44 protein-coding genes, 1 tRNA gene and 3 rRNA genes (2 of these 48 running past the window's edge) are annotated in these 57,671 nt (G+C 67.5%); 29 read left to right on the top strand and 19 right to left on the bottom strand.

From position 1 onward, the window contains the following. Window positions 1-756 carry the 3' portion of an aldo/keto reductase gene (locus ACTWLI_RS03535; RefSeq protein WP_445155308.1) on the top strand. Its footprint begins 90 nt before the window's first position, so only the last 756 of its 846 coding nucleotides appear in the window; the start codon falls outside the window, past its left edge; its stop codon occupies window positions 754-756. Between the two features lie 67 nt (window positions 757-823). Here the strand turns inward: ACTWLI_RS03535 and ACTWLI_RS03530 are convergent, their stop codons facing one another. The 3 genes from ACTWLI_RS03530 to ACTWLI_RS03520 all read right to left on the bottom strand — a co-directional run bounded on the left by ACTWLI_RS03530 (window position 824) and on the right by ACTWLI_RS03520 (window position 3,372). After that, window positions 824-1,897: a TRAP transporter substrate-binding protein gene (locus ACTWLI_RS03530; protein WP_445155307.1), complete on the bottom strand. Its 1,074-nt coding sequence runs from the start codon at window positions 1,895-1,897 to the stop codon at window positions 824-826. Between the two features lie 158 nt (window positions 1,898-2,055). Further along, complete coding sequence (locus tag ACTWLI_RS03525) at window positions 2,056-2,280, bottom strand: hypothetical protein (protein ID WP_445155306.1); 225 nt, start codon at window positions 2,278-2,280, stop codon at window positions 2,056-2,058. Between the two features lie 36 nt (window positions 2,281-2,316). Next, complete coding sequence (locus ACTWLI_RS03520; protein WP_445155305.1) at window positions 2,317-3,372, bottom strand: hypothetical protein; 1,056 nt, start codon at window positions 3,370-3,372, stop codon at window positions 2,317-2,319. 70 nt (window positions 3,373-3,442) lie between these two features. Here ACTWLI_RS03520 and ACTWLI_RS03515 point away from each other — a divergent pair, with 70 nt between their 5' ends. Then, a complete protein-coding gene (locus ACTWLI_RS03515; RefSeq protein WP_445155304.1) occupies window positions 3,443-3,916 on the top strand; it encodes a hypothetical protein in 474 nt (157 codons plus the stop codon). Window positions 3,917-4,037: 121 nt separating this feature from the next. Here the strand turns inward: ACTWLI_RS03515 and ACTWLI_RS03510 are convergent. From ACTWLI_RS03510 to tmk, 4 genes are all read right to left on the bottom strand, one after another. Then, window positions 4,038-4,110: transfer RNA gene (locus tag ACTWLI_RS03510), tRNA-Thr, on the bottom strand. Between the two features lie 102 nt (window positions 4,111-4,212). After that, on the bottom strand, window positions 4,213-5,796 hold the full coding sequence (locus tag ACTWLI_RS03505; protein WP_445155303.1) for an alpha/beta hydrolase: 1,584 nt from the start codon (window positions 5,794-5,796) through the stop codon (window positions 4,213-4,215). Between the two features lie 60 nt (window positions 5,797-5,856). Then, window positions 5,857-6,999, bottom strand: coding sequence for a DNA polymerase III subunit delta' (locus tag ACTWLI_RS03500; protein WP_445155302.1), 1,143 nt, complete (start codon window positions 6,997-6,999; stop codon window positions 5,857-5,859). Further along, entirely contained in the window at window positions 6,996-7,664 is a 669-nt protein-coding gene (tmk, locus tag ACTWLI_RS03495; protein WP_445155301.1) for a dTMP kinase, read from the bottom strand. The genes ACTWLI_RS03500 and tmk overlap by 4 nt, the downstream gene beginning before the upstream one ends. 89 nt (window positions 7,665-7,753) lie before the next feature. Between tmk and ACTWLI_RS03490 the strand changes: the two genes are divergently transcribed. Together ACTWLI_RS03490 and ACTWLI_RS03485 are read left to right on the top strand one after the other, a co-directional pair. After that, complete coding sequence (locus tag ACTWLI_RS03490; RefSeq protein ID WP_445155300.1) at window positions 7,754-8,938, top strand: trans-sulfuration enzyme family protein; 1,185 nt, start codon at window positions 7,754-7,756, stop codon at window positions 8,936-8,938. 9 nt (window positions 8,939-8,947) lie between these two features. Next, window positions 8,948-9,301 carry a DUF2516 family protein gene (locus tag ACTWLI_RS03485; protein WP_445155299.1) on the top strand — a complete coding sequence of 118 codons (354 nt, stop codon included), beginning with the start codon at window positions 8,948-8,950 and terminating at the stop codon, window positions 9,299-9,301. Window positions 9,302-9,553: 252 nt separating this feature from the next. Here ACTWLI_RS03485 and ACTWLI_RS03480 read toward each other — a convergent pair whose 3' ends face one another. Next, window positions 9,554-10,408, bottom strand: coding sequence for a class I SAM-dependent methyltransferase (locus tag ACTWLI_RS03480; RefSeq protein WP_445155298.1), 855 nt, complete (start codon window positions 10,406-10,408; stop codon window positions 9,554-9,556). A gap of 68 nt (window positions 10,409-10,476) precedes the next feature. On the opposite strand from ACTWLI_RS03480, the gene ACTWLI_RS03475 reads away from it, so the two are divergent. Beyond that, window positions 10,477-11,223, top strand: coding sequence for a phosphoglyceromutase (locus ACTWLI_RS03475; protein ID WP_056735916.1), 747 nt, complete (start codon window positions 10,477-10,479; stop codon window positions 11,221-11,223). Between the two features lie 90 nt (window positions 11,224-11,313). Here the strand turns inward: ACTWLI_RS03475 and phoU are convergent, their stop codons facing one another. After that, entirely contained in the window at window positions 11,314-11,976 is a 663-nt protein-coding gene (gene phoU / locus ACTWLI_RS03470) for a phosphate signaling complex protein PhoU (RefSeq protein WP_445155297.1), read from the bottom strand. 208 nt (window positions 11,977-12,184) lie between these two features. Here phoU and ACTWLI_RS03465 point away from each other — a divergent pair, with 208 nt between their 5' ends. After that, a complete protein-coding gene (locus tag ACTWLI_RS03465) occupies window positions 12,185-13,426 on the top strand; it encodes a sensor histidine kinase (protein WP_445156111.1) in 1,242 nt (413 codons plus the stop codon). Then, window positions 13,423-14,103, top strand: a complete 681-nt coding sequence (locus tag ACTWLI_RS03460; RefSeq protein ID WP_056735913.1) for a response regulator transcription factor — start codon at window positions 13,423-13,425, stop codon at window positions 14,101-14,103. Before ACTWLI_RS03465 ends, ACTWLI_RS03460 begins: the two co-directional genes overlap by 4 nt. Before the next feature lie 86 nt (window positions 14,104-14,189). On the opposite strand, the gene ACTWLI_RS03455 is transcribed toward ACTWLI_RS03460, so the two are convergent. Then, window positions 14,190-14,753: a hypothetical protein gene (locus ACTWLI_RS03455; protein ID WP_445156110.1), complete on the bottom strand. Its 564-nt coding sequence runs from the start codon at window positions 14,751-14,753 to the stop codon at window positions 14,190-14,192. 374 nt (window positions 14,754-15,127) lie between these two features. On the opposite strand from ACTWLI_RS03455, the gene ACTWLI_RS03450 reads away from it, so the two are divergent. The 6 genes from ACTWLI_RS03450 (at window position 15,128) to rlmB (ending at window position 20,070) form a co-directional block, all read left to right on the top strand. Then, entirely contained in the window at window positions 15,128-15,610 is a 483-nt protein-coding gene (locus ACTWLI_RS03450; protein ID WP_026266570.1) for a CarD family transcriptional regulator, read from the top strand. Window positions 15,611-15,701: 91 nt separating this feature from the next. Next, a complete protein-coding gene (gene ispD / locus ACTWLI_RS03445; protein ID WP_445155296.1) occupies window positions 15,702-16,520 on the top strand; it encodes a 2-C-methyl-D-erythritol 4-phosphate cytidylyltransferase in 819 nt (272 codons plus the stop codon). Between the two features lie 2 nt (window positions 16,521-16,522). Continuing rightward, entirely contained in the window at window positions 16,523-17,029 is a 507-nt protein-coding gene (gene ispF / locus ACTWLI_RS03440; RefSeq protein WP_445155295.1) for a 2-C-methyl-D-erythritol 2,4-cyclodiphosphate synthase, read from the top strand. A 65-nt stretch (window positions 17,030-17,094) separates the two neighbouring features. Next, window positions 17,095-17,442 (top strand): hypothetical protein, encoded by a 348-nt coding sequence (locus tag ACTWLI_RS03435; RefSeq protein WP_445155294.1) that lies wholly within the window; start codon window positions 17,095-17,097, stop codon window positions 17,440-17,442. 53 nt (window positions 17,443-17,495) lie between these two features. Next, window positions 17,496-18,950 (top strand): cysteine--tRNA ligase, encoded by a 1,455-nt coding sequence (gene cysS / locus ACTWLI_RS03430; protein WP_445155293.1) that lies wholly within the window; start codon window positions 17,496-17,498, stop codon window positions 18,948-18,950. Window positions 18,951-19,083: 133 nt separating this feature from the next. Beyond that, on the top strand, window positions 19,084-20,070 hold the full coding sequence (rlmB, locus tag ACTWLI_RS03425) for a 23S rRNA (guanosine(2251)-2'-O)-methyltransferase RlmB (RefSeq protein WP_445155292.1): 987 nt from the start codon (window positions 19,084-19,086) through the stop codon (window positions 20,068-20,070). Between the two features lie 201 nt (window positions 20,071-20,271). On the opposite strand, the gene ACTWLI_RS03420 is transcribed toward rlmB, so the two are convergent. Continuing rightward, complete coding sequence (locus ACTWLI_RS03420) at window positions 20,272-21,078, bottom strand: carbon-nitrogen hydrolase family protein (RefSeq protein WP_445155291.1); 807 nt, start codon at window positions 21,076-21,078, stop codon at window positions 20,272-20,274. 108 nt (window positions 21,079-21,186) lie between these two features. Between ACTWLI_RS03420 and glgX the strand changes: the two genes are divergently transcribed. From glgX to ACTWLI_RS03405, 3 genes are read left to right on the top strand one after another with little or no spacing between them, the layout of a single operon-like run. Next, entirely contained in the window at window positions 21,187-23,301 is a 2,115-nt protein-coding gene (gene glgX, locus ACTWLI_RS03415; RefSeq protein WP_445155290.1) for a glycogen debranching protein GlgX, read from the top strand. Window positions 23,302-23,320: 19 nt separating this feature from the next. After that, entirely contained in the window at window positions 23,321-23,800 is a 480-nt protein-coding gene (locus ACTWLI_RS03410; protein ID WP_445155289.1) for a ribonuclease domain-containing protein, read from the top strand. 7 nt (window positions 23,801-23,807) lie between these two features. Continuing rightward, window positions 23,808-24,161, top strand: coding sequence for a barstar family protein (locus ACTWLI_RS03405; RefSeq protein ID WP_445155288.1), 354 nt, complete (start codon window positions 23,808-23,810; stop codon window positions 24,159-24,161). A gap of 131 nt (window positions 24,162-24,292) precedes the next feature. Here ACTWLI_RS03405 and glgP read toward each other — a convergent pair whose 3' ends face one another. Then, on the bottom strand, window positions 24,293-26,911 hold the full coding sequence (gene glgP, locus ACTWLI_RS03400) for an alpha-glucan family phosphorylase (protein WP_445155287.1): 2,619 nt from the start codon (window positions 26,909-26,911) through the stop codon (window positions 24,293-24,295). A gap of 140 nt (window positions 26,912-27,051) precedes the next feature. Here glgP and ACTWLI_RS03395 point away from each other — a divergent pair, with 140 nt between their 5' ends. The 7 genes from ACTWLI_RS03395 to ACTWLI_RS03365 all read left to right on the top strand — a co-directional run bounded on the left by ACTWLI_RS03395 (window position 27,052) and on the right by ACTWLI_RS03365 (window position 41,704). Beyond that, entirely contained in the window at window positions 27,052-29,124 is a 2,073-nt protein-coding gene (locus ACTWLI_RS03395; protein ID WP_445155286.1) for an alpha-1,4-glucan--maltose-1-phosphate maltosyltransferase, read from the top strand. 6 nt (window positions 29,125-29,130) lie between these two features. Continuing rightward, entirely contained in the window at window positions 29,131-30,927 is a 1,797-nt protein-coding gene (gene treS, locus ACTWLI_RS03390; protein WP_445155285.1) for a maltose alpha-D-glucosyltransferase, read from the top strand. 1 nt (window position 30,928) lies between these two features. Continuing rightward, on the top strand, window positions 30,929-34,633 hold the full coding sequence (locus ACTWLI_RS03385) for a 1,4-alpha-glucan branching enzyme (RefSeq protein ID WP_445155284.1): 3,705 nt from the start codon (window positions 30,929-30,931) through the stop codon (window positions 34,631-34,633). 479 nt (window positions 34,634-35,112) lie between these two features. After that, window positions 35,113-36,636: ribosomal RNA gene (locus tag ACTWLI_RS03380) — 16S ribosomal RNA — on the top strand. Between the two features lie 541 nt (window positions 36,637-37,177). Continuing rightward, a 23S ribosomal RNA gene (locus ACTWLI_RS03375) occupies window positions 37,178-40,302 on the top strand. A gap of 210 nt (window positions 40,303-40,512) precedes the next feature. After that, window positions 40,513-40,629, top strand: a 5S ribosomal RNA gene (rrf, locus tag ACTWLI_RS03370). The 16S, 23S and 5S rRNA genes sit together here, the layout of an rRNA operon. Window positions 40,630-41,215: 586 nt before the next feature. Then, on the top strand, window positions 41,216-41,704 hold the full coding sequence (locus tag ACTWLI_RS03365) for an SRPBCC domain-containing protein (protein ID WP_445155283.1): 489 nt from the start codon (window positions 41,216-41,218) through the stop codon (window positions 41,702-41,704). 56 nt (window positions 41,705-41,760) lie between these two features. On the opposite strand, the gene ACTWLI_RS03360 is transcribed toward ACTWLI_RS03365, so the two are convergent. Both ACTWLI_RS03360 and ACTWLI_RS03355 read right to left on the bottom strand, forming a co-directional pair. Beyond that, window positions 41,761-42,795, bottom strand: coding sequence for a LacI family DNA-binding transcriptional regulator (locus tag ACTWLI_RS03360; protein ID WP_445155282.1), 1,035 nt, complete (start codon window positions 42,793-42,795; stop codon window positions 41,761-41,763). Window positions 42,796-42,797: 2 nt separating this feature from the next. Then, window positions 42,798-44,543: a glycoside hydrolase family 13 protein gene (locus ACTWLI_RS03355; protein ID WP_445155281.1), complete on the bottom strand. Its 1,746-nt coding sequence runs from the start codon at window positions 44,541-44,543 to the stop codon at window positions 42,798-42,800. A gap of 321 nt (window positions 44,544-44,864) precedes the next feature. On the opposite strand from ACTWLI_RS03355, the gene ACTWLI_RS03350 reads away from it, so the two are divergent. The 5 genes from ACTWLI_RS03350 to ACTWLI_RS03330 all read left to right on the top strand — a co-directional run bounded on the left by ACTWLI_RS03350 (window position 44,865) and on the right by ACTWLI_RS03330 (window position 52,209). Continuing rightward, entirely contained in the window at window positions 44,865-46,169 is a 1,305-nt protein-coding gene (locus tag ACTWLI_RS03350; protein ID WP_445155280.1) for a sugar ABC transporter substrate-binding protein, read from the top strand. A 118-nt stretch (window positions 46,170-46,287) separates the two neighbouring features. Further along, window positions 46,288-47,937, top strand: coding sequence for an ABC transporter permease subunit (locus tag ACTWLI_RS03345; protein WP_445155279.1), 1,650 nt, complete (start codon window positions 46,288-46,290; stop codon window positions 47,935-47,937). Beyond that, on the top strand, window positions 47,934-48,884 hold the full coding sequence (locus tag ACTWLI_RS03340) for a sugar ABC transporter permease (RefSeq protein WP_445155278.1): 951 nt from the start codon (window positions 47,934-47,936) through the stop codon (window positions 48,882-48,884). The genes ACTWLI_RS03345 and ACTWLI_RS03340 overlap by 4 nt, the downstream gene beginning before the upstream one ends. A gap of 2 nt (window positions 48,885-48,886) precedes the next feature. Next, window positions 48,887-50,794 (top strand): glycoside hydrolase family 13 protein, encoded by a 1,908-nt coding sequence (locus ACTWLI_RS03335; RefSeq protein WP_445155277.1) that lies wholly within the window; start codon window positions 48,887-48,889, stop codon window positions 50,792-50,794. Window positions 50,795-50,838: 44 nt separating this feature from the next. After that, a complete protein-coding gene (locus tag ACTWLI_RS03330) occupies window positions 50,839-52,209 on the top strand; it encodes an FAD-binding oxidoreductase (RefSeq protein WP_445155276.1) in 1,371 nt (456 codons plus the stop codon). Window positions 52,210-52,237: 28 nt separating this feature from the next. On the opposite strand, the gene ACTWLI_RS03325 is transcribed toward ACTWLI_RS03330, so the two are convergent. Then, a complete protein-coding gene (locus ACTWLI_RS03325; RefSeq protein ID WP_056741240.1) occupies window positions 52,238-53,650 on the bottom strand; it encodes a DUF4032 domain-containing protein in 1,413 nt (470 codons plus the stop codon). A gap of 118 nt (window positions 53,651-53,768) precedes the next feature. After that, window positions 53,769-54,851: an ABC transporter ATP-binding protein gene (locus tag ACTWLI_RS03320; RefSeq protein ID WP_445155275.1), complete on the bottom strand. Its 1,083-nt coding sequence runs from the start codon at window positions 54,849-54,851 to the stop codon at window positions 53,769-53,771. Between the two features lie 268 nt (window positions 54,852-55,119). On the opposite strand from ACTWLI_RS03320, the gene ACTWLI_RS03315 reads away from it, so the two are divergent. After that, window positions 55,120-55,530: a VOC family protein gene (locus ACTWLI_RS03315; protein WP_445155274.1), complete on the top strand. Its 411-nt coding sequence runs from the start codon at window positions 55,120-55,122 to the stop codon at window positions 55,528-55,530. Between the two features lie 28 nt (window positions 55,531-55,558). On the opposite strand, the gene ACTWLI_RS03310 is transcribed toward ACTWLI_RS03315, so the two are convergent. The 3 genes from ACTWLI_RS03310 to ACTWLI_RS03300 form a co-directional block, all read right to left on the bottom strand. Further along, the gene (locus ACTWLI_RS03310) at window positions 55,559-55,963 is read right to left on the bottom strand and encodes a hypothetical protein (RefSeq protein WP_445155273.1); all 405 of its coding nucleotides are present in this window, start codon (window positions 55,961-55,963) and stop codon (window positions 55,559-55,561) included. 128 nt (window positions 55,964-56,091) lie between these two features. Next, a complete protein-coding gene (otsB, locus tag ACTWLI_RS03305; protein WP_445155272.1) occupies window positions 56,092-56,904 on the bottom strand; it encodes a trehalose-phosphatase in 813 nt (270 codons plus the stop codon). After that, window positions 56,894-57,671 carry the 3' portion of an alpha,alpha-trehalose-phosphate synthase (UDP-forming) gene (locus ACTWLI_RS03300; protein ID WP_445155271.1) on the bottom strand. Its footprint extends 764 nt past the window's final position, so only the last 778 of its 1,542 coding nucleotides appear in the window; its start codon lies off the right edge, out of view; the stop codon is at window positions 56,894-56,896. Before ACTWLI_RS03300 ends, otsB begins: the two co-directional genes overlap by 11 nt.

The raw sequence follows: 57,671 nt of genomic DNA, 5'->3' as shown, positions 1-57,671 counted from the left end.
GAAAAGGTCGTCGTCCAGGCGTTCGAGGCCGGCTACCGGCACATCGATACCGCCAAGATCTACGGCAACGAGGCCGGCGTGGGCCGTGCGATCGCCCGTTCCGGCCTGAAGCCGGAGGAAATCTTCATCACCACCAAGCTGTGGAACGCAGACCAGGGCTACGAGTCGACCCTCACGGCGTTCGAGGAATCCATGGAGCGCCTGGGCCTGGAGACGCTGGACCTGTACCTGATCCACTGGATGCAGCCCAAGCAGGACAAGTACGTGGACACCTGGAAGGCGCTCATCGAGCTGCAGAAGCAGGGCCGCGTGAAGAGCATCGGCGTATCGAACTTCACCAAGGAAGGCCTGCAGCGCATCATCGACGAGACCGGTGTGGTGCCGGCCATCCACCAGATCGAGCTGCACCCGTTCTTCAACCAGTCGGACCTGCGCGAATTCAACGCGGCCAACGGCATCCTGACCGAAGCCTGGTCGCCCCTCGGCCAGGGCGGCGAGCTGCTGGAAAGCCCTGTGATCGCTGAGATCGCGTCCAAGCACAACGCCACGCCGGCGCAGGTTGTCATCGCTTGGCACCTCGCGATCGGCAACGTCGTGATCCCCAAGTCAGTGACCGAGTCGCGGATCCGCGAAAACTACGCGGCCCTGGACGTCACCCTCGATGAGACCGATGTGCAGGCCATCAACGGACTGGACCGCTCCGCCGAGGGCGCGGGCCGGATTGGCGCGGACCCCGCGGTTTCCGACTTCGCCTAACCAAGCGCAGCCAAAGGGCGGTCCGGGGCTTCGGCTCCGGGCCGCCCTTGAGCTTAAGCGCGCCGGCCTAGCCGCCCGGGCTGCAGGGCGCGACGGCGGCCGCGGCACCGGAGGCGGCGGCAAGGGCCCGAATCTTCGCGATGAGCGCCCGCGTTCCGGCGTCCTTCTCCAGCTGCGCGTAGACCGGGGCGACCGCGGCGTTGAACGCGGCCAGCTCCTCCTCGCTGGCGGCCACGACCGTGCCGCCGTGCCGGCAGTAGGCAGCCGCCTCGTCCGCAGTGCGGAGCAGTGAACCGGTCACCGCGTCCCGGGTCCGGCCGGCCGCCTCCAGCAGGATCCTGCGTTCGTCCGCGGGCAGATGCGCATAGGTACTGGTGTTGATGACCAGGGAGTTCACCTTCGAATACAGCGGAAGGTTACCGATGGTGTTGCTCGGCTTGGTGAAGGTCGCGGCCCGGGAGAAGGACGATTCGGCAGCCGCGACCGCTCCGGCATCCAGCGCATCCGTGAAGAGTTTCCCGGCCAGGGTCCGGGGCACGGCCCCCAGCGCTTTCAGGGTCGCGTAGCCGGTGGTGGAGCGGGGCGCACGGACCACCTTACCGGCCAGATCCTCCGGGAGCGCGACCGGACCGTCAAAGGAGAAAATCATCCGTGGCCCGTCGGGCAGCAGCGCGAGGCCGGTCAGCCCGACGGCTTTCAGGCCGGCCAGCATACTGCCGGCCATCTCGGGCGCCACCACCTCGGCCATCACCTGGTCCGAGGTGGCCAGGAAGGGTGCCGAGAGAGCCGCGAAGGTCTGGACGCCCTCTGACTCCCATGTCCGGGTCGCTATCAGGGCCATGTCGAAGTCGCCGCCTTCGGTGGACTGGGCGACGGCCTGGTCCCAGGCGCCGGCTTCCTCGGCGGCGGCCTTGAGGACCAGCTCGATCCGGATGCTTCCGCGGGAGAGCTCCTTCACCTGGCGGGCAAATTCCTGCACTTGACTGGAGGAGCGGCCGTCCGGTCCGCCGGCGGTGGCGAGGGTCAGGACGGTCGCGTCGGCGGCGTACCCGTCGTCACCCGCCGGGGGCGGGGGATTTGCCGCGCACCCTCCGCACCCTAGGACGGCGGCAGCCGCCATGATCGTCGCTCTGCGCAGCATCCGTCCCATGGTGCCCTCTTCCAGGTCGCAGGACCCGCCGCCCCCGGCCGGTCAGCGCCGGAGAGCAGCTTGTCCTCTGAAATTACTCCTCCCGCACGTCCCCGGACAGGGCGGAAGTAGAACTCTCAGGAAGCTCCCATGCGCCTGGTAGGCCAGTGTCAGGCGGCGGCCCGGCCGGCCCGCACCTGGATGGCGTCGACGATTGCCCAGCCGTCCTGGTGGTGGACGTAGCGGCTGGCGAAGCGCTCGGCCTGGGCGGCGTCGTCGAAAGCTTCGGTGCGTACCCGGCCGCAGTCGGCATCCAGATACGTGACTTCCCAGTACAGTGCAGGCTGCTGTGTCCCCGCCGTGCGGGTTGATGCGGAATCCTGATGCTTTTCCATGGTTTCAGTCTGCAACCGGCCTCTGACAGTCTTCCGTCACCGGCCCGGCGTGTTGCCCAGCCGGAGCACCCGCTGCCGGGCCAGTTCCTGGCGGCGGAGCTCTTTTGCCGCGGCGCGGCCGGCCTGCTGGGCTGCCGCGGACGCCTGGTCCAGTCGCTTGCGTGCCCGCCGCAACTCATCCTCCGTCCGGGACAGTTCCTGCTTCAGCCGGTTGACTTCCTCGGCGAGGGCGGCGGCCGACGCCGCGGCTTCCTCCCGCTCGCCGGCCGTGCGCGCGGCCTCCGCGGCGCTGGCTTCCGCGGCAGTCTGCGCTTCCTGGAGTGCCGCTTCCGCGCGTTTCCGCACGGTCGGGCTGGGCGCTGGCCGCTCCGGCCGGACAGCCCGGAGCCGCGGCTCGCCGCTCGGCGGCGGGGCGGTGCGCCCGGCGCTGCCGGGTTCGGGCGCGGCCCCGGTCGTGCGGCTTCGAGCCGTCGCGCCGTTCGGTCTCCCGCCCCCGGCTGAGGGCGAGGATCCGGCGCGGGCTGAGGCGGCGGCCGGTGGTGCGGCGGCAGCCGCCAGGGGAGCGTCCGGGACGGCGACCGCGCCGTCGAGGTCGACGACGTCGACGCCGTCTCCGGAGAGGGCGCGGAGCAGGCGCCCGCTGCCGACGGCGGCGGCCGCACCCTCGTCGGCCGTGGCCGCGCGCAGGGTTTGTTCCACCTCCGCGGCGACGGTGCCGCTGATCTTCCGCCCACGCTGGGCGGCGGCGGCCCGCGCGGCGTCGACCGCGGAGGCCAGCAACGTCCTCCGCTCCCGGGCGAGGGTCCGGAGGGCCGTGGCGTCGAGGTCGTTCTGCGCCTGCCGCATGGTGCGTCCCAGTGCAACCAGGTCGTGCAGGGCTGCGGGCTGCTGCCAGGCGAGCATATTGACGGCCCAGGCGCCTACCGAGGGTTTGGGCAGGGCCCTGACCTCCGCGGCCCTAGCCCGCAGCTCCGGTGTCGGGGTGGTTCCGGCGAGCAGGGCCTTGGCGGCAGCGTTGCGGCCGGCAACAAAGTCGTCGAACGGCAGTGCATAGAGTTCCGCCGCGATGCCCGCCAGCCCACGCTCTGCCATGCAAGAATCATAGAAGCTCCGGCGCCTGCGCCGGGAAAGTGCAGGGCACGTCCACCGTAGGAGATCCCACGTGATTGAAATTGCCGGTCTCCCGGCCCATATTCTGCTGGTCCACGCCGTCGTCGTGCTTGGTCCCATCGCGGGGCTCGCGGCCATCATCTACGCCGCGGCGCCGCGCTGGCGCCGGTACCTCGCCTGGCCCCTGGGGGTCCTCGCGCTGCTGCTGGTTCCTATCTCGCTGGTCACCGCGCAGGCCGGAGAGCAGCTGGAAGAGTCCCGCCCGGCCACGGAGATGATCCATGAACATGCGGAGCAGGGCGACGTGTTGAAGATCGTCTCGGTGATCTTCTTCGTGATCGTGGCGGCCATGATCGTGGCCAGCTACGAACCGATCGGGAGGCGCTTCGCCTTCCTGGGAAGCCTGCGTGAAAACCGGGCGGTCCGGGTGGTCCTGCTGGTCGCCGGGGCGCTGGCCGGGGCTTTCTTCCTGTATCAGAGCATCGTCACCGGCCACTCCGGCGCCGCGTCGGTCTGGGGCCGCTAGAAGCCTGGTGCCGACTAGCCGCAGCCAGCCACCGCGCCAGAGGCGGGCTGCCGGCCGCTCGGCAGACCGGACAAAGCAGTAGGACCCCGGAAATCTATGATTTCCGGGGTCCTACTCTTTGAGCTTCCTATCAGAATCGAACTGATGACCTTTTCATTACGAGTGAAACGCTCTACCGACTGAGCTAAGGAAGCAACCGCGTGGGCCGCCGGCGAACCGGGCGGATCATGCAAGAGTCAACTGTAATAGAGTGCCCGCGCCCGGGTCAAAATGAGCCGGGCGTCCCGTGGGACGCCTTAGCAGACGGTGTTGTCCGCCGGCGTCTTACCGTCAACGAGGTAGCCGTCCACGGCCTTCTCCACGCAGCTGTTGGAGCGGCCGTAGGCGGTGTGGCCCTGGCCTTCCCAGGTCAGCAGCGACGCCTTACCCAGCTGCTTGCGCAACGAGCTGGCCCACTCGACCGGCGTGGCCGGGTCCCCGGTGGTGCCGACCACGAGGATGTCCGTGGAGCCCTTGTACTCAACCGGGGCCAGGGTGCGGACGCTCTTGTAGGGCCAGTCCTTGCAGCTCGTTCCGCCGTAGGCGAAGTAGTAGCCCAGGGTCGGGGAGAGCTCGCGAAGTTTCTTCTCCTCGGCGCGCATCGCCGCGATGTCCGAGTTCATCGGGTAGTCGAGGCAGTTGATGGCGGTGAAGGCGAAGGTGGAGTTCGCCGAGTAGGTCCCGTCGGGCTCCCGGTCCGCCCCGAAGTCCGCCAGCCGGAGCATCGGGGAAAGGTCGCCCTTCATGGCGGCCTCCAGGGCCTGGGTCAGCACCGGCCAGTTGTCGTCGTTGTAGAACGGCAGGATGAAGCCGCTGACGAACATCGAGGCGTTGACGACGCGGCCGTCCTTGGCTGGCATCGGATTGGCTTCCACGGCCGCGATGACGTCCTGGATCTGGCGGACGGCGTTGTCCGGGCCGCCGCTGAGCGGGCAGCCGCTGTTTTGCAGGCAGTTGTCCACGTAGGCGCGGATGGCCTTCTCGAAAGCCTTCGCCTGGCCCGCGGTCAACTCCTCATTGCTCAGCGAGGGGTCCATCGCACCGTCCAGGACCACCCGGCCGACGTTGTCCGGGAAGAGCGACGCGTAGGTGGAGCCGAGGAACGTGCCGTAGGAGTAGCCCAGGTAGTTGAGTTTGCTGTCGTTGAGCACACCACGGAGGATGTCCAGGTCCTTGGCGGCGCTGACGGTATCCAGGTGGCCCAGCACGGGCCCGGTCTTCTCCGCGCACTTGGCGGCGATCGCCTTGTTGTCGGCGAGGGCCTCGGCCAGCCCGGCGTCGGTGTCCAGCTTGTAGACCTTGGCCCGGTTAGCGTCGCGTTCCTTATCGGTCAGGCAGGTGACCGGCGCCGAGCGCTTGACGCCGCGGGGGTCGAAGCCGACGACGTCGTAGTTTGAGCGAACCTTTTCGGAAATGTTGGTGGCGCCGGCATCCCGGACGAAGTCGTAGCCGGATCCGCCCGGCCCGCCGGGGTTGACCAGCAGGCTGCCCTTGGTGTTGCCGCCCTTGGAGGCCAGCTTGATTGCGGCGATCTCGATCGTGCCGCCGTCGGGCTTGGCGTAGTCCATAGGAACCTTGACCTTGGTGCACTGGAACTCCCCTTCACAGCGGGACCAGGTCAGCTGCTGCGAGTAGAAGCTGCGCAGCTCGGCCGGTGCCGCGGCGGCGATCGACGGGTCAGCCGAGCCCGGGGCGCTGCTGGAGTTGCCCCCGCCGGAGCCGAAGAGGGTGCAGGAGGAGAGCACCAGGGCCAGCACCAGGCCCAGCGCCGCGGCCCCGACGGTCCGTCCGCGGCGGCCCGGGGGTCGGCTGCCTGCAGGCCGGTGGGGTGCTGACGTCATGCGGTTCTCCTTGGGGATGTGGAACTGTCTAAAAACGTGAGGCGGAGTATTGCCGCCGGCTCAGATCAGGCTCGCGGCCATGGACTCGATGGCCAGCAGCGGAGCCACGTTGGTGGTCGTGATCCGTTTGCGGGCCTTGTTGATGGCATCCATGCGGGCCAGGGTCACCTCGGGCGTCGAGTGTCCCGCGAACTCCTGCAGTTCGGCCGTCAATTCAACGTTGACCAGCTCCACGGAGTTCCCCAGCTGGATGATCAGCACATCCCGGTAAAAGGACAGCAGGTCTGTCAGGGTGCGGTCAAGGGAGTCGGTGACCGAGCGCTTGGCGCGCCGCTTCTGGTCGTCCTCCAACTGCTTGACCTGGCCACGCATCGCCGGCGGCAGGGGCCCGCTCTCGGGCGCGCCCAGGGTGGCCAGGAGCGCGGCTTTCTCCGCGGCGTCGCGCTCCTCATTGGAGCTGTTGGCCTCCTCGGTGGCGATCTTGACGAGTTTGTCCGCCATCATCACCGCCGCAGTGACGCCGCGCAGGTGCAGCGGGAACCGCACCGTCTCCAGCCGGCGTTCCCGGGCTTCCGGGTCGCGGGCCAGCCGCCGGGCGATCCCGACGTGGCTCTGCGCGGCGCGGGCCGCGCGTTCGGCGACGTCGGGAGCGACGCCGTCGCGCTTGACCAGGAGGGCGGCGACGTCGGCCGCCGGCGGCAGCCGCAGCGCCACCGGGCGGCAGCGCGAGCGGATGGTCACCAGCACGTCCGCCGGGGACGGTGCGCACAGCATCCAGATGGTGCGGGGCGTGGGTTCCTCGATGGCCTTCAGCAGCACATTGGTGGTGCGCTCGGCCATCCGGTCCGCGTCTTCGACGACGATGATCCGCCAGCGCGCGGAGGACGGGCGGTTGCCGGCGGTGGCCACCAGCTCGCGTGCCTCATCGATGGTGATGGTTACCTTCTCGGTGCGCACGAAGGTCACGTCGGAGTGCGTCTCGCCGAGGATCGTCTGGCACGCCGGGCACTCGCCGCAGCCCCGCCGCGTGACGTCTTCCTGGTCGCAGTTCAGGGCCGCGGCGAACGCCTTGGCGGCGTTGGACCGGCCGGATCCCGGCGGGCCGGTGAAGAGCCACGCGTGCGTCAACCCGTCGCCCTCCGCCGCCTGGCGCAACTGCTCGACGACGGCGGGCTGGCCGTGCAGGTCGTCCCAGACGCTCACGCGGGGCTTCCCTCACGCAGCGCCAGCAGGGCCTCCACCCGCTCACGGATCCGGGCCGCCAGCTCCGGCACCGGCAGCTGCGCGGCGAGGACCAGGTACTTCTCCGGCTGGGCCGCCGCCAGGTCCAGGAACGCCGCGCGGATCCGGGCATGGAACTCATCGGCCTCGGACTCCAGCCGGTCCTCCGCGGCGGCGCCGGCGGTACGGCGCCGCCGGCCGTCGGCCGGGTCGACGTCGAGCAGGACCGTCAGGTCCGGCTGCAGCCCCGAAGTGGCCCACTCATTGAGCGTCCGCACCGCGTCCGTGCCGAGGTCTCGGCCGGCACCCTGATAGGCGACCGAGGAGTCGATATAGCGGTCGGTCAGGACGACCTCGCCGCGCTCCAGGGCCGGGCGGATGACCTGCTCGGCGTGCGCGGCGCGCGACGCGGCGAAGATCAGGGCCTCGGTCTTCGCGTCGATGTGGCCGTGGCCGTGGTCCAGCACCAGGGACCGCAGCCTTTCGCCGATCGGCGTGCCGCCCGGCTCCCGCGTGCGCAGCACGGTCAGCCCGCGAGCTTCCAGCGCTCCGGCAAGTTCCGCCGCCTGGGTCGACTTGCCGGCGCCGTCGCCGCCCTCGAAGGCAATGAACAGTCCGGCGGCCGGTCCGGGAGTCTGGGTAGTCACTGCTCTAGCCTACCGATAATCACCGACACCTTGGCGGCCAGTGCGTAACGCCTTACGGGCACGGCGGCGCCCCGAAGTACCCTGTCACCATGAGTCTCTCCGAAGAACAGGCAGCCTCGCTTTCGGCCGAAACCGTGGTGGTCGCCGCCGGGCGTCCGGCGCGCGAGCGGGACGCCGCGGTGAACCCGCCGATCGTGCTCTCCTCCACCTACGTCGGCACCGGCCCGTTGGGCCCCGGCGACCGCGGCTACGGGCGCTACTCCAATCCCACCTGGGACCCCTTCGAGGAGGCCCTGGCGCAACTGGAGGGCGCGGCGCTGCCGGGGCTGCTGTACGCCTCCGGGCTCGCCGCGGTGAGTTCCGCACTGTCCCTGCTGCCGCCGCAGGGCGTCCTGGTGATGCCCTCGCACAGCTACGCCGGCTCGCTCGGCATGGCCACGGAACTGGCCGAGCGCGGCGCGCTGGAACTCCGCACCGTGGACATCGCGGACACCGACGCGGTGCTGGCACAGCTGGCTCCGGCCGGCGGCAGGCCGGCCAGCATGCTGTGGCTCGAAAGCCCCACCAACCCGATGCTCGGCATCGCGGACATCCCGGCGCTCACGTCCGCCGCGCACGCCGCCGGTGCCCTGGTGGTCACGGACAACACCTTCTCCACCCCGCTGGTGCAGCAGCCGCTCAGCCTGGGCTCCGACGTCGTGCTCCATTCAGTCACCAAGTACCTGGCCGGCCACTCCGACGTCGTCCTCGGTGCCCTGGTGACCTCCGACGAGGACCTGCACGCCCGGCTTTTGCACCACCGCACCATCCACGGCGGCATCGCCGGGCCGTTCGAGGCGTGGCTGGCCCTGCGCGGACTGCGCACCCTCGCGCTCCGGATCGAACGTTCGCAGGCCTCCGCGGCGGTGCTCGCGGAACGGCTCAGCGGCCACCCTCTGGTCCAGGGCATCCGCTACCCGGGCCTCGCCTCGGATCCCGGGCACGAGCGGGCCAGGAAGCAGATGAAGGGTTTCGGCTCGGTCCTGTGCATCGAGATGGCTCCGGCGGCCGGATTGAGCGGCGCCGACGCGGCCGACCGGATGATCCGGGCGCTGCGTCTCTGGCTGCCTGCGACCTCGCTGGGCGGGGTGGAATCCCTGATTGAACGGCGACGCCGGCATACGGCGGAGCCAACCAGCGTTCCGGACAACCTGGTCCGGCTGAGCGTGGGCATCGAAAATGTCGAGGACCTGTGGGCCGATTTGGAGCAGGCTCTCGCGGCGCTGGGCGGATAGGCTGGGGGCATGGACGGAAGAACGCTGATTTCAATTGCCGAGACGGGGATCTATTTCCTCCTCGCCCTCGCAGCCCTGGCTCTTGAGGTGTGGGCGTTCTTCGACTGCCTGCGGCACAAGGCCAACGCCTTCGAAGCGGTGTCCAAACGGACCAAAACTTTCTGGCTGGCCCTGACCGGCGGCGCCCTGGCGATCGGCCTGCTGTCCATTGTCAGCGGCGGCGGCGGTTTCTTCGGGCCGCTGGGACTCTTCGGCATCGCCGCTGTGACGGCAGCCAGCGTGTACCTCGCCGACGTGCGTCCGGCGGTCAAGGACGCCGGCCGCGGCGGCAGCCGCAACATGGGCCCGTACGGCCCCTGGTAATCCCCACCGGCCCCCTAAGCTCGCAAGTTCGCTCAGGGAACCCTGCCGGCGTGGCCCCAACCGGCGCCCTAAGCTCGCAAGTTCGCTCAGGGAACCCTGCCGGCGTGGCCCCAACCGGCGCCCTAAGCTCGCAAGCTCGCTCAGGGACCCTGCCGGCGTGGCCCCAACCGGCCCCCTAAGCTCGCAAGCTCGCTCAGGGACCCTGCCGGCGTGGCCCCAACCTGCCCCTAAGCTCGCAAGCTCGCAAGCTCGCTAGGGCCCCGGCGCCACGGCGTCCCAGGCCACGGTGAGCTCGCCCAGGCGCCACCGGGACGGGCCGTCCAGCACCGGCCAGCCGGCGTCGCGCACCGCCCGGCACATCGCAGTCCAGCGCTGCCGGTTGCCGAAGGAGGCCAGCGGCGCCGCCTCCACCCACGCCTTGTCCAGGGCCTGCAGGAAGCTGTGGATGCGCTCACCCGGCACGTTCCGGTGGATCAGCGCCTTGGGCAGCCGTTCGGCAACCTCCGAGGGCAGCTCAAAGCCGCCGAAGCGCAGGGACAGGCCCAGGCACAGTGGCCGGTCGGCGTCGAGCGCCACCCACGTGACCCGGCGGCCGATCTCGTCGCAGGTGCCATCGATGAACAGCCCGCCGGGCGCCAGCCGGTCCTGCACCAGCCGCCAGATCGCGGCCACGTCCGCATCTTCGTACTGCCGCAGCACGTTGAAGGCCCGCACCAGGACCGGCCGACCGGGCACCGGCAATTCGAAGCCGCCCAGTTGGAAGCTCAGGCCCGGACGCTCCAGGGGCCTGGCCAGCCGGACCCTCTCCGGCTCAATCTCGATCCCCACCACGCGCACGTCCGGCCGGACGGCCCGGAGGCGGTCAAAAAGTTCGACGGCGGTGGCCGGGGAAGCGCCGTAGCCCAGGTCGACGACGAGCGGGTCCGCCGCGTTGCGCAGCCGCCACGCCTGCGGGCCGGTGAGCCAGCGGTCCACCCGCCGCATCCGGTTCGGGTTGGTGGTGCCGCGGGTGACGTTGCCGACCGGGCGACCGGCCCGGCCGCCGGTCCTGCCGCCGGCCCCGCCCCGGGTCCCCGGGGACGCCACCCGTTCCGCCTTCTGCACCACGCGTCCAGCCTATCCCGGCCGCTGTAACGCAGGGCGCCGCCCGCGGGCGCTCGGTTAGGATGACAACCATGACTTACAAGCTGATCTTGCTGCGCCACGGCCACAGCGAATGGAACGCCAAGAACCTGTTCACCGGCTGGGTGGACGTCGACCTGAACGACCAGGGCCGTGCCGAGGCAGTGCGCGGCGGGGAGCTGCTGGTGGAGAACAATATCCTGCCGGATATCCTCTACACCTCGCGGCTGAAGCGGGCCATCAACACCGCCAACCTGGCACTGGAGAAGGCGGACCGCGGCTGGATCGACGTCAAGCGGGACTGGCGTCTCAATGAGCGCCACTACGGTGCGCTCCAGGGTAAGGACAAGGCCCAGACGCTTGCCGAATACGGCGAGCAGCAGTTCATGACCTGGCGGCGTTCCTACGACACCCCGCCGCCGCCCCTCGCGGACGACTCCGAGTTCTCCCAGGTGGGGGACCCGCGGTACAAGGACCTCGGCGACGCCGTGCCGCGCACCGAGTGCCTCAAGGACGTCCTGATCCGCCTGCTGCCGTACTGGGAGTCGGACATCAAGGAAGACCTGAAGGCCGGCAAGACCGTGCTGGTCACCGCGCACGGCAACTCCCTGCGTGCCCTGGTCAAGCACCTGGACGGCATCAGCGACGAGGACATCGCGGGCCTGAACATCCCCACCGGCATCCCGCTTGTCTACGAACTCGACGAGAACTTCAAGCCGCTGAACCCGGGCGGCACGTACCTCGACCCCGAGGCCGCCGCCGAGTCGATCAAGGCCGTGGCCAACCAGGGCAAGAAGTAGCACCGCGGACACCGCGCATAACGACGACGGCGGGCGGCCACCCTCAGGGTGACCGCCCGCCGTCGTTCCTGCCGCAGGGCAGCGGAAGCGTCAGCTGTGCTCGATGCTGTTCGGGTGCCAGGCGCCGGTGACGAGGTAGGTGACCTTCTGCGCGACGGAGACGCCGTGGTCCGCGAACCGCTCGAAGTAGCGGCTGGCGAGGGCGACGTCGACCGTGGTGGCCGCGGACTCGGTCCAGTCGCCGCGGGCGATCGCCTTGAAGACGCTCAGGTGCAGGTCGTTGACGGCGCTGTTGGCCTTCAGGATGTCCCGGGCCACCTCAAGGTCGCGGGTCTCCAGCAGCACGGTGAGCTTTTCCGCGATCTCCAGGTCGTACTTGGCGAAGTTCTTGAAGGTCTCCTGCAGCGGCTGCGGGATCACGTTCGCCGGGTAGCGCAGCCGGGCCAGCTGGGCGATGTGCCGGGCGAGGTCGCCCATCCGCTCCAGGGAGGCGCTCATCCGCAGCGAACCCACGATCATGCGCAGGTCGCTGGCTACCGGGCCCTGCAGGGCCAGGATGTCGATGGCGCGCTCGTCCAGGCTGTTCTGCAGGAAGTCGATCCGGGCGTCCGCCGCGATGACATCCTCGGCGAGGTCAATGTCGGCGCCCTCAAAGGCAGTGGTGGCCTTCTCGAATGCCTCGCTGACGAGCTTCGAAATCTCGACGAGCTGCTCGCCGACCTGGGCCAGCTCTTCCTGAAAAACCTTACGCACGGGCGCGTTCCTTTCCTTGGAAACGTCACCGGGCACCGGGGCGGCCGGCTCGTTTCGTTTCACCGTTGCGGCGTTCAACCTGCCACCCTTCCAGTCTCCGGTGAACTGTTACGCCTCAATAGGTGAACGTTAGCTGAACCAACCCCGGAACCGCACACGTTTTCGATTCCGGCCCGGTCCCAGCGCATAAGCTGGAGCCGTGGATCCAATGCTCATCGGCGTGATCGCCGGCCTGATCGGCCTGTCGCTCGGCATCTTCGGCGTGCTCGCTTTCCGGATCAGCGAACAGCAGCGCAGGATCAGTGACGTCGAAACCGGCGACCCCTCGCTCCCGGACGGCGCCGCGGAAGTCCTGGCCGTCGTCGGGCGGGCGTTCGTTGTGGTGGACGCGATCGACGGCGTCGTCCGCGCCAGCCCCGCGGCGTACGCATACGGCCTGGTCCGGGGCCACACCGTGGTGCACCGGCAGTTGCTGGACATGACCGCCAAAGTCCGGCGCGACGGGGTCATCCTCGAACAGCAGCTCGAACTGCCGCGCGGACCGCTCGGCCAGGGCACCATCGTGGTGCAGGTCCGCGCCGCCATGCTCGGCGAGGAATATATCCTCCTGCTCGCCGACGACCGCACCGAGATCACCCGGACCGAGGAAATTCGCAACGACTTCGTCGCCAACGTCTCGCACGAGCTCAAGACGCCGGTGGGTGCCATCTCGCTGCTCGCCGAGGCGCTGGAGGCCTCGCCCGACGACGAGGAAGCCGTGCGCCGCTTCGCCAAGCGCATGCACAAGGAATCGAGCCGGCTGGCCGCCCTGGTCCAGGACATCATCGAACTGTCCAGGCTGCAGGGCGCCAACGTGGCCCAGCAGGCCCACCCGGTGGATATCAACAAGGTGGTCGCCGACGCCGTCGACCGCTCCCAGCTGCCCGCCGAAAGCAAGAACATCGAGATCGTCGTCGGAGGCCGGACCGGCGCGATGGTCTACGGCGACCAGGATCTGCTGGTCACGGCGCTGCGCAACCTGATCGACAACGCCATCAGGTACTCGCCGGAAAACACCCGGGTCGGCGTCGGGGTCCGCTCCCGGGACGGCCTGGTCGCGGTCTCCGTGACCGACCAGGGGGAGGGGCTCAGCCCCGAGGACCAGGAGCGGGTGTTCGAACGGTTCTACCGGGTGGACTCCGCACGGTCCCGGCACACCGGCGGCACCGGCCTGGGCCTGAGCATCGTCAAGCACGTCATGGCGAACCACGGCGGCGAGGTGACGGTGTGGTCCCAGCCCGGGCAGGGGTCCACCTTCACTATCCGGCTGCCCGAGATGGAGGGCCAGGACGAGCCCGCCGCTGAGCCCGGCCGCGCCCCGCGGGCCGAACGCCCCGAGCGCCACGAACGACCAGATCGACCCGAACGACGTGACGCCGCCGGCGTCCATGAGCAAGGAGCTAGCGCTTGAGCCGGATTCTTATTGTCGAGGACGAGGAATCGTTCAGCGACCCTCTGTCCTACCTGCTGGGCAAGGAAGGGTTCGAAGTAGAGGTCGTGGACAACGGCCTGGATGCGATCACGGAATTCGACCGCAACGGCGCCGACCTGGTCCTGCTGGACCTGCAGCTGCCAGGACAGTCCGGAACCGAAGTGTGCCGGCAGCTGCGCCAGCGCTCCTCCGTGCCGGTGATCATGCTCACCGCGAAGGACGCCGAGATCGACAAGGTGGTGGGACTGGAGCTGGGGGCGGATGACTACGTCACCAAGCCCTATTCCTCACGGGAGCTGGTGGCCCGGGTCCGGGCCGTGCTGCGCCGCCACGGCGAACCCGAAGAGCTCGTCTCCAGCACAGTCCAGGCGGGCCCGGTCCGGATGGACGTCGAGCGGCACGTGGTCAGCGTCCAGGGCGAACAGGTCTCGCTGCCGCTGAAGGAATTTGAACTGCTGGAGATGCTCCTGCGGAACTCCGGCCGGGTGCTCACCCGGGGCCAGCTCATCGACCGGGTCTGGGGCTCCGACTATGTCGGGGACACCAAGACCCTGGACGTCCACGTCAAGCGGCTGCGCAGCAAGATCGAACCCGACCCGTCGGCGCCGCGGTACCTCGTCACCGTCCGCGGCCTGGGCTACAAGTTCGAACCCTAGGCCGCGCGGACAGCCGGGTTAACGCAGAAGGAGGGGCACCCCGTGCGGGTGCCCCTCCTTCTGCGTGGGACCTAACTTTTCCGGCGTTACGGCGTCGGGGTGGCCGACGGCGTCTCGGTCGGGGTCTCGGACGGCGAGGCCGTGCCCGAGGCGGACTCCGAAGTGGTGGGCTCGGCCGTGGGCAGGAAGGACTTGTAGTCCACGATCGTCGAATCCAGGACCGGGACCTTGAACTTGGCGTCCTTGTTGGTCCCGTCCTCGCGGATCGTGACCTCAACCAGCGAGCCCGGCTTGCCGCCGGCGGTGCTCAGGATGGCCGGGTCGGAGGACTCGTTGAGCAGCACGTAGGAGTTCTTCTTGACCGGGACCTGGGTCTGGGACCCGCCGGCGCCGTTGATGGTGAGCTTCACATCGTTGGCCGAGGTGTTGTAGACGGCGCCGATCACACGGCCCGGCTTGTCCTCGCCGTCGGAGACGATCATCATGTTGCGCAGCTGGAGCGGGCCGAGGTCCGTCCGCGTTCCGTCCGACGCCGAGTACTGCTCCGTCGTCTGCTGGGCATTAATGTAGCCGCAGCCGGTCACGGACAGCAGGCCAATGCCAAGTGCTGCCGTTGCCATTGCCAGCTTGCCGCGCCGGCCCCGAGTCATCGCAGTGAAACGCACGTCACGCACTCCTTGAGAGTCTTGAAACATTATTCAGCCATAGCCTATCCGCAATCGCCCCAAACGCGGATTCCGGGTGCTACATGAAACCGCCCCGCGGGGGCCGGGGGGAGGGGGCAGCCGGTGGCCGGCCAGCCAGTCGCTGGACCCGCCGCCGAGGCCGCCGCCGAGCCCGCCGCCGTCGGACCCGGAAGCCCTTGGCAGCCGCCGGGCAATGCACTATTATCCGCGTCCGTCAAGGGGTTTGAGGGGCCGATTCTGGCGTTTTCCCGCGTATTTACGCGGTTTCCGTGGCCGATCCATGGCAGTCGTATGCCTTAATCGTGATAAACTGGTCTGCGGGAAAGGGGAATGTCCACATGGTTTTTGAGGTCGGCGAGACAGTAGTTTACCCTCACCACGGTGCAGCCAAAATTGAAGAAATCAAGATGCGCACTGTCAAGGGCGAAGAGAAGATGTATCTCAAGCTCAAGGTGGCTCAGGGTGATCTGACCATTGAAGTTCCAGCAGAAAACGTTGACCTTGTTGGGGTCCGGGACGTAGTGGGCAAGGAAGGCTTGGAGCACGTTTTCGACGTGCTGCGTGCCGAGTTCACTGAAGAGCCCACCAACTGGTCGCGTCGTTACAAGGCAAACCTGGAAAAGCTTGCTTCCGGTGACGTGATCAAGGTGGCAGAGGTCGTCCGCGACCTGTGGCGCCGGGACCACGACCGGGGTCTCTCCGCCGGAGAGAAGCGCATGCTGGCCAAGGCCCGCCAGATTCTGATTTCAGAACTGGCACTGGCTGAGAAGACCGATGAAGAGAAGGCCGCAAGCGTTCTCGACGAGGTCCTGGCTTCCTAACTAAGAATCGAACCCCGGTGGCATCACGCCGCCGGGGCTTCTTTTTGCCCAAAACCTGCCGGCCCGGGCCGCGGGACGTAGTCTTGAGCGCATGAACACTGCATCGACAGCTCCCGTCACCGCGGTTATCCTCGTGGCCGCCGGATCCGGTCAGCGGCTGGGCTACGGCATGCCCAAAGCGAAGGTCCCGCTCGGCGGTGACAGCATCCTCACGCACGCCCTGCGCGGGGTCGCCGCGGCCGGAATCGCCCGGCAAATCTGCGTTGCGCTGCCGCCCGGCGACGCCGAGCTGCGGGCCCAGTGCGAGAGCTTTGCAGCGGAACTGCAGGCCGAACACCGCCGGACCGCAACTTCCGGCGCGGCCGTCCAGCTGCCTGCCGTGTCCATCGTCGACGGCGGCGCGAGCCGCGCGGACTCCGTGCGTGCCGCCGTCGCGGCCCTGGAACCCGACGTTGAAGCCGTCCTGGTCCACGACGCGGCCCGGGCACTGGCCCCGGAAGCCGTCTTCCACCGGGTGGCGGCCGCGCTGGCGGCCGGTGCCAAGGCCGTCATCCCGGTCGTTCCGGTGGTTGACACGGTCAAGACCGTCGAAGCCACCCACGACGGCAGCGCAGGCATCGCCCCGGAAGTGGTCACCGGAACCGCGCCCCGGGAACAGCTCCGGTCCGTCCAGACCCCGCAGGGCTTTGAGCTCGCCACACTCCGCCGGGCGCACGAGGCGGCAGCCGGTTTCGACGCGGACCGCGCGGCGGCCGTGACGGACGACGCCATGCTGGTCGAACTGCTGGGCGTCCCCGTCTACGCCGTACGCGGGGCCAGCCAGTCCCTGAAGATCACCACCCCGCTGGACCTCATCCTCGCCGAAGGACTGCTCGAAGGTCCGCTCGGGGCCCGCTGGGTGGAGGGGTAGGGATGACCGGGCAGCCACAGCCCCCGCTCCTGCCCCGGACCGGGATAGGGATCGACGTCCACGCCTACGCCCCCGACGAGGCTCCGCAGCCGCTTTGGCTGGGCGGGCTGTTCTGGGAAGGCGAACGGGGCCTGGCCGGCCACTCCGACGGCGACGCGGTGGCGCACGCCGCCGCGGACGCCTTGTTCTCCGCTGCCGGGATCGGCGACCTCGGCACGCACTTCGGCACAGACCGGCCCGAATACGCCGGCGCCTCGGGGGTCACCCTGCTGGCCGAGGCCGCCCGGATCGTCCGGGCCGCGGGTTTCGAGATCGGCAATATCGCCGTCCAGTTCGTGGCGAACCGGCCCAAGTTCGGACCGCGTCGCGAGGAGTCGCAGCGGGTGCTGAGCGAAGCCGCGGGCGCGCCGGTAAGTGTCTCGGCGACCACCAGCGACGGGCTGGGGTTCACCGGCCGCGGCGAAGGCATCGCGGCGACGGCCACCGCCCTGGTTTATCCCGCGGGCTGACCATCACCGGCCCGGAGGCCTACGCTTAAGGGACACCCCCCTCCGGAATCGTCAGGAGACCTCCCGTGAAAAAGCTGCTTCCCGCCGTCGTCGTTCTTGCGGCAACGCTGCTAACCGGCTGCGGCGGCACCCCGGCCCCGTCGGCCACGCCCCGGATGAGCGTGGAGGAAAGCTGCAAGTTCCTCAATACCGATACCTTCGTCCCCACGGGGAGCGATAAGGAAAAAGCCGGCCAGATCGGCCAGCATTACCAGGAAGTGGCAGACAAGGTCGCCCCGGAGATCGCCGAACCGATCCAGTCGATGTCCGACATCATGAAGCAGGTCGCCGCGAGCGCCACCGGCAGGCAGACCTCGGAGCAGCTGACGCAGCTCCGCCAGCAGATGGACAAGATCGGCCAGCACTGCAAGTAACCTGCGGCGGGTACGCCGGCGGGGCGGGAACCGGCATCGGCTAATCTGGAGCGGTGACCCTGCGCTTTTACGACACAGCATCCGCCGAAGTCCGGGACTTCGTTCCCCTCGTACCTGGCCAGGTGAGCCTGTATTACTGCGGCGCCACCGTCCAGGGCATGCCGCACGTCGGGCACATCCGCTCCGCGATCGCGTTCGACCAGCTCACCCGCTGGCTGCAGTACCGCGGCTTCCGGGTCACCGTGGTCCGCAACGTCACCGACATTGACGACAAGATCCTGGCGAAGTCCGCCGAGTCCTTCGCCGCTGACTTCGCCGAGGAGCCGGGCAGCGTCCGCGAGGAGGAATGGTGGGCCCTGGCCTACCGGTACGAGCAGGAATTCCTCAAGGCCTACGACACCCTGGGCGTCTCCCGCCCCACCTACGAGCCGCGAGCCACCGGCCACATCCCCGAGATGCACGCCCTCATTGCCCGCCTGATCGACCGCGGCCACGCCTATCCCGCCACCGACGGCTCCGGCGACGTCTACTTCGACGTGCGCTCCTGGTCCAAGTACGGCTCGCTGACCCGCCAGAACATCGACGACATGCAGGGCGCCGCCGACTCCGACCCGCGCGGGAAGAAAGACCCCCGCGACTTCGCCCTCTGGAAGGGCCACAAGGAGGGGGAGCCGACGACGGCGAGCTGGGACTCGCCCTGGGGCGCCGGGCGGCCAGGGTGGCACCTGGAATGCTCCGCGATGGTCACCAAATACCTCGGCACCGAGTTCGACATCCACGGCGGCGGCCTGGACCTGCGCTTCCCGCACCACGAAAACGAGATGGCCCAGTCCCAGGCGGCGGGCCACGGCTTCGCCAACTTCTGGATGCACAACGGTATGGTCACCTACGCCGGCGAGAAGATGTCCAAGTCCATCGGCAACACCATCAGCCCGGCCGAGATGCTGGAACTCGCCCCGCCGCGCGTCGTCCGGTACTACCTCGGCCAGGCCCAGTACCGTTCGGTGCTCGACTACCAGCCCACCTCGCTGCAGGAGGCCTCGGCCGCCGTCGAACGCATTGAAGGGTTCATCAGCCGCGCGGTCCGTGCCCTTTCCGACGGAGGGTCCTACACGTTCGCCACTGTCGGGACCGTGCCTGAGGCCTTCGAACGCGCCATGGACGATGACCTGAACGTGCCGCAGGCCCTCGCCGTCCTGCACGAAACCGTCCGATCCGGCAACACCGCCCTGACCGAGGGCCGGCTCGAGGACGCCCGCACCGCCCTGCACAACGTGCACGACATGCTGCGGGTCCTTGGCCTGAACGACACCGCGGCCGCGGCCGTCGACGAGCAGGCCAACACCGCCCTCGGCGTCCTGGTCGAGGCCCAGCTCGCCGCCCGGGCCCAGGCCCGCGCGGCCAAGGACTGGGCCGCCTCGGATGCGATCCGGGACACCCTGGCGGCGGCCGGCGTCGTCGTCGAGGACGGCGCGGACGGCGCGAACTGGAGCCTCAAGCGCGGCTGAACTGCGGCTGACCCGCGGGCGGACGCCCGGCGGCCGGGTGCTGCGCCGGACCGCGCGGTCGAGGATTTTATCCGGGTCAGTAGACTGGAAGTCGGACTTATCCACGAATCGCGTAGTTAAAAGGGTGAAACTCATGGCCAACAACGGTCGCCGCTCGGTCAAACAGAAGAAGGGCCCCACCATCGGGACCGGCGGTCACGGCCGCAAGGCCCTCGAGGGCAAGGGCCCCACGCCCAAGGCGGAGGACCGTCCCTACCACAAGGCCCACAAGAACAAGCAGCTTGCCGAGCGTTCTGCCGCCAAGCGCGCCCCGGGCGCCCGCAGCGCCGGCGCCCGCTCGGGCCCCAAGGGCCGTGCCACCGAGGAAGTCGTCACCGGCCGTAACTCGGTCGTCGAGGCGTTGCGCGCCGGGATTCCGGCCAAGGCCCTGCATGTCGCCATCCGGATCGAGATGGACGACCGGGTCAAGGAGTCGCTGAAGATTGCGGCCGAGCGCGGCATCCCGCTGCTGGAAACCGGCAAGCCGGAACTGGACCGGATGACCGACGACGCCATCCACCAGGGCCTCGTGCTGCAGATCCCGCCGTATGAATACCAGGACGCCTACGAGCTGGCGGAGGAAACCGTGGAAGGCTGGAAGAAGGGCCACATCGCGAACGCGCCGCTCTTCGTCGCCCTCGACGGCATCACCGACCCGCGCAACCTTGGGGCGATCATCCGTTCCGTCTCGGCGTTCAGCGGCCACGGCGTCATCGTGCCTGAGCGCCGGTCCGTCGGCGTCACCGCCTCGGCCTGGAAGACCAGTGCTGGCGCTGCCGTCCGCGTCCCCGTGGCCCGTGCCGCGAACCTGAACAACACGCTGAAGGCCTTCAAGAACATGGGCATCTACGTCCTTGGCCTGGACGGCGACGGCGACGTCTCGCTGCCGGACCTGGCGCTGGCCGGGGAACCGGTGTGCATCGTCGTCGGCTCCGAAGGCAAGGGCCTGAGCCGCCTGGTCCGGGAGAACTGCGACCAGATCGTCTCGATCCCGATCGACTCCGCGATGGAATCGCTCAACGCGTCCATGGCCGTCGGCATCTCGCTCTACGAGATCTCCCGCCAGCGCGCCGTCAAGTAACCCTCCCCGACGCTCCCTCAGGTCCGGCGGGTTTTCCCGGGACGCTCCCTCAGGTTTGACGGGTTTTTCCGGGACGCTCCCTCAGATCCGGTAGCAGCAGTCAAAACGCTCCCTCACATCAGGTGAGGGAGCGTTTTGCTTTTTGGTGCCATACGTGAGGGAGCGTTTTGCTTTTTGGTGCCATACGTGAGGGAGCGTCGGTTAGAAGCGGTGGCGGTTGGCGAGGACGGGGAGTTTAGCCCGGGCGTCGGCGACGGCGGCGGGGTCCAGGTCGGCGAAGAGCAGGCCGGGGGCGCCGTCGAGCTCCTGGAGCACCTCGCCGAAGGGGGAGACGACGGCGGAGTGCCCGACGCCGGTGGGGGCGGAGCCCTTCACCTCGAGGCCCTGGCTGGCCGGGTCGCCCTGCCCGCACGCGAGGACAAACGTGGTGGAATCGGCGGCGCGGGCCCGGGACAGCAGCTTCCACTGCTCAACTTTGCCCGGACCGGCGCCCCACGACGCGCAGACGATGTTGACCACGGCGCCGCGGTCGGCGTTCTCGGTGAACAGGGCAGGGAACCGCAGGTCGTAGCAGGTCGCGAGGCCCACGGTGACGCCGCCGACGTCGAACGTCACCGGCGCCGTGCCGGCGTCCACGGTGTCCGACTCGGCGAACCCGAACGCGTCAAAGAGGTGGATCTTGTCGTAGCTGGTGTCCACCCCGGGGCCGGTGACCAGCAGCGTGTTGCGGACCTTGGCCCCGCCGTCCCCGGCAGCGCCCGGCGTGAACATCCCGGCCACCACCACGATGCCGAGCTCCGCCGCGAGGGCGCGGACCTGCGACGCCCACGGCCCGTCGAGGGGCTCCGCGATGTCCAGCAGCGAATTGCCGAACGCGCGCATCGTCGCCTCCGGGAAGACCACCAGCTCGGCGCCGCCCGCCTTCGCCTTGCGGGCGTACTCCCGGACCAGGTCCAGGTTCCGCTCCGGCGCGCGGCCGGTAATGATTTGAGCAAGTGCTACGCGCACGGTTACCTCCAGTCTGGTCTTCTCCCAGTATGCCGGTGCACGGCCCGCGGCGCCGTAACCCGCCGCGGCCGGGAAAGCGGGGGCCTTATCCCGGCTAAGCTATTAGCGATGGTCAAGTCCTTTGCTGAAGCAGCTACTACGGTAGACGCCTCGCGGCCGTTTCCGCTGGGTGTCAGCGTCCCCCGCACGGGTTTCCCGGCGACGGACGATCCTCGGGGTGCCTTCGCCAACGTGGCCGTTTTCGCGCCCGGCGTGGCCTCCCTGGACGTCGCCTTCCAGCCCCCGGGCGGCAACTGGCAGCTGAAAACCCTGCCCAGCGTCACCGACGGCGTCCACCACGGCATCGTCGAGGGTCTCCCGGCCGGATCGCGGTACGGCCTGCGCCCCTCGCCCGAGACCCCCGCCCTGCCGCTGTCCATCCCGACGCTGGATTTCGACGCCGACGGCGAACAGCCGCTGCTGCTGGACCCCTACGGCCGCGGCGTGGACGAACGCGACGGCTTCATTACAAACGTGCGGATGACCGGCGACTTTGACTGGGGCCTGGACCACGCACCCCGCACCCCATGGCGCAACACGATCATCTACGAGGCCCACGTCCGCGGCCAGACCATGCTGCACCCGGACATCCCCGAGCACCTCCAGGGCACCTACGCCGGCATGGCGCACCCGGCCATGGTCGAACATCTGATCTCGCTTGGCATCACGGCCGTGCAGCTGCTGCCGGTGCACTTCCACATCGACGAACAACACCTGCAGAACCTCGGCCTGCCCAACTACTGGGGCTACAACACCGCCGCGTTCTTCGCCCCGCACCCCGGCTACGCCACCCAGGCCGCCCGCGACGCCGGCCCCCAAGCGGTGCAGGACGAGTTCAAGGGCATGGTGAAGCTGCTGCACGACGCAGGGCTCGAGGTGATCCTCGACGTCGTCTACAACCACACGGCCGAGGGCGGCGCCGACGGCCCAACGCTGAGCTTCCGCGGCCTGGGAGACCAGCAGTACTACCGCCACGACGGCCATGGGAAGTACGTGGACACCACTGGCTGCGGCAATTCGCTGAACTTCGGCGAGCCGCGCGTGGTGCAGCTGGTGCTCGATTCCCTGCGCTACTGGGTCAACGAGTTCCATATCGACGGGTTCCGCTTCGACCTCGCCGTCACCCTGTGCCGCAACGCCAACAACGAATTCGACCCGCGGCACCCGTTCCTGGTGGCGGTCGCCGCGGACCCGGTGCTTTCGGAGACCAAGCTCATCGCCGAGCCCTGGGACATCGGCTACGGCGGCTGGCAGACCGGCCGCTTCCCCGCAGGCTGGGTGGACTGGAACGACCATTTCCGCGATGCCGTCCGCACTTTCTGGCTCGCGGACCGGGCCGCGATCGACGCCGGCGGCCAGGGCGGGTCGGTGGCGCGGCTCGCGGACGCGCTGTCCGGCTCGGCCAGCCTCTTCGAACCCTCCGGCCGGAGCCGGCTGGCCTCGGTCAACTTCATCACCGCGCACGACGGGTTCACCCTGGCCGACCTGGTGTCCTACGACCGCAAACACAACGAGGCGAACGGGGAACAGAACCGCGACGGCCACGGCGACAACCGCAGTTACAACCACGGCTTCGAGGGCCGCACCGAGGACGAAGAAGTCCTCGCCCGGCGCGCCCAGACCAGCCGCAACCTCATGGCCTCGCTGATGATCTCCCAGGGCGTGCCCATGATCACCGCCGGGGACGAGGTTGGCCGCAGCCAGCAGGGAAACAACAACGCCTACTGCCAGGACAACCCCATCACCTGGATCGACTGGACCAGCACGCCGGAATCCCACGGCATGCTGCGCACCACCAAACGCGTGATCCGGCTCCGCAAGGAGTTCCTGGCCGCCCAGCCGCACGATTACCCGGCGCGGGACCGGCAGTCCTACTTCCACTGGTTCGACGCGGACGGCGCCCCCATGTCCGGGGAGCGCTGGCAGGACCCCGGCCACCGGGTGGTCCAGCTCCTGCTGGGCTCCGACGATGGGCGCATCGACGGGCTCGTGGTGGTCAACGGCGGCGCCGACGACGTCAAGGTCACCCTTCCGCTCATCCCCGCGGACGACGGCGGCGCGCACCGGCTGTACGAACTGCGGCTGACGACTTCTGAACTGCATGACCGCCGCCAGGGTGTCCGCATCGCCGCCGGGGAGCGGGACGTGGTCCAGGCCAACAGCATCAACATCTACCGCGTCTAGCGGCCCGGAAGGACCACGCATGAAGACCCGACGGCTCCTCGCCACACTCGCGGCGCTGCTGGGGGTGGTGGTCCTGGTTTTTGTCCTGGGCGGTCCGCCACAGGCCGGGACCGGCCCCTCGCCGGCAAACCCGGCGCCTACCAGCAGCTCCGCCGCCGGCAGCCCGACCGCCCGCACAGCCGCGCCGGAGGCCCCGGGCGTCGCCAACCCGTCCGGATTGCCGGAGATCAAGGCGTCGGCACTGCCGTCCGAGGCCCGGCGGGTCCTGGCCCTCATCGCCCGCGGCGGACCGTACCCGTACGCCCGGGACAATGCCGTGTTCAGCAATTTCGAGCGGATCTTGCCACGGAAATCCTCCGGCTATTACCGCGAATTCACCGTTCCGACCCCGGGGGAGTCGGACCGCGGTGCGCGCCGGATCGTCACGGGCGCCGCCGGCGAAAAGTACTACACCGCCGACCATTACGATTCGTTCAAATTCATCGCCGAAGGCAAGTAGGGGACCCATGAAAATATTCGCCGCCGACACCTGGACGCTTGAAGAACTGCGGGACCAGGCGCACGACGCCGGCCGCCGCGTGCTGGTAATCCCGGCCGCCGAATCAAAAAAGGCGGTCCTTGCCGCCTTCGGCGACGCCCTGGACTTCTCGGAGCACTACGGCATCAACCTCGACGCCCTGAATGACTCCCTGCACGACTTCGCCGACGCCGCAGCCGACGACGGCCGGCCGGCCACCGTCATCTGGCAGGTCCCCCCCGACTTCCGCAGCGACCGCGCCTTCGGCCTCATGTGCGAGATCCTCCAAGACGCCGAAAGCTACGCCGGCACGGACCTGAACATCATCACCGTCTGCCTCTAGGGCGGAGCGGCACAACAGCACCGTCGGAGCAACCTGGTAACCCCGCGAATCGGTCATGCGGAAGCGTGCGTCTAAGCGAGGAACGAGCGAGCACGCGGAGCATGGGCCGATTTGCGGAGCGGCACAGCAGGTCAGGCGTTGACGATCAGGCCCAGCTCGGCCTTCGACGCCAACCCCTCGTGCTTCGGCAGCACCCGGACGGTGTAGCCGAAGGAGCCGGAGCGGTCGATCACCAGGGTGCCGCTGAAGAGGTACCGGCCCTTGCCCAGGTCCTCGGCGTTCTTCAGCTCCAGCACGGTCACGTCGGTCAGCTCGTCGCTGTCCTCGGCCCGGCCGAACGCCACCTCCACGGCCACGTCCTCCGGCGGCAGCTCGTGCAGCGCCACGTAGGCGTTCACCTGCAGGTCGTCGCCGATCTGCGGGTCCTCCGAGACGCCCACGGAGTCCACGTGCTCCACCTGGATCAGCGGCCACGCCGCCCGGACCCGGGCGCACCAGGCGGCCAGGGCCTTGGCCTCGGCGTAGTTGCCGGCGGAGGCGTGCCGCCCTGCCTCGGCGGCCGGCCGGTAGAGGACGTTGACGTAGTCCTTCAACATCCTGTCCGCGGACACGGCCGGGCCCAGGTGCGCCATGGTGTGCTTGATCATCGAAACCCAGTGCGTGGGGACCGTCTGCGGCCCGGGCTCCGAGGGGCCGGCGGCGCCGGCGCCGTCGGAAACCGTGAGGCCGTAAAACTTCGGCGCCACCTGGGTTTCCAGCAGCTCGTACAGCGCCGCGGCCTCGATGTCGTCGCGTTCCTCGGAGGAGGCGTCGTTGTTGGCCGTCGGGATCGCCCAGCCGTTCTCGCCGTCGTACATCTCATCCCACCAGCCGTCCAGCACCGAGAGGTTCAGCGACCCGTTCAGGGCGGCCTTCATGCCCGAGGTCCCGCAGGCCTCCAGCGGGCGGAGTGGGTTGTTGAGCCAGACGTCGCAGCCGGGGAAGAGGGTCCGCGCCATGGCGATGTCGTAGTTGGGCAGGAACGCGATCCGGTGCCGGACCGCCGGGTCGTCGGTGAACCGGACCAGGTCCTGGATCATCTTCTTGCCGGCGTCGTCCGCCGGGTGGGACTTGCCGGCGATCACCAGCTGGATCGGATGCGTCTTGTGCAGCAGCAGGGCCCGGAGCCGGTCCGGGTCGCGCAGCATCAGCGTCAGCCGCTTGTAGGTCGGCACCCGGCGGGCGAAGCCGATGGTCAGGACGTCAGGGTCGAGCACCGAATCCGTCCAGGACAGTTCGGCGTCGGCCGCACCGCGCTTCTTCCAGGCCGCCCGGAGCCGGCGCCGGACGTCTTCGACCAGGGACACCCGCATCTCGCGGCGCAGCGCCCAGATCGCCTCGTCGCTGACGTTGTAGGCCAGGTCCCAGCGGCCTTCGGTCTCGGCGTCGGAACCGAACTGCCCGCGCGCCAGCTGGGAGACCCGGGGATCGACCCAGGTGGGCACGTGCACGCCGTTGGTGACCGAGGTGATGGGCACCTCGGAGTGGTCGAACCCGGGCCAGAGCGCCGAGAACATGCCGCGGGAGACGACGCCGTGCAGCTTGGCGACGCCGTTGGCCCGCTGCGCCAGCCGCAGCCCCATTACCGCCATGTTGAACACGAACGGGTTGCCGTCCGCGAAGTCTTCCCGGCCCAGGTCCAGGATTTTCGCGACCGGCACATCCGGGGCCAGCCCGGCGGTGAAGAAATGCTCGATCTGGGAGGTCTCGAAGCGGTCGATGCCGGCCGGGACCGGGGTGTGGGTGGTGAACACGGTGGACGCGCGTCCCGCCGTCAGCGCCTCCTCCCAGCTGAGCGGGTTCTCCCCGGACATCAGTTCCTGGATGCGCTCGACGCCGAGGAAGCCGGCGTGGCCCTCGTTGGTGTGGAACACCTCCGGCGCCGGGACGCCGGCCAGCCGTTGGAAGGCCCGCAGCGCCTTCACCCCGCCCATGCCCAGCAGGAGTTCCTGCTGCAGCCGGTGGTCCCCGCCGCCGCCGTACAGCCGGTCGGTGATGCCGCGCGCGGCGTCGTCGTTGCCCGCGACGTTGGAGTCCAGCAGCAGCAGCGGGACGCGCCCGACGTCGGCCCGCCAGACGTGCGCCAGCAGGCGCCGGCCGTGGGGGAGCGGCAGGGAAATCTGCACGGGACGGCCGTTCCCGTCCGGTGACGCCTCGCGGAGCAGCGTCAGGGGCAGTCCGTCGGGGTCCAGGACGGGGTAGGTCTCCTGCTGCCAGGCATCGCGGGACAGGGACTGCTTGAAATAGCCGGCCTGGTAGAGCAGGCCGACGCCGATCAGCGGGACGCCGAGGTCGGAGGCCGCCTTCAGGTGGTCGCCGGCGAGGATACCGAGACCGCCGGAGTACTGGGGCAGCACCTCGGTGATGCCGAACTCGGGGGAGAAGTACGCGATGCACCGGGGCGCGTCCTCGCCCAGGCTCTGGTACCAGCGGGGCTCCTCCAGGTACCGGTCCAGTTCGTCGGCGGCGGCGTGGACGCGGCGCACCACGTCCTGGTCCGCGGCGAGCCGCTGCAGCTCCTCGCGGCTGACCAGGCCCAGGAAGGTCACCGGGTCCTGGGCGCTCTCGGCCCAGACGGCCGGGTTCAGCTGCTCGAACAGCTCCCGCGTCGGCAGGTGCCACGACCAGCGAAGGTTGGTGGCGAGCCGCGCCAGGGGCCGGATCGATTCGGGAAGAACGGTTCGGACGGTAAATCTGCGGATAGCCTTCACGAGCGAAACACTAACGGACAACGCAGGGCCCCGGAACCGCTTTGGCTTTCTTTCCGGTAAATGTCGGAAGGACCTCAGGATTAGGCCAGAAAACTGCGTGACCTTAGCATTCTGTGCGATTTGTAGATAACGTCGAGGCTGTGACGACTAACTCGCGAACCAGTGCCGTGTCCAAGCAAAAGCCGAAGGCCCTGATCACGGATGGCCTCAAATTCGGCAGATTTCCCATCACCGCGGTTCAGCCCGCGGTCGAGGACGGAAAATTCCCCGCCAAGGCAGTCGTCGGCGAGAGCATCGTCGTAGGGGCCACTGCGTTCCGCGAAGGCCACGACATGCTCGGCGTCAGCGCGGTGCTCCTGGACCCGCGCGGCAAGGAACGCCAGCGGGTCCGGCTCGCACCCCCGCGCGGTGACCGGGGCAAGGGCACCGACCGCTGGGAGGGCCTGCTCACCCCGTCCGGGACCGGCAAATGGTCCTTCGTCATCGAAGCCTGGCACGACCGCTACGGCACCTGGCACCACAACGCCGAGGTGAAGATCGAGGCCGGCATCGACGTCGACCTGATGCTCGCGGAGGGCGCCGCACTGCTGACCGAGGCGTCGGAAGACACCACCCGGCCCTCCGCGGACCGGCGGACCCTGCGGATCGCCGTCGTCGGGCTCTCCGACGCGTCCAAGACGCCCGAGGAGCGCCTCGCCGCCGGCTTCAGCGCCGAGGTCGCCGCCGTCGTCGCCCGGCAGCCGATCCGTGAACTGGTGACCGCCACGGAGCCCTATCCGCTGCTGGTGGAGCGCGAACTGGCCGGCCGGGGCGCCTGGTACGAATTCTTCCCCCGCTCCGAGGGCGCCGTCCGCAACCACGAGACCGGCGAGTGGACCTCCGGAACGTTCCGCACCGCCGCCAAGCGCCTCGACGCCGTCGCCGCGATGGGCTTCGACATCATCTACATGGCCCCGATCCACCCGATCGGCACCCAGCACCGCAAGGGCCCGAACAACACCCTGCTGGCCGGCCCGCATGACCCCGGCTCGCCCTGGGCGATCGGCGCCAAGGAGGGTGGCCACGACGCCATCCACCCGGACCTCGGCACCTTCGAGGATTTTGACGCGTTCGTGGCCCGCGCCGGCGAGCTCGGCCTGGAGGTGGCCCTGGACCTTGCCCTGCAGGCCGCCCCGGACCACCCGTGGGTGCAGAGCCACCCCGAATGGTTCACCACCCGGGTGGACGGCAGCATCGCCTACGCCGAAAACCCGCCGAAGAAGTACCAGGACATCTTCCCGCTGAACTTCGACAACGACCCGGCGGGCTTGTCCAACGAGATCCTGCGGATCGTCCTGCTCTGGGTCAGCCACGGGGTCAAGGTTTTCCGCGTCGACAACCCGCACACCAAGCCGGTGTGGTTCTGGGAATGGCTGATCGCCAAGGTGAACAAGAAGCACCCCGACGTCGTGTTCCTCGCCGAGGCGTTCACCCGGCCGGCCATGATGCACGCGCTCGGACGGGCAGGGTTCCAGCAGTCCTATACCTACTTCACCTGGCGGAACACCAAGAAGGAGCTGGAGGAGTACTTCCACGAGGTCAGCCACGAATCCCCGGCGTACTTCCGGCCCAACTTCTTCGTCAACACCCCGGACATCCTCACCGAATACCTCCAGTTCGGCGGCCCGGCAGCGTTCAAGATCCGCGCCACGCTCGCGGCGACGGCCAGCCCGATCTGGGGCGTGTACGCCGGCTACGAGCTTTACGAGCACGTCGCCCGGCCCGGGGCCGAGGAGTACATCGACAACGAGAAGTTCGAGTACAAGGCCCGTGACTGGGATGCCGCGGCCGAATCCGGCCGCACCCTGGCCCCGTACCTGACCCGGCTGAACGAGATCCGGCGCGCCCACCCGGCCCTCGGCGACCTGCAGAACCTGACCCTGCACCAGAGCACCGACGACGCCACCGTCGTGTACTCCAAGCACAAGACCCTGCCGGACGGCTCCAAGGACACCCTGATCATCGTGGTGAACGTGGATCCGCACAGCACCCGGGAGAGCACGGTGTCCCTGGACCTGCCCGCCCTGGAACTGGACCCGGCCGACCTGACGCACAACGGCGGTTTCATCGTCGATGACCTGCTCACCGGCGAAAGCTGGGAATGGGGCGAGTACAACTACGTCCGCCTCGATGCGCACGTCGAACCCGCCCACATCCTGAGCATCCGGAGGTAGCAGCCAGTGAGTTTCAGCCCGAGCAACCCCAGCCACCACTTCACGCCGAAGGGCACCTTCGAATTGAATGCCCCCGGGCTCCAGCACGACCCGCACTGGTACCGCAAGGCGGTGTTCTACGAGGTGCTGGTCCGCGGCTTCGCGGACGGAAACGGCGACGGCTCCGGCGACTTCCACGGCCTGATCGAAAAGCTGGACTACCTGCAGTGGCTCGGCGTCGACTGCCTCTGGCTCCCGCCCTTCTTCCAGTCCCCGCTGCGCGACGGCGGCTACGACATCTCGGACTACAACTCCGTGCTGGATGAATTCGGCACGATCAGCGACTTCAAGCGGCTCGTCGCCGAAGCGCACGCCCGGGGCGTCCGCGTCATCATCGACCTGCCGCTGAACCACACCTCGGACCAGCACCCCTGGTTCCAGGAGTCCCGCAAGGACCCGGACGGCCCGTTCGGCGACTTCTACGTCTGGAGCGACACGGACGAGAAGTACCAGGACGCCCGCATCATCTTCGTGGACACCGAGGAATCCAACTGGACCTTCGACCCGATCCGCCGCCAGTTCTTCTGGCACCGCTTCTTCAGCCACCAGCCCGACCTGAACTTCGAAAACCCGAAGGTGATCGACGCCCTGTTCGACGTCGTGCGGTTCTGGCTGGACCAGGGCATCGACGGCTTCCGGGCCGACGCCATCCCGTACCTGTTCGAGGAGGAGGGCACCAACTGCGAGAACCTGCCCGCCACGCACGAGTTCCTGCGCCAGCTGCGGCGAATGGTCGACGAGAGCTACCCGGGCCGCGTCATCATCGCCGAAGCCAACCAGCCCCCGGTCGAGGTCGTGGAGTACTTCGGCACCGAAGAGGAACCGGAATGCCACATGGCCTTCCACTTCCCGATCATGCCGCGGCTCTACTACGCCCTGCGCGACCAGAAGGCCGCGCCCATCATCGAGACGATGAAGGACACCCCGGCCATCCCCGAAGGTGCCCAGTGGGGAACGTTCCTGCGCAACCATGACGAGCTGACCCTGGAAATGGTCACCGCCGACGAGCGCGCCGCGATGCTCGGCTGGTACGCGCCGGACCCGCGCATGCGGGCCAACATCGGCATCCGGCGCCGGCTGGCGCCGCTGCTGGACAACTCGCGGTCGGAGATTGAACTGATCAACGCCCTGCTGCTCTCGCTGCCGGGCAGCCCGTTCCTGTACTACGGCGACGAGATCGGGATGGGCGACAACATCTGGCTCGAGGACCGCGACGCGGTCCGCACGCCGATGCAGTGGAACCCGGACCGCAATGCCGGGTTCTCCAACGCCGACCCGGGCAAGCTCTACCTTCCGGTCATCCAGTCGCTGGTCTACAACTACAGCATGGCCAATGTCGAGGCCGAGGCGGCGCATTCGGGGTCGCTGCTGCGCTGGACCCGGCAGATCCTCAGTGTGCGCAAGAACCACCCGGCGTTCGGGCTCGGGTCCTTCCAGCACGTCGAGGCGGACCACGACGTCGTCCTGGCCTACCTGCGCGACCTGCCGGCCGGCAACGCCGCGGGGGAGGAACCGGAGACCATCCTGTGCGCTTTCAACCTCTCCCAGCACCCGGTGGCGACCACGCTGCGCGTCCCGCAGTACGCCGGCCGCGGGCTGCGGGACGTCTTCGGCGGGCAGCCGTTCCCCGGCATCGCCGAGGACGGCACGCTCACCTTGACCCTGGGCAGCCACGACTTCTTCTGGCTGCGCGTCCGCTCGGCCGGTTCCAACCCGGCCTCCCCGCACACCCAGGCGATGCCTATCCTGTCCATCGAAGGCTGACATGACCCGACCGACCCTTTCCCCCGCGCTTGACTCCCTGCTGCGCAGCTGGCTGCCGCGCCAACGCTGGTTCCCCGTCAAGAGCGCCCACTTCAGCTTCGAGCCCGTGGGCCTGGTGAACCTGGGCGGGACGCCGGACCTAGGTGCGCGTCTGGAGGTCCTGCTCCTGGCGGTGACTTACCCGACCGCCGACGGCAGCCGCACCGACGTTGTGCAGGTCCCGCTCAGCGCCCGGACCCTGCCGCTGGCTGGCGCCGGCGCGGCCCTGCTTGGGGAGATCCCGGCGGACGGCTCGGACGGGGCGCACGGCTGGATTTACGACGGCGTCCACGACCCGGCGTTCATCGCCGCCTGGCTCGAGCTCATGCGCACCGGCGGCTCCACCGCCGACGCCGCGGCGAACGGGCACCTGGCGCCCTCCGGCTACCGCCTGCCCTTCGCGACCGGCAAGGTCCGGGTGCTCTCCGGCGAGCAGTCCAACAGTTCGGTGATTGTCGACGACGGCGACTCGGCGGCGATCCTGAAATTCTTCCGGGTGCTCTCCGAGGGACAGAACCCTGAGGTCGAGATCGGTGCCGCGCTGACCTCCGGCCGCACCGCGGAGGTCCCCGCCACCCTCGGCTGGGTGACCGGCGAGTGGACCGGACCGGACAGCGCCGCGACCTCGCGCGGCGAGCTCGCCGTCGCGCACGAATTCCTGGCCGGCGGACTGGACGCGTGGCGCCTCGCCGTCGACGCCGCCAGCACCGGCACCGACTTCACCGCCGAGGCGCGCGCCCTGGGCGCCGCGACCGCCACCGTGCACCGCCGCCTGGCCGAGGCCCTGGGCACCGCCGAGGAGACCGTCCCCGGCCGGGACATCGCCTCCGGCGTCGCCCAGCGCGTCCGCCAGTCCTGGGCGGAGGCCGGCGCCGCCGTCGGGCCCTTCGACGCCGAACTCGACGCGCTGCTCGCCCGGCTTGAAGGCAGCGGCGCCGGACCGTTGCAGCGGATCCACGGCGACCTGCACCTGGGCCAGATCCTGCAGGTCCCCGGCGCTCCCGGGACGCCCGCCCGCTGGGCCATCCTCGACTTCGAGGGGGAGCCGCTGCGGCCGATCTCCGAACGCAACTTCCCGGACGTGCCGCTGCGCGACGTCGTGGGTATGCTCCGGTCCTTCGACTACGCCGCCGGCGCGGCGGTCCGCGAACACAGTGGCACGGCGTCCCCGGCGTCCGCGGCCGCGGTGATCCCAGACGCCGTCGTCCCCGCAGGCTGGGTGGACGACTGCGCGGAGGCCTTCCTGGCCGGCTACGCCGAAGTCACCCCCGGCACGATCGACCGCGACTCGCCGCTCTTCGTCGCCCTGTGGCTGGACAAAGCCCTTTATGAAGTTGTTTACGAACTACGGAACCGGCCGGACTGGCTCGCCATCCCGGTGAATGCGTCCCGTCGTCTCCTCGGCAGTACAGACTCCGGCGTTCCCGCCGAAGCCGCACCGGAAGGTAACAAAATGACAGGTTCAGCACGTACCGATCGACCCGGAGCCCCGCTTCCCGTCGACGACGCCACCCTCGGCCGCATCGCCGCAGGGGAACACCACGCGCCGCACTCGGTCCTCGGCGCCCACCTGGACGACTACGGCCATGTCACCATCCGCACCGTCAAGCACCTCGCCGAAGCCGTCTCGGTCGTCACTTCCGCCGGCACCGTCCCGATGACCCACGAAGCCTACGGCGTCTGGGTCGCCGTGCTGGAACCGGTGGAGGCAGGGCACGTTCCCGACTACCGGCTCGAGGTCAGCTACGAGGGGCAGGCGCCGCAGCGCGCCGACGACCCCTACCGCTACCTGCCCACGGTCGGTGAAATCGACCTGCACCTGATCGGCGAGGGCCGTCACGAGCGCCTCTGGGACGTGCTGGGCGCGCACGTGCGGCACTACAAGTCCTCCCTCGGCGACGTCGACGGCGTGTCCTTCGCCGTCTGGGCCCCGAACGCCCAGGCGGTCCGGGTCAAGGGCGACTTCAACGGCTGGGACGGCCGGGAATTCTCGATGCGCTCGCTCGGATCCTCCGGGGTCTGGGAACTGTTCATCCCCGGGGTTGTAGCAGGGGCGTGCTACAAATTCGAGATCCGGACCAGGCAGGGCCACTGGGTGGAAAAGGCCGACCCGCTCGCGTTCGGCACCGAAGTGCCGCCGCTGACGGCCTCCCGGGTGGTGGAACCCTCCTACGCCTTCAAGGACGACGAGTGGATGCAGGCGCGGGCGGCCCGCGATCCGCACAACGCCCCGATGAGCGTCTACGAGGTCCACCTCGGATCCTGGCGGCTCGGCCTCGACTACCGCCAGCTGGCCAAGGAATTGGTCGAGTACGTGAAGTGGCTCGGCTTCAGCCACGTCGAATTCATGCCGGTCGCGGAGCATCCCTTCGGCGGCTCCTGGGGCTACCAGGTCACCTCCTACTTCGCGCCGACCTCCCGCTTCGGGCATCCCGACGAGTTCCGGCACCTGGTGGACGAGCTGCACCAGGCCGGGATCGGCGTGCTGCTGGACTGGGTGCCGGCACACTTCCCCAAGGACGCATGGGCCCTGGCCCAGTTCGACGGCGAACCGCTGTACGAGCACTCCGACCCGGCCCTGGGCGAACACCCCGACTGGGGCACGCTGATCTTCGACTTCGGCCGCAGCGAGGTGCGCAACTTCCTGGTCGCCAACGCCCTGTACTGGCTCGAGGAGTTCCACATCGACGGGCTGCGCGTCGATGCTGTCGCCTCGATGCTGTACCTGGACTACTCCCGCCAGGAGGGCCAGTGGCGGCCCAACCGCTTCGGCGGCCGCGAAAACCTCGAGGCGATCTCCTTCCTGCAGGAGGTCAACGCCACGGTCTACAAGACGCACCCCGGCGCGGTCATGATCGCCGAGGAGTCCACCGCTTTCCCGGGCGTCACCGCACCCACCAGCCAGGGCGGGCTGGGCTTCGGGATCAAGTGGAACATGGGCTGGATGCACGATTCGCTCAAGTACATGGCCGAGGACCCGTACAACCGCAAATGGCACCACGGCACCATCACTTTCTCGATGGTCTACGCCTACACGGAGAACTTCCTGCTGCCGATCAGCCACGATGAGGTTGTCCATGGCAAGGGCTCGATGCTGCGCAAGATGCCGGGGGACCGCTGGCAGCAGCTGGCGAACCTGCGGGCGTTCCTCGGCTACCAGTGGGCGCATCCGGGCAAGCAGTTGATTTTCATGGGCACCGAGTTCGGCCAGGAAGCCGAATGGTCCGAACAGTACGGCCTGGACTGGTGGCTGGCGGACATCCCCGCGCACCGCGGCGTGCAGCTGCTGACCAAGGACCTGAACGAGCTGTACCGCTCCACCCCGGCCCTGTACGAGCGGGACAACGATCCCGACGGCTTCCAGTGGATCAACGGCGGCGACGCGGACCGCAACGTCCTCAGCTTCATCCGCCGCGGTGCGGACGGCGAGGAACTGGTGTGCGTGTTCAACTTCTCCGGCGCCCCGCACCATGACTTCCGGCTCGGCGTGCCGGCCGCCGGTGCGTGGCAGGAAGTGCTGAACACCGACGACCCCGCGTACGGCGGCTCCGGCGTCCTGAACGGCGGCACGCTCAACGCGTCCGACGGCGGCGTGGACGGCCAGCCCGCCATGCTCACCGTGACGCTGCCCCCGCTCGGCGCAGCGTACTTCAAGGCCGCCGGCTAAGAACCGGCCGCTCCCGAAGGGCCCGGAATCCGCGCGGTTCCGGGCCTTTTCGCTGCCCGGCCGGGTCCGGGCCTCCCGCCAGGAGGGCCCCGCACCAGGGCGGCTTTGTCACCGCGGCCGAGTGGTGGTACAGTTTATTTCCGCGCTGCTCCCCGGAGTTGATCCGCTAAAAAGACAAAAAGCCTCTCGAAGACTGAGTCGAAAACGCTGATTTGACTAGGGCGAAGCGCGCGGGTAAGTTTGAAAAGTTGCTCCGGAGCGAGCCGGGACCCTTGAGGGGGTTGTGGTGGTGCCGGGTGTGTCTGTTGTTTGAGAACTCAATAGTGTGCCAAGTTTGTTGATACCAATTGTTTTATTGATTGGTTGTTTTGGCTGTGTTGTCCACCCCCGTGGATGGCATGGTTTTTACAGCTGGTTTCAAATTTTGTGCAGCCTTCTTTCCCCGTTTTCCCGGGGTTGTTGGTTGTGTCTGTTTGTTTTCAACGGAGAGTTTGATCCTGGCTCAGGATGAACGCTGGCGGCGTGCTTAACACATGCAAGTCGAACGATGATCCGGTGCTTGCACCGGGGATTAGTGGCGAACGGGTGAGTAACACGTGAGTAACCTGCCCTTAACTCTGGGATAAGCCTGGGAAACTGGGTCTAATACCGGATATGACTCCTCATCGCATGGTGGGGGGTGGAAAGCTTTTGTGGTTTTGGATGGACTCGCGGCCTATCAGCTTGTTGGTGAGGTAATGGCTCACCAAGGCGACGACGGGTAGCCGGCCTGAGAGGGTGACCGGCCACACTGGGACTGAGACACGGCCCAGACTCCTACGGGAGGCAGCAGTGGGGAATATTGCACAATGGGCGGAAGCCTGATGCAGCGACGCCGCGTGAGGGATGACGGCCTTCGGGTTGTAAACCTCTTTCAGTAGGGAAGAAGCGAAAGTGACGGTACCTGCAGAAGAAGCGCCGGCTAACTACGTGCCAGCAGCCGCGGTAATACGTAGGGCGCAAGCGTTATCCGGAATTATTGGGCGTAAAGAGCTCGTAGGCGGTTTGTCGCGTCTGCCGTGAAAGTCCGGGGCTCAACTCCGGATCTGCGGTGGGTACGGGCAGACTAGAGTGATGTAGGGGAGACTGGAATTCCTGGTGTAGCGGTGAAATGCGCAGATATCAGGAGGAACACCGATGGCGAAGGCAGGTCTCTGGGCATTAACTGACGCTGAGGAGCGAAAGCATGGGGAGCGAACAGGATTAGATACCCTGGTAGTCCATGCCGTAAACGTTGGGCACTAGGTGTGGGGGACATTCCACGTTTTCCGCGCCGTAGCTAACGCATTAAGTGCCCCGCCTGGGGAGTACGGCCGCAAGGCTAAAACTCAAAGGAATTGACGGGGGCCCGCACAAGCGGCGGAGCATGCGGATTAATTCGATGCAACGCGAAGAACCTTACCAAGGCTTGACATGAACCGGTAAGACCTGGAAACAGGTCCCCCACTTGTGGCCGGTTTACAGGTGGTGCATGGTTGTCGTCAGCTCGTGTCGTGAGATGTTGGGTTAAGTCCCGCAACGAGCGCAACCCTCGTTCCATGTTGCCAGCGCATTATGGCGGGGACTCATGGGAGACTGCCGGGGTCAACTCGGAGGAAGGTGGGGACGACGTCAAATCATCATGCCCCTTATGTCTTGGGCTTCACGCATGCTACAATGGCCGGTACAAAGGGTTGCGATACTGTGAGGTGGAGCTAATCCCAAAAAGCCGGTCTCAGTTCGGATTGGGGTCTGCAACTCGACCCCATGAAGTCGGAGTCGCTAGTAATCGCAGATCAGCAACGCTGCGGTGAATACGTTCCCGGGCCTTGTACACACCGCCCGTCAAGTCACGAAAGTTGGTAACACCCGAAGCCGGTGGCCTAACCCCTTGTGGGAGGGAGCTGTCGAAGGTGGGACTGGCGATTGGGACTAAGTCGTAACAAGGTAGCCGTACCGGAAGGTGCGGCTGGATCACCTCCTTTCTAAGGAGCACCTACAACAACCCCGCCAAGCCTGTGTTTGTGTGGTGGTGTTGTCAGGAGTAACGCCCGTTGCGCAGACGCAAGTTCTGCGGCGGGTGCTCACGGGTGGAATATCAGCAAATAGCGGCCGCCGGATTTTCTGCCGGCACCCAGTACGGACACGTACCGCTCCTTTTGGGGCGGGTGTCCTGGAACGGTGCGGGCGTGTGAATGGGTGGTTTCGTGTTTGGCACACTGTTGGGTCCTGAGACAACAGGACCATGGCCTGTGCTTTTCTTTCCCTCGGGGAAGGGGGTGCGGGGTGTGGGGCTTGTGTTTCTGGTTTCCCGGCTGCGACGCGTCGCGCACTGGTTGGTTCCCTTGGGGGCCTGGTGTGTGGGGTGTGTGGTACGGGGTTGTTGTTTGAGAACTACATAGTGGACGCGAGCATCTTTTATAAGAAGCAATTTCCAAGATATATGAACCTGGATCTGGTTCCACACCCGTTTGGGGTGTGGGGTTGGTTTCCATGGTTTTCTCGAAATTACTCCTTGATCTTTGTGGTCAAGTTTTTAAGAGCACACGGTGGATGCCTTGGCATTAGGAGCCGAAGAAGGACGTAGGAATCTGCGATAAGCCTGGGGGAGTCGATAACCGGACTGTGATCCCAGGGTGTCCGAATGGGGAAACCCCGCCAGACGCGCGAGTGATCTGGTGACCCGCATCTGAACACATAGGGTGCGTGGAGGGAACGCGGGGAAGTGAAACATCTCAGTACCCGCAGGAAGAGAAAACAATAGTGATTCCGTTAGTAGTGGCGAGCGAACGCGGATCAGGCTAAACCGTTCCATGTGTGATAGCCGGCGGGCGTTGCATGGTCGGGGTTGTGGGACTTTCCGTTCCAGTTCTGCCGGACTGGTGAGGTGAGTGCGTGGGTATAGGTGAACGGTCTTGAAAGGCCGGCCAGAGAGGGTGTGAGCCCCGTAACCGTAATGCTGTCACGCCGCCTGGGAAGTATCCCAAGTAGCACGGGGCCCGAGAAATCCCGTGCGAATCTGTCAGGACCACCTGATAAGCCTAAATACTCCCTAATGACCGATAGCGGACCAGTACCGTGAGGGAAAGGTGAAAAGTACCCCGGGAGGGGAGTGAAACAGTACCTGAAACCGTGTGCTTACAATCCGTCGGAGCAGCCTTGTAGTTGTGACGGCGTGCCTTTTGAAGAATGAGCCTGCGAGTTAGTGTTACGTCGCGAGGTTAACCCGTGTGGGGAAGCCGTAGCGAAAGCGAGTCTGAACAGGGCGTTGCAGTGGCGTGATCTAGACCCGAAGCGAAGTGATCTACCCATGGCCAGGTTGAAGCGACGGTAAGACGTCGTGGAGGACCGAACCCACTTCAGTTGAAAATGGAGGGGATGAGCTGTGGGTAGGGGTGAAAGGCCAATCAAACTTCGTGATAGCTGGTTCTCCCCGAAATGCATTTAGGTGCAGCGTTGCGTGTTTCTTACCGGAGGTAGAGCTACTGGATGGCTAATGGGCCCTACAAGGTTACTGACGTCAGCCAAACTCCGAATGCCGGTAAGTGAGAGCGCAGCAGTGAGACTGTGGGGGATAAGCTTCATAGTCGAGAGGGAAACAGCCCAGACCACCAACTAAGGCCCCTAAGCGTGTGCTAAGTGGGAAAGGATGTGGAGTTGCGAAGACAACCAGGAGGTTGGCTTAGAAGCAGCCATCCTTAAAAGAGTGCGTAATAGCTCACTGGTCAAGTGATTCCGCGCCGACAATGTAGCGGGGCTCAAGTACACCGCCGAAGTTGTGGCATTCACATTTTATCCAAGCCTTCGTGGTTCAGGAGTGTGGATGGGTAGGGGAGCGTCGTGTGGGCAGTGAAGTCGCGGTGGAAACCAGCGGTGGAGCCTACACGAGTGAGAATGCAGGCATGAGTAGCGAAAGACGGGTGAGAAACCCGTCCGCCGAATGATCAAGGGTTCCAGGGTCAAGCTAATCTGCCCTGGGTAAGTCGGGACCTAAGGCGAGGCCGACAGGCGTAGTCGATGGACAACGGGTTGATATTCCCGTACCGGCGAAAAACCGCCCATGCTGAACAGGGGATACTAACCGCCCGAAACCTGCCCGACACCCCTTGTGGGTGAAGGGTTTTGGTGGAGCGCGGGACCTGATCCTGGGAGGCAAGCGTATTAACAGGTGTGACGCAGGAAGGTAGCCGGGCCGGGCGATGGTTGCCCCGGTCTAAGGATGTAGGGCGAACGGTAGGCAAATCCGCCGTTCATGAAGCCTGAGACCCGATGGGACCCCCGTACGGGGGGATCCGGTGATCCTATGCTGCCGAGAAAAGCATCGACGCGAGGTTTTAGCCGCCCGTACCCCAAACCGACACAGGTGATCAGGTAGAGAATACTAAGGCGATCGAGAGAATTATGGTTAAGGAACTCGGCAAAATGCCCCCGTAACTTCGGGAGAAGGGGGGCCCCTATCGTGATGGACACACGCTGTCCGGAGCGTGCAGGGGCCGCAGAGACCAGGGGGAAGCGACTGTTTACTAAAAACACAGGTCCGTGCGAAGTCGCAAGACGATGTATACGGACTGACTCCTGCCCGGTGCTGGAAGGTTAAGAGGACCGGTTAGCCGCAAGGCGAAGCTGAGAATTTAAGCCCCAGTAAACGGCGGTGGTAACTATAACCATCCTAAGGTAGCGAAATTCCTTGTCGGGTAAGTTCCGACCTGCACGAATGGAGTAACGACTTCCCCGCTGTCTCAACCATAAACTCGGCGAAATTGCAGTACGAGTAAAGATGCTCGTTACGCGCAGCAGGACGGAAAGACCCCGAGACCTTTACTATAGTTTGGTATTGGTGTTCGGAGTGGCTTGTGTAGGATAGGTGGGAGACGTTGAAGCCCGGACGCCAGTCCGGGTGGAGTCATCGTTGAAATACCACTCTGGTCACTTTGGACATCTAACTTCGGCCCGTAATCCGGGTCAGGGACAGTGCCTGATGGGTAGTTTAACTGGGGCGGTTGCCTCCTAAAAAGTAACGGAGGCGCCCAAAGGTTCCCTCAGCCTGGTTGGCAATCAGGTGTCGAGTGTAAGTGCACAAGGGAGCTTGACTGTGAGAGAGACATCTCGAGCAGGGACGAAAGTCGGGACTAGTGATCCGGCGGTACATTGTGGAATGGCCGTCGCTCAACGGATAAAAGGTACCTCGGGGATAACAGGCTGATCTTGCCCAAGAGTCCATATCGACGGCATGGTTTGGCACCTCGATGTCGGCTCGTCGCATCCTGGGGCTGGAGTAGGTCCCAAGGGTTGGGCTGTTCGCCCATTAAAGCGGTACGCGAGCTGGGTTTAGAACGTCGTGAGACAGTTCGGTCCCTATCCGCTGCGCGCGCAGGAAATTTGAGAAGGGCTGTCCTTAGTACGAGAGGACCGGGACGGACGAACCTCTGGTGTGTCAGTTGTACTGCCAAGTGCACCGCTGATTAGCTACGTTCGGATGGGATAACCGCTGAAAGCATCTAAGCGGGAAGCTCGCTTCGAGATGAGATTTCCATACACCTTGTGTGTGAGAGGCCCCCAGCCAGACCACTGGGTTGATAGGCCGGATGTGGAAGCGAGGACTAACGACTCGTGAAGCTGACCGGTACTAATAGGCCGATAACTTACACCACACCTTCCCTCCGTGAACCGTTCCTTCAAAAGAGGTTCACACCAGGAGAGAAGAAAAGAGAACAAGACTGCTTGCGTCCACTATGTGGTTCCCAACCAACAAACCCGCCACGGGCACGTTGCAAGGAACCAAAACAACTGAATACAACACCACATGTTGTAACCACACAGATTTCCCACCACCCCCAACAGGGTGGGTCGGGTAACAGGGTTACGGCGGTCATAGCGTGGGGGAAACGCCCGGTCCCATTCCGAACCCGGAAGCTAAGACCCACAGCGCCGATGGTACTGCACCCGGGAGGGTGTGGGAGAGTAGGTCACCGCCGGAACATCATTCAGGTCGAGAGCCTCCAACCACCAGGTTGGAGGCTCTCCCACTTTAACCACCACACCACTACTGAGGAAGCGTCGGGTCGGAGGGCGCCGGACGTGAGGGAGCATCGGGTGGAGGGCGCTAGCGGGGGAACGTTCCCTCAGAACCGGCAGCCATAGAACGGACCCTCCCGCACCTACGGCAGCTCCGTAACGGACGCTCCCGCAGATCACCCCGGCACACCACCAATCCTGAGGAACGACAGCCCCGAAGGCGCCGGAGGTGAGGGAGCCTCGGATGAGGCGGAACAGTTGGCGGGCCACCAGGGACTCGGTCGCGACGCTCCCGCCCAGTTACTACGCCGGGCAGCGGAGAGAATCCGCGCCAACTCGGGGATTACCGAAGGAACCAAGGCCGCGAAGCAGCGGTAACTGGGCTGGAGCGTCCGTACCAGGCCGCCGGGTGCCAGGAGACGGGGGCAGACCGGTTGTGATGAAACGTTGCCGGTAAGGGCGCCGGAGGTGAGGGAGCGTCGGCTGGGAAGGCGCCGGAGGTGAGGGAGCGTCGGATCGGGAGGGCACGGGCTAGTAGAGTTGATGCCCATGGATAGCCTTTTCAGCCACGCTGCGGCAGCTCCCGAACCTGGACCCGAGGAGGGGCTGGAGCCGGTGGTGTGCACCGTCGTCGTCCCTGGAGCGGTGGGACGGGCCTTTATGGGGTTTACCGAGCACACGCACCTCTGGTGGCCGCTGGAGGGCCACAGCGTCTACGGAGCAGGCTCCTACGTCGAGTTCGAGGAAAGCCTCATTCTTGAGACCGCGGACGACGGTCGGAGCTCCGTCTGGGGCACCATCGATGACTGGCAGCCTCCGCTGTCCTTCCATGCGAGCTGGCATCCTGGATCCCAGGCCCTGTGGTCCACGGAACTGCGGGTCGCGTTCCGCGCCGTGGAAGACGGCACCGAAGTCCGCGTCGTCCACGGCGGCTGGGAGGGTGCCAAGGACCCGGCAGCCGTCCGCGCCGATTATGAGGCCGGCTGGCCGGACGTGCTCGACCGTTTTGTGCGGTTCATGGGCGGTTCAGGAACGTAAGCGTTCCCGTCCATACACGGCAGGCCGGGAACTCCGGCGTCGGGCCTTGAAGCCTGTTATCCCCGCGGGGGCGCGGCGTCGGCCGCCGGCACGGCCGTGCTGGACCGGATCACGAATTTGGTCGGATACTCGGTGTCTGCTGCCTCGGTGTCGGCGCCGCCCTCGAGCCCGGCGAGCAACCGCCGGACCGCCATGGCCCCCTGGCCGCGGGGATCCTGGTCGATGGTGGTCAGGCCGAAGAGCTCGCCGAGTTCGTGGCCGTCGATCCCGATGACGGACAGGTCGTCAGGGACACGCAGCCCGAAGTCGCGGGCGGCGAGGATGGTGCCGATCGCCATCTCGTCCGAGGCCGCGAAAACCGCCGTCGGGCGGTCCGGTGAGCTGCCCAGCAGCTGCCGGGCGCTGGCATAGGCGCCCTGGATGGTGAAGTCGGCGGAGACCAGCCATTCCGGCCGGACCGGGTGCCCGGCGTCGCGCATGGCCTTGGTGAAGCCGCCCTGCCGGGTTCCGGGCAGTCGGAAGTCCTTCTCGTAGGCGGCGTCGCCGGTCATGTGCGCGATCTTGCTGTGGCCCAACTGGATCAGGTGGCGGGCTGCAGCCTCGGCGATGCCCGAGTCGTCGATTCGGATCGTCGAGGCGCCCGGCAGCGGGCCGCCGATCCCAACAATGGGACGGTGGATGGCGAGCAGTTGCTGGATCTCGGCCTCGCTGAGCTCCAGGGACACCGCAATCACCGCATCCACGCGTTTGCGCAGCAGGAAGTCGTTGAGCACGCTGTGCCGGCGTTCCTCGCCTTCGCTGACGTTGTACAGCGTGAGGTCGTAGCCGGCGTCGAGCAGGGTCGCGGAGACGCCCTCGACGACGGAGGAGAAGAACCAGCGGTGCACGGACGGAACCACGACGCCGACGTTGTGGTTCCGCCCGGACGCCAGGCTGGAGGCGTGGTAGGAGAGCACGAAGCCCAGTTCCGCGGCGGCGGCCTGCGCCCGCTCGCGGCTCCGGGCCGACACGTTGCCCTTGCCACTCAAGGCGCGCGAAACGGTGGCGATGGAGAGGCCGGCCCGTTCCGCGACGTCCTTGATGCCGGGCATTTTCAGTTCTCCGTGTCCTCGGTGTAGATCTCCAGCCAAACAGTTTCACCTGAGCTTAACTGATGGGCGCCGCCACACTGCCCGGCAGACGCGGAACTGCGGAGCAGCACCCGTCCGGCGGGCAGGTCGAGCGGTTCCCCGCCAAGGTTCATCAGCACCGCGGTGCTGCCGTTGAGGAAGGCCAGGGAGGAGGCGGTGCACCAGTCCTCGATCCAGGCGAGTGAGCCCTGGCCGAGGCGGAGCTCCCGCCGGAGTTCCAGCATCCGCCGGTAGAGGTTCAGGTGCGACGACGGCGACGCGGCCTGGGTGTCCCGGGCCAGCGCCGTGAAACTTGCCGGCTGCGGCAGCCACGGGTCGGCCCCGGCGCCGAACCCGGCGTGGGGTTCGGCAGCGCGCCACGGCAGCGGCACGCGGCAGCCGTCGCGGCCCAGCCGTTCCCCGCCGGTGCGGCCGAAGGTCGGGTCCTGCCGCTTGTGGTCCGGAATGTCGATGCCGTCGGGAAGCCCCAGCTCCTCGCCCTGGTACAGGTACGCGCCGCCGGGCAGTCCCAGCATGAACATCGAGGCCGCCGCGGCGCGGGAGCGCCCCAGTTCCTCATCCGGCTGCGCATCGGCGGGGCCGATGCCGTCGCCGTCGCGGGGTGCCGGCCCGTTATACCCGAAGCGGGTGGCGTGGCGGACGACGTCGTGGTTGGACAGCACCCAGGTGCTCGGCGCGCCGACGGCGTCCAATGCGGTCAGGGAGTCGGTGATCACGCTGCGCATCCGGTGCGGATCCAGCCCGGCGTGCAGGTAGGGGAAGTTGAAGGCCTGGTGCATCTCGTCCGGGCGCACCCAGTCGGCCAGCCGGGGGAGCGGGTCGACGTTGGCCTCGGCGCACAGGATGCGGTCCGGGCCGTATTCAGCCAGGATCCGGCGCCAGGCGCGGTAGATGTCGTGCAGGGCAGGCTGTCCGAACATCGGCGCCTCGTGGCCGGGGAAGCCGTGCGAGCTGTTGCCGTCGGCCCGGCCGCCCCATTCGGGCAGGCCGGGGGCCTTGACCAGGGCGTGCGCCACGTCGACCCGGAAGCCGGAGACGCCGCGGTCAAGCCAGAACCTCAGGACCCGCTCAAATTCGGCGTGCACGGCGTCGTTGTCCCAGTTGAAGTCCGGCTGGGAGGAATCGAACAGGTGCAGGTACCACTGTCCCGGGGTGCCGTCCGGTTCGGTGATCCGGGTCCAGGCCGGCCCGCCGAAGTGGGACTGCCAGTTGTTCGGGGGCAGTTCGCCGGAGTCGCCGCGGCCGTCGCGGAAGATGAACATGTCCCGTTCCGGGCTGCCGGCAGGCACGGCCAGGGCGGCCTGGAACGCGGTGTGCTGGTCCGAGCAGTGGTTCGGCACCAGGTCCACGATGAGCCGCAGGCCCAGCCGGGTGGCTTCGGCCATCATGGCGTCGAAGTCGGAGAGCGTGCCGAACAGCGGATCGACATCGCAGTAGTCGCTGACGTCGTAGCCGGCGTCGCGCTGCGGGGAGCGGTAGAACGGCGAGAGCCAGACGGCGTCGACATCGAGCGCGGCAAGCTGAGGCAGTTCGGCGGTAATGCCGGCGAGATCGCCGACGCCGTCGCCGTTCAGGTCCCGGAAGGAACGGGGGTACACCTGGTAGATCACGGCCGAACGCCACCAGCCGGCGGCGTCATCGGCGGCGTGCACCAGGGTCAGCGGGCCGGCCAGTGCGGCGGGGGCGGTGAGGACTGAGTCAACGGACATGCCGGTAATCGTAAGGGCACACCGGGAAAATTGAAAACGCTTCCAGCCGCGTGCCGCCGACCCGCGCTCCGACCGCCGGACCGCCGCCACGGTCAAACGGCCTTTATTCGGCCCTGAAACAGCGGTTCACCGCCGCCCAACCCCCGTCGGCTGGTCAAAGCGGAGCAACGCGCCACGCTAGAATGACTTTTCAAAAGCGTGCATCACCGTGTAGCTTGGAAGCGCTTGCAGCTGTGAGCCACATCACCGACGATGCCACCGGGCCCCGGGAACTTCCCAGGGGCCCTCCGCGTGGATGCAGAATTTTTGAAAGGGACACCAATGAAGGTGCAGAACACCCTCACGACCGGAACCAGCCGCCGGGTCTTCACGGCCGGCGCGATCTCCGTCGTCGCAGCGCTGGCACTCAGCGCCTGCGGCGGGGCTGCGGCAACCGGCCCGGCCACGGCAACGGCCACCGCCAAGCCGGATCTCAAGTCCGGCGGCGCCGGCACCATCACCATGTGGGTCGACGCCGAACGCTCGCCCGCCCTGAAGGACATCACCGCGAAGTTCAAGGCCGACACCGGCATCGAGGTCAAGCTCGTGGTCAAGGACTTCGCCGCCGTCCGCGACGACTTCATCACCCAGGTCCCGACCGGCAAGGGCCCGGACCTGATCGTCGGCCCGCACGACTGGGTAGGCAAGTTCGTCCAGAACGGCGTCATCGCCCCGGTCGAGCTCGGCGACAAGAAGGACGCCTTCCAGGAATCCTCGGTCAAGGCCATGACCTACAACGGCTCGGTCTACGGTGTGCCCTACGCGGTTGAGAACATCGGCCTCCTGCGCAACACGGCCATCCTCCCGGACGCGGCCAAGACCATGGACGAAGTCATCGCCAACGGCAAGAAGGCCGTCGCGGACGGCAAGGCCAAGTTCCCGTTCCTCGTCGGCATGGACCCGAAGCAGGGCGACCCCTACCACCTGTACCCGCTGCAGGCCTCCATGGGCTCGCAGGTCTTCGGCAAGGCGGCCGACGGCGGCTACGACCCGAAGCAGCTGCTGATCGGCGACGCCGCCGGCGTCGAGTTCGCCAAGAAGCTCGCCGCCTGGGGCGACAAGGGCGAAAAGATCATCAACTCCAACATCACCGGTGACATCGCCAAGGAGAAGTTCCTCGCCGGCGAGTCCCCCTACTACCTGACCGGCCCGTGGAACGTTCCGGACGTGCAGAAGAAGGGCATCAAGTTCGCGGTTGACGAACTGCCGACCGCCGGCGACCAGCCGGCCCAGCCGTTCATCGGCGTCAACGGCTTCTTCATCAGCGCCAAGAGCGCCAACGCCCTGGCCACCAACGAGTTCGTCACCAACTACCTCACCTCCGAGGAAGCCCAGGACTCCATGTACAAGGCCGGCGGACGCCCGCCGGCGCTGAAGGCCTCCTTCGACAAGGCCGCCAGCGACCCGGTCGTGGCCGCGTTCGGCAAGATCGGCGCCACCGGCGTCCCGATGCCGGCGATCCCGGAAATGAGCGCGGTCTGGGCTGACTGGGGCGCCACCGAACTGGCCCTGATCAAGGGCCAGGGCGACCCGGCCGCTGACTGGGCCAAGATGGCCGCCAGCATCAAGGCAAAAATCGCGGGTTAGTCCCCGCGGCCGGGGAGGGGCGCCACGCACCCTTCCCCGGCAGCACCGGGCCGGGCGGCCACCAGGCTGCCCGGCCCTTCCTGCATCACCCAGCTTCCCCCAAGGACTGTAGAGAGCCATGCCAGATACCGAACTCCGCGAGGACACCGATCCCGCTGCGTCGTCCGCCCCAGCCGACGCCCCCGCAACCTCCAGTCGGAAGGCCGGCGTCCGCCGGCGCCGGACCGGCCCGGAAGGGATCAAGGGCACCATTGCCAAGATCGTCCTGCTGGGCCTCGTGGATGCCCTCGCCGTCTACGTCCTGATCATGCTCTTCCTCAGCCAGTCCTGGCTGGCGCTCGGAGTCTCCTCCGCCGTCGCGCTGGTGATCAACTGGATCTACCTGCGCAAAGGCGGCCTGCCCGCCAAATACTTGGCCCCCGGCGTCCTGTTCCTGCTGGTCTTCCAAGTCTTCGTGGTCCTGTTCAGCGGCTACATTGCCTTCACCAACTACGGCGACGGCCACAACAGCACCAAGGATGACGCGATCAACGCCATCCAGCTCACCGCGCAGAAGCGCGTCCCGGATTCACCGGCGTACAAGACCTCCGTGCTGGCCAAGGACAACTCCTTCTACCTGCTCTTCACGGACCCCCAGGGCAAGGTCTCACTCGGCAGCACCGACAAGCCGCTCGAGGAAGTCTCCGACGCCGGCAAGGACTCCACCGGCAAGGCCAAGACACTGGACGGCTACCAGACCCTGAACTTCCAGGAAATCGTGGCCAACCAGCAGAGCATCCTGGACATCACCGTGCCGGTCTCAGCGGACCCCGCGGACGGCACGCTCCGCACCGCCGACGGCAGCAACGCCTACCAGTTCAAGCCGGCACTGAAGTACGACGAGGCTGCGGACACTTTCACCGACACCACCACCGGCGCGGTCTACCGCGACAACGGCAAGGGCGCCTTCGCCGCGGACAACGGCGAGACGCTCTCCACCGGCTGGAAGATCGACGTCGGGATGGAGAACTTCGCCCGAGCGTTCACCGACCCCAGCCTGCGCGGACCCCTGCTGGGCGTCATCCTCTGGACCTTCACGTTCGCCGTCGCCTCCGTCGCCCTGACGTTCGCGCTCGGCCTGTTCCTGGCCATCACCTTCAACCGGGAAGACCTCAAGGGCAAGAAGGTGTACCGGATCCTGATGATCCTGCCGTATGCCTTCCCCGCCTTCCTCACCGGCCTGGTCTGGTCCGGCATCCTCAACCCCGAGTTCGGCTGGCTCAACCAGACGCTGCTCGGCGGGGCCTCGATCGGCTGGCTCACCGACCCGGTCCTGGCCAAGATCAGCGTCCTGGTGGTCAACCTCTGGCTGGGCTTCCCCTACATGTTCCTGGTCTGCACCGGCGCCCTGCAGTCGCTGCCCTCCGAACTCGATGAGGCCGCCCGGATGGACGGCGCCGGCCCGTGGCGGGTATTCCGCTCCATCAAGCTGCCGCTGCTGCTGGTCTCGATCGCCCCGCTGCTGATCTCCTCCTTCGCGTTCAACTTCAACAACTTCAACGTGATCTTCATGCTCACCGGCGGCGGACCGCGGTTCGCCGACACCGACCGGGACATCGGAGCCACGGACATCCTGATCACCCTCGTATACAAGGTGGCCTTCGGCCAGGGCACCGGCCGCGACTACGGCCTCGCCAGCGCCCTGGCGATCATCATCTTCATCATCGTGGCCACCGTCTCGGCCATCAGCTTCAAGCAGACCAAGGCACTCGAGGACGTGAACTCATGAACGGGTCAGCACCGCACACCACCGCCCCGGCGGACGCCATAGGCACCGGCACCACCGACGTCGAATACCTGAAGTCCCTGCAGCGCCGGCGCCCCTTCGGCGTCTGGTTCAAGGACAAGGGCTGGCGGCACCTGGTCGGCATCATCGTCACGGTCTTCGCCGTGTTCCCGCTGCTCTACGTCCTCTCCGCGGCGCTGAACTCCACCGGCACCCTCGTCGGTTCCAACGCGCTGTTCAGCAAGATCGACTTCGGCAACTTCACCGCCCTGTTCGACATGCCCTCCCGGCCGTTCGCCCGCTGGTTCCTGAACACCATGGTCGTCGGCGGCGTGACCTCCGCCGCCACGGTGTTCCTCGGGGCGATGGCGGCGTACGCGTTCTCCCGGATGCGCTTCACGGGCCGGCGGTTCGGCCTGTTGAGCCTGCTGCTGCTGCAGATGTTCCCGCAGCTGCTGGCCGTCGTCGCCATCTTCCTGCTGCTCAGCGGCATCTCCGAGGTGATCCCGGCCCTGGGCCTGGGCAGCCAGCTGGGCCTGATCATGGTGTACCTGGGCGGCGCCCTGGGTGTGAACACCTACCTGATGTACGGGTTCTTCAACACCGTCCCGCAGTCCCTGGACGAGGCCGCGAAGATCGACGGCGCCAGCCACACCCAGATCTTCTTCGGCATCATCCTGCGCCTGGTCACGCCGATCCTGGCTGTCGTGGGCCTGTTGTCCTTCATCGCGATCTCCGGCGAATTCGTGATCGCGTCCGTGGTGCTGACCGACCCGGACAGCCAGACGCTCGCCGTCGGGCTCTACTCCTTCGTGGCGCAGCAGCGCTCGGAGAACTGGGGCGTCTTCGCCGCCGGCGCCGTGATTTCCGCGGTCCCGGTGATGGCGCTGTTCCTGTTCCTGCAGCGCTACATCGTCAGCGGGCTCACGGCAGGCTCGGTGAAAGGCTAGGCATGTCAGGCGCCGCCCCGGCCGGGCTGCTCCCGCACCACGACGGCTCCGCCCTGCACGCCCCGCAGCAGCCGGCCCTGGGCGACCAGGTCCGGCTGCGGGTCCGGGTCCCGGCGGGGTGGGCCCGCGCCAGCCGCGTCTGGCTCCGCTCGGTCCACGACGGCGAGCCGCGCTACACGGATTGCTTGGCACTCGGCGAGGCCGACGGCTGGGCCTGGTGGGAAGCGGACATGCCCGTCACCAACCCGGTCGCCCGCTACCGCTTCCTGATCGAAGCCGGGCAGCGGTACTGGCACCTCAACGCCCAGGGGCTCTTCAGCCGGGACGTCTCGGACTACGCGGACTTCCGGCTGACGACGTTCCAGACCGCACCGGAGTGGCTGCGCCGGGGCACGCTGTACCAGGTCTTCCCGGACCGGTTCGCGCGCTCGGCGCTCGCCGCCGGCCGGCCCGTTCCGGACTGGGCCGTCCCGTGTGAGTGGGACACCACCGAAGTGCAGGGCGCCGCGGCGGAGACGCCCTACCAGTACTACGGCGGCGACCTGAACGGGGTCACGGAGCGCCTCGACCATATCCAGGCGCTCGGGGCCGACATCATCTACCTGACACCGTTCTTCCCGGCCCGCTCCAACCATCGCTACGATGCCGCCACCTTCGCCGCCGTCGACCCGCTGCTGGGCGGCGACGAGGCCCTGATCGAACTGGTGGAAGCCGCGCACGCCCGCGGCCTGAAGGTGATGGGCGACCTCACCGCCAACCACTCCGGCGACGCGCACGAGTGGTTCCGCACAGCCCTGGCCGAGCCCGGGTCCGAGGAAGCCGGCTACTACTACTTCAGCCGCGACCACACCGCCTACGAGGCCTGGTACGGCATTGCCTCGCTGCCCAAGCTGAACTGGTCCTCCCCGGCGCTGCGGCGCAAATTCGTGCTCGATGACGACTCGCCCGTGGCCCGCTGGCTGCGGCCACCGTTCAACCTCGACGGCTGGCGGATCGACGTCGGCAACATGACCGGCCGGCTCGGGACGACCGACCTGAACCAGGACGTGGCCCGGCTGATCGCCGACCGGGTCCGCAGCATCAATCCGGACGCGGCCCTGCTGGCCGAGGCCACCAACGACGCCGCACCGGACTTCAGCGGCGAGCACTGGCACGGCGCCATGACCTACTCCAACTTCACCCGCCCACTGTGGGCCTGGCTCGCCGGCGACGCCGGGCACGTGAACTTCTTCGGCACCCCGCTGCCCGGACCGCACCGGATCGGGGCAGAGGAATTCCTCGCCACGCACCAGGACCTCGCCGCCGCGTTCAGCTGGGACGTCCGGCAGCAGAACATGAACGCCCTCAACAGCCACGACACCGCCCGGGCCGCCACGGCCATGATCGACGGCGGCCAGACGCTGGGGGCCGTGCTGATGTTCACCTTTCCCGGGGTGCCGGTGATGTTCGCCGGCGACGAGTTCGGGCTCGAGGGGGACAACGGCGAGTACTCCCGGACCCCCATGCCGTGGAACGATCCCGGCCGGATCCGCACCGACCTCCGCGGGCTCTACGCCGACCTGACCGGGCTGCGGAGGTCCCAGCCTGCCCTCACCGGCGGCGGCATTCGCTGGCTCCATGCGGCGGGGGACGCCCTCGTGTTCGTCCGGGAAACGGCGGACACCGCGGTGCTCGTGGTGGTGGCCCGCGCCGCCGCGGAAGTGCTCCTCGCACCGGGGCTCCTGTCCGCCGGCCAGGCCGCGGGCCTGGCGGACGGCCCCGCCCTCGCCACCGGCCAGTTGTCCGCCGCGCCGGCGGCGGACGGGACGGCGTTGCGTGCCGCCGGCCCCGCCGCAGCGGTTTGGGTGCTGCCCGGCGCCGCCCTTCCGGAGTCCGTGCGCCCGGCACGGGGACGTACCAGCCTAGACTGAAGGCCGGACTGAACACCGGATTCAACGGAGAACTGGAGACCATCATGCGCGGCATCATCCATGACCTGACCTCTGCCCTGGGCGCGGAGAAAGTCGCCGTGGATGAGGTGACGCTCGCCGCCTATGCCGTGGACCAGGCGCCGGTGCTGGACTACCAGCTGCCGCAGGCCGTGGTCCGCGCCGAGACCATTGAGGACGTCCAGGCCGTGGTGCGGGCCTGCGCGGCCCGCCGGATCCCGCTCGTGGCCCGCGGCGCCGGCACCGGAGTCTCCGGCGGCGCCCACGCCACGGAAGCCTGCGTGGTGCTCAGCCTGGAGCGGATGAACCGGATCCTGGACCTGAACCCGGATGACGAAACCGCCGTCGTCGAACCCGGCGTGGTCAACGCGGACCTCAACGCTGCCGCCGCGGTGCACGGGCTGATGTACGCCCCGGACCCGGCCAGCTACAAGCTCTCCACCATCGGCGGCAACGTCGCCACCAACGCCGGCGGCCTGCGCTGCGCCAAGTACGGTGTGACCCGGGACTCGGTGCTGGCCCTCGACGTCGTCCTCGCCGACGGCAGCCTCATCCACACCGGGCACCAGACCTTCAAGAGCGTGGCCGGCTACGACCTGACCGGGTTGTTCGTCGGCTCCGAGGGGACCCTGGGCATCGTCGTCGGGATCACAGTCCGGCTCAAGTACCTGCCGCGCGAGGTGCACACCATTGCTGCGTTCTACCCGGACTTCCGCAGCGCCGCGGCCGGGGTGCTCGCGGTCGGCAAGGCACGGGTGCAGCCCGCCATCATGGAACTGCTGGACAGCGGCACCCTCGCCCAGCTCGACGAGGCGCACGGATCGGACCTGGCCGCCCGGGGCGCGTCGCTGCTGCTGATCCAGACCGACGGCTTCGGTGCGGCCGCGGAGGCCGCCGCCATCCGGCCCGTGCTCGCCGCCGGCGGCGCCGTGGTGACCATGGAGCCCAACGCCGAAGCCGAGCAGCTGGTCGAGCTGCGCCGCCACAGCCGCGGCGCCGAGGTCGACGACCAATACCGGGTGGGTGAGGACGTCGCCGTCCCGCGCTCGCGGATGGTGGACTACGTCGCGGAACTGGAGGCGATGGCCGTCAAACACGCGGTGCGGCTGAAAGTGGTGGCCCACGCGGGCGACGGGAACCTGCACCCGACGTTCTGGGTGGAGCAGGCGGACGACGGCGTCGATCCCGGAGCGCTGGAACGCCTTGGCGCCGCGCTGGACGAATCCGTCACGGTGGCACTCGCAATGGGCGGGACCATCACCGGCGAACACGGTGTGGGCCAGTACAAGCTGCGCTGGCTGGGGCTGGAGCAGAAGGAACCGGTGCGCGAACTCCAACGCCGGATCAAGGAACTCTTCGACCCGGCCGGGATCCTCAACCCCGGCAAGGCCATCTAGCGCGGCTGCCCGGTCCGCCCGGGGCCGCCTAGTCGTCCGAGTCCGGGTACTCCTCGTCGGACTCGCCTTCGCCGTAGCGCGACTCCTCCGTCTCGACCTCAAGGATCTTGAGCAGCTCGGTGTCCGGGTTGAGCATGATCGCGGCTTCGTCCCGGCGGTGGCGGAGCTCCGAATCAATGTAGGACTGCACGGCCTCGGCCAGCGGAATGTGCCGGTTTTCCTTCTCCGACATGTACCAGCGGTGTTCCAGGATCTCGTGCACGGCCTCCGCCGGCTCCAGCTTCCCGGACAGGTCGCGCGGGATGGCGCGGACGATCGGCTCGAAGATCTGGCTCACCCAGAGGTGGGCGCTGTATTCCTCATCCATCCCGGGGTTGTTGTCCGCCCGGAAGGAATCCATGTCGTTGAGCAAACGCCGGGCCTGGTTCTCCTGGGCGTCCAGGCCGGTGAGCCGCAGCAGCCGGCGCTGGTGGTGTCCGGCGTCGACGACCTTGGGCTGGAGCTGGATGGTGGACCCGTTCTGGGTCGTCTTGATGGCGTACTCCTCGACGTCGAAGCCCAGTTCGTTGAGCCGCCGGATCCGCGCCGCGACGCGCCAGCGCTCGCCGATCTCGAAGGACTCCTTGGCCGTCAGCTCGCTCCAGAGCCGGCGGTAGCTTTCCATGATCAGCTCGCTGGTGGCGACGGGGTCCACCTTTTCCTCGATCAGGCCGCCGTCGAGCAGGTCCATGAGTTCGCCGGCGATGTTGACCCGGGCGATTTCCAGGTCGTACTCGCGCTGCCCGGTGGACAGGTCCGGGTACAGCTCGCCGGTCTCGGCGTCCACGAGGTAGGCGGCGAAGGCGCCGGCGTCCCGGCGGAACAGGGTGTTGGAGAGCGAGACGTCGCCCCAGTAGAAACCGATCAGGTGCAGCCGGACCAGCAGCAGGGCCTGGGCGTCGATCAGGCGGGTCAGGGTGTCCTTGCGCAGCATCTGGGAAAACAGGGCCCGGTACGGCATGGAGAACTTCAGGTGCCGGGTGACCAGCACCGGGTTCAGCGGCCGGCCCTCCGGCGTGGTGCGGCCGGTAATGACCGCGACCGGCTCCACGCAGGGCACATCGAGCCGGGCGAGCTTGCGGAGCATGTGGTACTCGTGCCGGGCGATGTGCTCCGAGGTTTCCTTGATGGCAATCACCGAGCCGCCCAGGTGGGCGAACCGCACGATGTGCCGCGAGATGCCGCGGGGGAGGGCGGCGAGGTACTCGGCCGGCCAGTCCTCCAGGGCGATGTGCCAGGGCAGGTCCAGCAGCTCGGGCTCCGTGGCGGCGGCGGTGATGCTCAGCGAGCTGGCGACCATTTTGGCGTCGTGGGCGCTGGCGGCTTCGTACCGCGGCAGCTTGCCGATCTGTCCGTAGTCAGTGGGTTCGTCGTGCCACTGGGCGCCGTTGTCCTCGGTCATGCGGTTTTCCTCGGTCATGGGGCAATTCTCCCGTACATGGGCGGCCGCCGCCTAAAGCCGGCCGGTTAAACGCCGGCGGCGGCCCTCCAGGAGGAGGACCGCCGCCGGCGACGAGCGGTCAGTCGCCGAGGCGCTGGCCGGTCTTGGTGTCGAACAGGTGCACGTGGCCCGACTGCGGGCGGACATAGATGGTCTCGCCCTTCATCGGGGGACGGCGGCCGTCGACGCGGGCCACGATGTCGTGGTCCTTGCCATCCAGCGTGGTGTGGCCGTAGATGTACGCGTCGGCGCCGAGTTCCTCAACGACGTCGACCTCGACCTGGAGGCCTTCGCCCTGCGGCGCAGCTTCGAGGTCTTCCGGGCGGGTACCCAGCGTGACGGTGGAGCCGGACGCGTCCTCGAGGACGTCGCGCGGCACCGGGTAGACGGTCCCGCCGAACTGCACGCCGCCGTCGACGACGGGGAGCTCCAGCAGGTTCATGGCCGGGGAGCCGATGAAGCCGGCGACGAAGACGTTCTTCGGCTTGTCGTACAGGTTGCGCGGGGTGTCCACCTGCATGAGCAGGCCGTCCTTGAGCACGGCGACGCGGTCGCCCATGGTCATGGCCTCAACCTGGTCGTGGGTGACGTACACCGTGGTGACGCCGAGCCGGCGGGTCAGGGACGCGATCTGGGTGCGGGTCTGCACGCGGAGCTTGGCGTCAAGGTTGGAGAGCGGCTCGTCCATCAGGAACACCTGCGGGTTGCGCACGATCGCGCGGCCCATGGCGACGCGCTGGCGCTGGCCGCCGGAGAGGGCCTTCGGCTTGCGGTCCAGGTACGGCTCAAGGTCCAGGAGCTTGGCGGCTTCGCGGACGCGCTCGGCGCGTTCTTCCTTGCTGACGCCGGCAATCTTCAGGGCGAAGCCCATGTTGTCCGCGACCGTCATGTGCGGGTAGAGCGCGTAGTTCTGGAAGACCATGGCGATGTCGCGGTCCTTCGGCGGAACATCGGTGACATCGCGGTCGCCGATCAGGATCCGGCCGGAGTTCACATCCTCAAGGCCTGCGAGCATGCGCAGGGAGGTGGACTTTCCACAGCCGGAGGGTCCTACGAGGACCAGGAACTCGCCGTCGGCGATTTCAATGTTGAGCTTGTCAACAGCGGGCTTCTCTGTGCCCGGGTACAGACGCGTAGCGTTGTCAAAAGTAACTGTTGCCACAGTTATCATCCCTTCACCGGCAGGTACGTGCCGGACGATCCGTAGTGAATGGTTCTTTGTATTCAGTTGTGGCATCCGCTCAGCGGATGCGCGTGCTCCCCGGCCGAAGCCGAGGAGCAGCCGTGACGCCGCACGGTAGCTGTGCGCCACATCACATACAGAGTATGTCAGATTTTTCGGTTTGGGGTCGAAACGTTACGGATCTCACGTGTGATCCGCCTTACCGCCGCCCCTTCGTCCCCGGGAAGCGCCTCTGTAGGCTGTGCCCATGACCTCACTGCAGATCTATGTCAGTTTCCCCGGAACCGCGCGTGAAGCCCTGGGCTTTTACGCGGATGTTTTCGGCGGCGACCTTGCCCTGTTCAGCTACGAAGAGTTCAATCGCACCGACGGTCCGCCGGATGCCATCGCGCACGGCCAGTTGAGCGGCGTCGTGGGCCTGGCGGGCTCGGATGCGCCGGCGGGGGATAAGACCGTCCGGTTCGAGGGCCTGATGCTCTCCCTGCTGGGGACCGCGGAGCCGGCAGTCCTGCACGAGTGGTTCGACAAGCTTGCCGAAGGCGGCCGCGTGGTGGACCCCCTCGCGGAGAAGCCGTGGGGCGCCTCCGACGGCCAGGTCATCGACCGCCACGGGCTGCACTGGCTGATCGGCTACGAACCCGAGTCCGCGTCTAGTTAGGCTGCGGCCGAGGGGCGGGGAGCCGCTGCTAAGCGGAGTCAGTTGGTTTCGGTTCCGCATCCTGGTGCGGACGGGCTTTGCGCGCGGGATCCACAGTGCCATCGGTCCCGTAGTCGCCTTCGGAGTACCGCCCGACTTCCGACTCGGCAGTGCGCGCCGGGGCTGTTCCGGCGCCGCCGTAGTCCGCCCTGACGTAGCGGCCGGATTCGTGGGCTTTGGCGCCTAATGGTTCGGGCAGACCGCCTTCGGACCCCGCCGCACCGTAGTTGCCCTCGATGTACTGGCCTTCCTCGTCGTCCGTGTGACGGCCCGACTGCGCGCCGGATTTTCCGAAGTTGCCTTCCACGTACCGGCCCCGCAGGTCTTTCTCCTCGGGGTTCGTGCCGGAACCGGCTTCCCCGGAAGTGTTTTCCTTGCCGCTGTTCTTAGTCATGATCGTTCCCTTCCCGAAACGAAATCTGCGTCTAATGCGGCGCAATTTAAGTCTAGCGAGGGCGCGCGGTCCCCAACAGGAGTACCCGGGAACACCGCGGTGAAGGCGGCACGGTGCGGCAGGCCCCTTTAGCCGGCGACGGCGTTTGTCCGCTCCCGCAGGAGCGCTTCGAGGAAATCGGAGACCTGCTCGCAGTCCTGCACCCGGAACTCGGCCTGGGTAAAGTCCTGGCCGACCTTGATGCCGAGGTCGCCGCGGATGAGGCTGCCCAGGGCATCCTCATCGGTGGTGTCATCGCCGGCGAAGACGACGGCGGTGGCGCCGGTCGCCTGCCGAAGGAAGGACACGCCTTCACCCTTGGAAGCGTGGATTACGGAGGTCTCCAGCACCCGGTTTCCGGTCTTCAGGAAGACACCGGGACGGTCCTGCAGTGCGGCTTTGGCCGCCGTCACCGCGTCTTCGGCGACGTCGTCCGCCGCCAGCCGCGTGTGCAGCACGACGCCGGCGGGCTTGTCCTCCAGCAGTGTGCCGGGGGCGACGTCCACGATCTCTGCCAGGACCTTCCGCACCCCGGCCAGGAGTTCGCGCTGTCCGGCGTCGAGCTCAAGGTCGGCCGACCCGGGGCCCATCCAGACCTCGGCGCCGTGGCTGCCGATCAGCAGCGTCCGCTCCGGGGGCGAGGCGACCGCGCGCAGGCTGTCCAGCGCCCGGCCGGAGATGAGCGCCGTCGTCGTGCGCGGCAGCTCCGCCAGGGCGGCGAACGCGGCGGCGGAGCGCGGGAGCGCCCGCGAGTCCTCCGCGTGGTCCACCAGCGGGGCCATGGTCCCGTCAAAGTCCATCGCCACCAGGAGCTGGTCCGTGCCGGCGACGCGGCGGACGGCGGCGAGCAGCTCGGGGGAGAGCTGGTCGTCGGTCCCGGGAGTGCTGGAATCAGGAGTCATCGCGGACCACCTTTTCCTTCAGCGCGCTCAGGAAGTCCGCAGACCAGAGGTCGACGTCGTTGGTCAGGATCTGCTTGCGCATGGCACGCATCCGCCGCGCGGCCTCCGCGGGCTGCATGTTGACCGCGCGCATGATGGTGTCCTTGAGCCCGTCGATGTCGTGCGGGTTCATCAGCAGTGCCTGCTTGAGCTGGTCGGCCGCGCCGGCGAACTCGCTGAGCACCAGGGCGCCGTCGTTGTTGGTCCGGGCCGTGACGTACTCCTTGGCCACCAGGTTCATGCCGTCGCGCAGGGCGGTGACCAGCATGACGTCGGCGGCCAGGTACAGGGCCACCATCTCCTCGATCGGGTAGCTGTGGTGCAGGTAGCGCACGGCCGTGTTCTGCATGGTGTCGAAGGTGCCGTTGATGTGCCCCACGGTGCCTTCCACTTCCTCGCGCAGCAGCCGGTACTGTTCGACGCGCTCGCGGCTGGGGCTGGCGACCTGGATCAGGGACGCGTCCTCCACCGTGACCTTGCCGTCCTCAAGGAGCTCCTCATAGGCCTTGAGCCGGTGCCGGATGCCCTTGGTGTAGTCCAGCCGGTCCACGCCCAGCAGGATGGTCTTGGGGTTGCCCAGGTCCCGGCGGATCTGCTTGGCCCGCTCGATGATCTCCGGGCGCTGGGCCAGTTCGCTGATCTGCTTGACGTCGATGGAGATCGGGAACGCCTGCGCGCGGGCAATATGGGTCGTTTCGCCGTCGGCGCCCTTGACGTGGACCTGCTGC

It is taken from the genome of Arthrobacter sp. Hor0625, assembly GCF_052567525.1.
This window is presented reverse-complemented; position numbering and strand designations above follow the sequence as displayed.

Excerpts from the sequence above, each read along its gene's own strand:
- ACTWLI_RS03530 (WP_445155307.1), bottom strand. The coding sequence starts at position 1,897 with ATGCTGCGCAGAGCGACGATCATGGCGGCTGCCGCCGTCCTAGGGTGC.
- ACTWLI_RS03525 (WP_445155306.1), bottom strand. The coding sequence starts at position 2,280 with ATGGAAAAGCATCAGGATTCCGCATCAACCCGCACGGCGGGGACACAG.
- ACTWLI_RS03520 (WP_445155305.1), bottom strand. The coding sequence starts at position 3,372 with ATGGCAGAGCGTGGGCTGGCGGGCATCGCGGCGGAACTCTATGCACTG.
- ACTWLI_RS03505 (WP_445155303.1), bottom strand. The coding sequence starts at position 5,796 with ATGACGTCAGCACCCCACCGGCCTGCAGGCAGCCGACCCCCGGGCCGC.
- ACTWLI_RS03490 (WP_445155300.1), top strand. The coding sequence starts at position 7,754 with ATGAGTCTCTCCGAAGAACAGGCAGCCTCGCTTTCGGCCGAAACCGTG.
- ACTWLI_RS03485 (WP_445155299.1), top strand. The coding sequence starts at position 8,948 with ATGGACGGAAGAACGCTGATTTCAATTGCCGAGACGGGGATCTATTTC.
- ACTWLI_RS03475 (WP_056735916.1), top strand. The coding sequence starts at position 10,477 with ATGACTTACAAGCTGATCTTGCTGCGCCACGGCCACAGCGAATGGAAC.
- ACTWLI_RS03465 (WP_445156111.1), top strand. The coding sequence starts at position 12,185 with ATGCTCATCGGCGTGATCGCCGGCCTGATCGGCCTGTCGCTCGGCATC.
- ACTWLI_RS03455 (WP_445156110.1), bottom strand. The coding sequence starts at position 14,753 with ATGACTCGGGGCCGGCGCGGCAAGCTGGCAATGGCAACGGCAGCACTT.
- ACTWLI_RS03450 (WP_026266570.1), top strand. The coding sequence starts at position 15,128 with ATGGTTTTTGAGGTCGGCGAGACAGTAGTTTACCCTCACCACGGTGCA.
- ispD (WP_445155296.1), top strand. The coding sequence starts at position 15,702 with ATGAACACTGCATCGACAGCTCCCGTCACCGCGGTTATCCTCGTGGCC.
- ispF (WP_445155295.1), top strand. The coding sequence starts at position 16,523 with ATGACCGGGCAGCCACAGCCCCCGCTCCTGCCCCGGACCGGGATAGGG.
- rlmB (WP_445155292.1), top strand. The coding sequence starts at position 19,084 with ATGGCCAACAACGGTCGCCGCTCGGTCAAACAGAAGAAGGGCCCCACC.
- glgX (WP_445155290.1), top strand. The coding sequence starts at position 21,187 with ATGGTCAAGTCCTTTGCTGAAGCAGCTACTACGGTAGACGCCTCGCGG.
- ACTWLI_RS03410 (WP_445155289.1), top strand. The coding sequence starts at position 23,321 with ATGAAGACCCGACGGCTCCTCGCCACACTCGCGGCGCTGCTGGGGGTG.
- ACTWLI_RS03405 (WP_445155288.1), top strand. The coding sequence starts at position 23,808 with ATGAAAATATTCGCCGCCGACACCTGGACGCTTGAAGAACTGCGGGAC.
- ACTWLI_RS03385 (WP_445155284.1), top strand. The coding sequence starts at position 30,929 with ATGACCCGACCGACCCTTTCCCCCGCGCTTGACTCCCTGCTGCGCAGC.
- ACTWLI_RS03365 (WP_445155283.1), top strand. The coding sequence starts at position 41,216 with ATGGATAGCCTTTTCAGCCACGCTGCGGCAGCTCCCGAACCTGGACCC.
- ACTWLI_RS03360 (WP_445155282.1), bottom strand. The coding sequence starts at position 42,795 with ATGCCCGGCATCAAGGACGTCGCGGAACGGGCCGGCCTCTCCATCGCC.
- ACTWLI_RS03355 (WP_445155281.1), bottom strand. The coding sequence starts at position 44,543 with ATGTCCGTTGACTCAGTCCTCACCGCCCCCGCCGCACTGGCCGGCCCG.
- ACTWLI_RS03350 (WP_445155280.1), top strand. The coding sequence starts at position 44,865 with ATGAAGGTGCAGAACACCCTCACGACCGGAACCAGCCGCCGGGTCTTC.
- ACTWLI_RS03345 (WP_445155279.1), top strand. The coding sequence starts at position 46,288 with ATGCCAGATACCGAACTCCGCGAGGACACCGATCCCGCTGCGTCGTCC.
- ACTWLI_RS03340 (WP_445155278.1), top strand. The coding sequence starts at position 47,934 with ATGAACGGGTCAGCACCGCACACCACCGCCCCGGCGGACGCCATAGGC.
- ACTWLI_RS03335 (WP_445155277.1), top strand. The coding sequence starts at position 48,887 with ATGTCAGGCGCCGCCCCGGCCGGGCTGCTCCCGCACCACGACGGCTCC.
- ACTWLI_RS03330 (WP_445155276.1), top strand. The coding sequence starts at position 50,839 with ATGCGCGGCATCATCCATGACCTGACCTCTGCCCTGGGCGCGGAGAAA.
- ACTWLI_RS03325 (WP_056741240.1), bottom strand. The coding sequence starts at position 53,650 with ATGACCGAGGACAACGGCGCCCAGTGGCACGACGAACCCACTGACTAC.
- ACTWLI_RS03315 (WP_445155274.1), top strand. The coding sequence starts at position 55,120 with ATGACCTCACTGCAGATCTATGTCAGTTTCCCCGGAACCGCGCGTGAA.
- ACTWLI_RS03310 (WP_445155273.1), bottom strand. The coding sequence starts at position 55,963 with ATGACTAAGAACAGCGGCAAGGAAAACACTTCCGGGGAAGCCGGTTCC.
- otsB (WP_445155272.1), bottom strand. The coding sequence starts at position 56,904 with ATGACTCCTGATTCCAGCACTCCCGGGACCGACGACCAGCTCTCCCCC.